66 protein-coding genes (2 of these 66 only partly in view) are annotated in these 57334 nt (G+C 46.3%); 58 read left to right on the forward strand and 8 right to left on the reverse strand.

The annotated features are described in order from the left end of the window. From BBD42_RS13025 to BBD42_RS13035, 3 genes are all read right to left on the reverse strand, one after another. On the reverse strand, positions 1–759 hold the 5' portion of the coding sequence (locus tag BBD42_RS13025; protein ID WP_099518481.1) for a tyrosine-type recombinase/integrase. 417 nt of this gene lie to the left of the window's left edge; 759 of the gene's 1176 nt are visible here — the first part of the coding sequence; the start codon lies at positions 757–759; its stop codon lies beyond the left edge, outside the window. 95 nt (positions 760–854) lie between these two features. Further along, a complete protein-coding gene (locus BBD42_RS13030) occupies positions 855–1238 on the reverse strand; it encodes a hypothetical protein (RefSeq protein WP_099518482.1) in 384 nt (127 codons plus the stop codon). Positions 1239–1271: 33 nt separating this feature from the next. After that, positions 1272–1793 carry a hypothetical protein gene (locus BBD42_RS13035; RefSeq protein WP_099518483.1) on the reverse strand — a complete coding sequence of 174 codons (522 nt, stop codon included), beginning with the start codon at positions 1791–1793 and terminating at the stop codon, positions 1272–1274. Positions 1794–1906: 113 nt separating this feature from the next. Here BBD42_RS13035 and BBD42_RS13040 point away from each other — a divergent pair, with 113 nt between their 5' ends. Continuing rightward, the gene (locus BBD42_RS13040; RefSeq protein WP_099518484.1) at positions 1907–2257 is read left to right on the forward strand and encodes a LytTR family transcriptional regulator DNA-binding domain-containing protein; all 351 of its coding nucleotides are present in this window, start codon (positions 1907–1909) and stop codon (positions 2255–2257) included. A 151-nt stretch (positions 2258–2408) separates the two neighbouring features. Here the strand turns inward: BBD42_RS13040 and BBD42_RS13045 are convergent, their stop codons facing one another. Together BBD42_RS13045 and BBD42_RS13050 are read right to left on the reverse strand one after the other, a co-directional pair. Beyond that, positions 2409–2630, reverse strand: coding sequence for a helix-turn-helix domain-containing protein (locus tag BBD42_RS13045; protein ID WP_099518485.1), 222 nt, complete (start codon positions 2628–2630; stop codon positions 2409–2411). 223 nt (positions 2631–2853) lie between these two features. Further along, positions 2854–3162, reverse strand: coding sequence for a helix-turn-helix domain-containing protein (locus BBD42_RS13050; protein ID WP_172455480.1), 309 nt, complete (start codon positions 3160–3162; stop codon positions 2854–2856). A 164-nt stretch (positions 3163–3326) separates the two neighbouring features. On the opposite strand from BBD42_RS13050, the gene BBD42_RS13055 reads away from it, so the two are divergent. From BBD42_RS13055 to BBD42_RS13325, 55 genes are all read left to right on the forward strand, one after another. Further along, the gene (locus BBD42_RS13055; RefSeq protein ID WP_099518487.1) at positions 3327–3554 is read left to right on the forward strand and encodes a helix-turn-helix transcriptional regulator; all 228 of its coding nucleotides are present in this window, start codon (positions 3327–3329) and stop codon (positions 3552–3554) included. A gap of 50 nt (positions 3555–3604) precedes the next feature. After that, on the forward strand, positions 3605–4360 hold the full coding sequence (locus BBD42_RS13060; RefSeq protein ID WP_099518488.1) for a phage antirepressor KilAC domain-containing protein: 756 nt from the start codon (positions 3605–3607) through the stop codon (positions 4358–4360). A 21-nt stretch (positions 4361–4381) separates the two neighbouring features. Beyond that, positions 4382–4588, forward strand: coding sequence for a DNA-binding protein (locus BBD42_RS13065; RefSeq protein ID WP_099518489.1), 207 nt, complete (start codon positions 4382–4384; stop codon positions 4586–4588). After that, positions 4585–4779 (forward strand): hypothetical protein, encoded by a 195-nt coding sequence (locus BBD42_RS13070; RefSeq protein WP_099518490.1) that lies wholly within the window; start codon positions 4585–4587, stop codon positions 4777–4779. The genes BBD42_RS13065 and BBD42_RS13070 overlap by 4 nt, the downstream gene beginning before the upstream one ends. Position 4780: 1 nt before the next feature. Then, positions 4781–4972: a hypothetical protein gene (locus BBD42_RS13075; RefSeq protein WP_099518491.1), complete on the forward strand. Its 192-nt coding sequence runs from the start codon at positions 4781–4783 to the stop codon at positions 4970–4972. A 123-nt stretch (positions 4973–5095) separates the two neighbouring features. Further along, on the forward strand, positions 5096–5461 hold the full coding sequence (locus BBD42_RS13080; RefSeq protein WP_099518492.1) for a hypothetical protein: 366 nt from the start codon (positions 5096–5098) through the stop codon (positions 5459–5461). After that, on the forward strand, positions 5458–5628 hold the full coding sequence (locus BBD42_RS31745) for a hypothetical protein (protein ID WP_172455481.1): 171 nt from the start codon (positions 5458–5460) through the stop codon (positions 5626–5628). The genes BBD42_RS13080 and BBD42_RS31745 overlap by 4 nt, the downstream gene beginning before the upstream one ends. Continuing rightward, positions 5625–5870: a hypothetical protein gene (locus tag BBD42_RS13085; RefSeq protein ID WP_099518493.1), complete on the forward strand. Its 246-nt coding sequence runs from the start codon at positions 5625–5627 to the stop codon at positions 5868–5870. Before BBD42_RS31745 ends, BBD42_RS13085 begins: the two co-directional genes overlap by 4 nt. Positions 5871–6015: 145 nt before the next feature. After that, entirely contained in the window at positions 6016–6648 is a 633-nt protein-coding gene (locus BBD42_RS13090; protein WP_099518494.1) for an ERF family protein, read from the forward strand. After that, positions 6645–7448 carry a PD-(D/E)XK nuclease-like domain-containing protein gene (locus tag BBD42_RS13095; RefSeq protein WP_099518495.1) on the forward strand — a complete coding sequence of 268 codons (804 nt, stop codon included), beginning with the start codon at positions 6645–6647 and terminating at the stop codon, positions 7446–7448. The genes BBD42_RS13090 and BBD42_RS13095 overlap by 4 nt, the downstream gene beginning before the upstream one ends. Beyond that, a complete protein-coding gene (locus tag BBD42_RS13100) occupies positions 7449–7772 on the forward strand; it encodes an HNH endonuclease (RefSeq protein ID WP_099518496.1) in 324 nt (107 codons plus the stop codon). A 125-nt stretch (positions 7773–7897) separates the two neighbouring features. Then, a complete protein-coding gene (locus BBD42_RS13105; RefSeq protein ID WP_099518497.1) occupies positions 7898–8551 on the forward strand; it encodes a hypothetical protein in 654 nt (217 codons plus the stop codon). 80 nt (positions 8552–8631) lie between these two features. Next, the gene (locus tag BBD42_RS13110) at positions 8632–9048 is read left to right on the forward strand and encodes a hypothetical protein (RefSeq protein WP_099518498.1); all 417 of its coding nucleotides are present in this window, start codon (positions 8632–8634) and stop codon (positions 9046–9048) included. A gap of 23 nt (positions 9049–9071) precedes the next feature. Next, positions 9072–9362 (forward strand): DUF7352 domain-containing protein, encoded by a 291-nt coding sequence (locus tag BBD42_RS13115; protein WP_099518499.1) that lies wholly within the window; start codon positions 9072–9074, stop codon positions 9360–9362. A 27-nt stretch (positions 9363–9389) separates the two neighbouring features. Beyond that, complete coding sequence (locus tag BBD42_RS13120; RefSeq protein ID WP_099518500.1) at positions 9390–9830, forward strand: ASCH domain-containing protein; 441 nt, start codon at positions 9390–9392, stop codon at positions 9828–9830. Positions 9831–10087: 257 nt separating this feature from the next. Then, positions 10088–10390, forward strand: a complete 303-nt coding sequence (locus BBD42_RS13130; protein ID WP_099518502.1) for a hypothetical protein — start codon at positions 10088–10090, stop codon at positions 10388–10390. 35 nt (positions 10391–10425) lie between these two features. Continuing rightward, on the forward strand, positions 10426–10707 hold the full coding sequence (locus BBD42_RS13135) for a hypothetical protein (protein ID WP_099518503.1): 282 nt from the start codon (positions 10426–10428) through the stop codon (positions 10705–10707). A gap of 256 nt (positions 10708–10963) precedes the next feature. Next, a complete protein-coding gene (locus BBD42_RS13140) occupies positions 10964–11434 on the forward strand; it encodes a YopX family protein (protein WP_099518504.1) in 471 nt (156 codons plus the stop codon). Next, positions 11427–12182, forward strand: a complete 756-nt coding sequence (locus BBD42_RS13145; protein ID WP_099518505.1) for a hypothetical protein — start codon at positions 11427–11429, stop codon at positions 12180–12182. Before BBD42_RS13140 ends, BBD42_RS13145 begins: the two co-directional genes overlap by 8 nt. After that, positions 12179–12493 (forward strand): hypothetical protein, encoded by a 315-nt coding sequence (locus tag BBD42_RS13150; protein ID WP_099518506.1) that lies wholly within the window; start codon positions 12179–12181, stop codon positions 12491–12493. The genes BBD42_RS13145 and BBD42_RS13150 overlap by 4 nt, the downstream gene beginning before the upstream one ends. After that, on the forward strand, positions 12490–12666 hold the full coding sequence (locus BBD42_RS31750) for a hypothetical protein (RefSeq protein WP_172455482.1): 177 nt from the start codon (positions 12490–12492) through the stop codon (positions 12664–12666). The genes BBD42_RS13150 and BBD42_RS31750 overlap by 4 nt, the downstream gene beginning before the upstream one ends. Positions 12667–12734: 68 nt before the next feature. Next, positions 12735–13559: a hypothetical protein gene (locus tag BBD42_RS13155; RefSeq protein WP_099518507.1), complete on the forward strand. Its 825-nt coding sequence runs from the start codon at positions 12735–12737 to the stop codon at positions 13557–13559. Beyond that, positions 13513–14025, forward strand: a complete 513-nt coding sequence (locus tag BBD42_RS13160) for a replicative helicase loader/inhibitor (RefSeq protein WP_099518508.1) — start codon at positions 13513–13515, stop codon at positions 14023–14025. Before BBD42_RS13155 ends, BBD42_RS13160 begins: the two co-directional genes overlap by 47 nt. A 232-nt stretch (positions 14026–14257) precedes the next feature. Next, positions 14258–14590, forward strand: a complete 333-nt coding sequence (locus tag BBD42_RS13170) for a BC1872 family protein (protein WP_099518510.1) — start codon at positions 14258–14260, stop codon at positions 14588–14590. A 4-nt stretch (positions 14591–14594) separates the two neighbouring features. Beyond that, positions 14595–14741 (forward strand): hypothetical protein, encoded by a 147-nt coding sequence (locus BBD42_RS31755; RefSeq protein WP_172455483.1) that lies wholly within the window; start codon positions 14595–14597, stop codon positions 14739–14741. Further along, positions 14738–15139 carry a RusA family crossover junction endodeoxyribonuclease gene (locus BBD42_RS13175; RefSeq protein ID WP_237163464.1) on the forward strand — a complete coding sequence of 134 codons (402 nt, stop codon included), beginning with the start codon at positions 14738–14740 and terminating at the stop codon, positions 15137–15139. Before BBD42_RS31755 ends, BBD42_RS13175 begins: the two co-directional genes overlap by 4 nt. A gap of 245 nt (positions 15140–15384) precedes the next feature. Further along, entirely contained in the window at positions 15385–15546 is a 162-nt protein-coding gene (locus BBD42_RS31760) for a hypothetical protein (RefSeq protein ID WP_172455484.1), read from the forward strand. A gap of 159 nt (positions 15547–15705) precedes the next feature. Next, on the forward strand, positions 15706–16695 hold the full coding sequence (locus BBD42_RS13180; RefSeq protein WP_099518511.1) for a coiled-coil domain-containing protein: 990 nt from the start codon (positions 15706–15708) through the stop codon (positions 16693–16695). Positions 16696–16866: 171 nt separating this feature from the next. Next, on the forward strand, positions 16867–17364 hold the full coding sequence (locus tag BBD42_RS13185) for a sigma factor-like helix-turn-helix DNA-binding protein (protein WP_172455485.1): 498 nt from the start codon (positions 16867–16869) through the stop codon (positions 17362–17364). Positions 17365–18007: 643 nt separating this feature from the next. Continuing rightward, complete coding sequence (locus BBD42_RS13190; protein ID WP_099518513.1) at positions 18008–18487, forward strand: terminase small subunit; 480 nt, start codon at positions 18008–18010, stop codon at positions 18485–18487. Continuing rightward, entirely contained in the window at positions 18450–19973 is a 1524-nt protein-coding gene (gene terL / locus BBD42_RS13195) for a phage terminase large subunit (RefSeq protein WP_099518514.1), read from the forward strand. The genes BBD42_RS13190 and terL overlap by 38 nt, the downstream gene beginning before the upstream one ends. 10 nt (positions 19974–19983) lie before the next feature. Continuing rightward, positions 19984–20373: a hypothetical protein gene (locus BBD42_RS13200; RefSeq protein ID WP_099518515.1), complete on the forward strand. Its 390-nt coding sequence runs from the start codon at positions 19984–19986 to the stop codon at positions 20371–20373. Next, complete coding sequence (locus BBD42_RS13205; RefSeq protein ID WP_099518516.1) at positions 20366–20608, forward strand: hypothetical protein; 243 nt, start codon at positions 20366–20368, stop codon at positions 20606–20608. The genes BBD42_RS13200 and BBD42_RS13205 overlap by 8 nt, the downstream gene beginning before the upstream one ends. A gap of 31 nt (positions 20609–20639) precedes the next feature. Beyond that, positions 20640–22769 carry a portal protein gene (locus BBD42_RS13210; RefSeq protein WP_099518517.1) on the forward strand — a complete coding sequence of 710 codons (2130 nt, stop codon included), beginning with the start codon at positions 20640–20642 and terminating at the stop codon, positions 22767–22769. 83 nt (positions 22770–22852) lie between these two features. Beyond that, positions 22853–23773 carry a hypothetical protein gene (locus BBD42_RS13215; protein WP_099518518.1) on the forward strand — a complete coding sequence of 307 codons (921 nt, stop codon included), beginning with the start codon at positions 22853–22855 and terminating at the stop codon, positions 23771–23773. An 11-nt stretch (positions 23774–23784) separates the two neighbouring features. Then, positions 23785–24204 carry a hypothetical protein gene (locus BBD42_RS13220; RefSeq protein WP_099518519.1) on the forward strand — a complete coding sequence of 140 codons (420 nt, stop codon included), beginning with the start codon at positions 23785–23787 and terminating at the stop codon, positions 24202–24204. A gap of 13 nt (positions 24205–24217) precedes the next feature. After that, positions 24218–25171 (forward strand): phage major capsid protein, encoded by a 954-nt coding sequence (locus tag BBD42_RS13225; RefSeq protein WP_099518520.1) that lies wholly within the window; start codon positions 24218–24220, stop codon positions 25169–25171. Positions 25172–25183: 12 nt separating this feature from the next. Next, the gene (locus tag BBD42_RS13230; protein WP_099518521.1) at positions 25184–25525 is read left to right on the forward strand and encodes a hypothetical protein; all 342 of its coding nucleotides are present in this window, start codon (positions 25184–25186) and stop codon (positions 25523–25525) included. Between the two features lie 9 nt (positions 25526–25534). Further along, complete coding sequence (locus BBD42_RS31765; protein WP_172455486.1) at positions 25535–25711, forward strand: hypothetical protein; 177 nt, start codon at positions 25535–25537, stop codon at positions 25709–25711. Between the two features lie 137 nt (positions 25712–25848). Further along, positions 25849–26199 carry a hypothetical protein gene (locus BBD42_RS13235; RefSeq protein WP_099518522.1) on the forward strand — a complete coding sequence of 117 codons (351 nt, stop codon included), beginning with the start codon at positions 25849–25851 and terminating at the stop codon, positions 26197–26199. Between the two features lie 4 nt (positions 26200–26203). Beyond that, complete coding sequence (locus BBD42_RS13240; protein ID WP_099518523.1) at positions 26204–26773, forward strand: hypothetical protein; 570 nt, start codon at positions 26204–26206, stop codon at positions 26771–26773. Positions 26774–26777: 4 nt separating this feature from the next. Then, positions 26778–26900, forward strand: a complete 123-nt coding sequence (locus BBD42_RS32560; protein ID WP_257790768.1) for a hypothetical protein — start codon at positions 26778–26780, stop codon at positions 26898–26900. A gap of 12 nt (positions 26901–26912) precedes the next feature. Beyond that, positions 26913–27515, forward strand: coding sequence for a phage adaptor protein (locus BBD42_RS13245; protein ID WP_099518524.1), 603 nt, complete (start codon positions 26913–26915; stop codon positions 27513–27515). Positions 27516–27519: 4 nt separating this feature from the next. Then, entirely contained in the window at positions 27520–29493 is a 1974-nt protein-coding gene (locus BBD42_RS13250; RefSeq protein WP_099518525.1) for a right-handed parallel beta-helix repeat-containing protein, read from the forward strand. Between the two features lie 152 nt (positions 29494–29645). Beyond that, entirely contained in the window at positions 29646–30209 is a 564-nt protein-coding gene (locus tag BBD42_RS13255) for a phage adaptor protein (protein ID WP_481855947.1), read from the forward strand. Next, a complete protein-coding gene (locus tag BBD42_RS13260; RefSeq protein ID WP_099518526.1) occupies positions 30206–31618 on the forward strand; it encodes a hypothetical protein in 1413 nt (470 codons plus the stop codon). The genes BBD42_RS13255 and BBD42_RS13260 overlap by 4 nt, the downstream gene beginning before the upstream one ends. A gap of 12 nt (positions 31619–31630) precedes the next feature. After that, complete coding sequence (locus tag BBD42_RS13265; RefSeq protein WP_099518527.1) at positions 31631–32278, forward strand: hypothetical protein; 648 nt, start codon at positions 31631–31633, stop codon at positions 32276–32278. Between the two features lie 61 nt (positions 32279–32339). After that, positions 32340–32870, forward strand: coding sequence for a hypothetical protein (locus BBD42_RS13270; RefSeq protein WP_150131546.1), 531 nt, complete (start codon positions 32340–32342; stop codon positions 32868–32870). A gap of 33 nt (positions 32871–32903) precedes the next feature. Further along, complete coding sequence (locus BBD42_RS13275) at positions 32904–34457, forward strand: hypothetical protein (RefSeq protein ID WP_099518529.1); 1554 nt, start codon at positions 32904–32906, stop codon at positions 34455–34457. Between the two features lie 167 nt (positions 34458–34624). Beyond that, positions 34625–34855, forward strand: coding sequence for an aggregation-promoting factor C-terminal-like domain-containing protein (locus BBD42_RS32845; RefSeq protein ID WP_172455487.1), 231 nt, complete (start codon positions 34625–34627; stop codon positions 34853–34855). A 10-nt stretch (positions 34856–34865) separates the two neighbouring features. Next, the gene (locus BBD42_RS13285) at positions 34866–39449 is read left to right on the forward strand and encodes a hypothetical protein (RefSeq protein ID WP_099518531.1); all 4584 of its coding nucleotides are present in this window, start codon (positions 34866–34868) and stop codon (positions 39447–39449) included. A 538-nt stretch (positions 39450–39987) separates the two neighbouring features. Continuing rightward, on the forward strand, positions 39988–40566 hold the full coding sequence (locus BBD42_RS13290; RefSeq protein WP_099518532.1) for a hypothetical protein: 579 nt from the start codon (positions 39988–39990) through the stop codon (positions 40564–40566). A 9-nt stretch (positions 40567–40575) separates the two neighbouring features. Next, entirely contained in the window at positions 40576–41430 is an 855-nt protein-coding gene (locus tag BBD42_RS13295; protein WP_099518533.1) for an N-acetylmuramoyl-L-alanine amidase, read from the forward strand. A gap of 583 nt (positions 41431–42013) precedes the next feature. Then, positions 42014–48682: a X2-like carbohydrate binding domain-containing protein gene (locus BBD42_RS32220; protein ID WP_237163466.1), complete on the forward strand. Its 6669-nt coding sequence runs from the start codon at positions 42014–42016 to the stop codon at positions 48680–48682. A gap of 616 nt (positions 48683–49298) precedes the next feature. Then, positions 49299–50927, forward strand: coding sequence for a copper amine oxidase N-terminal domain-containing protein (locus tag BBD42_RS13325; RefSeq protein ID WP_099518534.1), 1629 nt, complete (start codon positions 49299–49301; stop codon positions 50925–50927). Between the two features lie 132 nt (positions 50928–51059). Here BBD42_RS13325 and BBD42_RS13330 read toward each other — a convergent pair whose 3' ends face one another. From BBD42_RS13330 to BBD42_RS13340, 3 genes are all read right to left on the reverse strand, one after another. Beyond that, positions 51060–52112 (reverse strand): hypothetical protein, encoded by a 1053-nt coding sequence (locus tag BBD42_RS13330; protein ID WP_237163467.1) that lies wholly within the window; start codon positions 52110–52112, stop codon positions 51060–51062. A gap of 71 nt (positions 52113–52183) precedes the next feature. Further along, entirely contained in the window at positions 52184–53239 is a 1056-nt protein-coding gene (locus BBD42_RS13335; protein WP_099518536.1) for a hypothetical protein, read from the reverse strand. 27 nt (positions 53240–53266) lie between these two features. Continuing rightward, entirely contained in the window at positions 53267–55081 is a 1815-nt protein-coding gene (locus BBD42_RS13340) for an HSP90 family protein (RefSeq protein WP_099518537.1), read from the reverse strand. A 1053-nt stretch (positions 55082–56134) separates the two neighbouring features. Here BBD42_RS13340 and BBD42_RS13345 point away from each other — a divergent pair. Further along, positions 56135–56575: a hypothetical protein gene (locus tag BBD42_RS13345; RefSeq protein ID WP_099518538.1), complete on the forward strand. Its 441-nt coding sequence runs from the start codon at positions 56135–56137 to the stop codon at positions 56573–56575. 269 nt (positions 56576–56844) lie between these two features. After that, a protein-coding gene (locus BBD42_RS13350) for a YveK family protein (RefSeq protein WP_099518539.1) crosses the window boundary here: on the forward strand, positions 56845–57334 show its 5' portion. The gene runs 263 nt beyond the window's last position; 490 of the gene's 753 nt are visible here — the first part of the coding sequence; its start codon is at positions 56845–56847; its stop codon lies off the right edge, out of view.

Below are 57334 nucleotides of genomic sequence, written 5' to 3' on the forward strand. Positions count from 1 at the left end.
TGGCGTTTGTAGCTTGTATTCACTTATCTTTCCAGCGGGATTGTAGTAAGTTTTGGATATACTCAATGACTCCTCAGCAAAATCAAAATCAGTTTCACGTAAAACGCTGAACTCCCCAATTCTAATGCCGGTATATGCAAGTGTTAAGAATGTTTCGTAATCCCCTTCTAATCCTTGTTCTAACGCTATTTTTAGGAATAGATCAAGTTCTTCTTTTTCTAGATATTTTGGAATATGAACATGGTTTTCAATATCGTCGACGGTCTCTAATTTTCGAGGTATTTTAGCATATTGCGTAGGGTCCTCTTTAATTATGCCATCTTCCATCGCACTTTTGAAAATCATGCGCGCTGTACCGTGTGTACCTCTGATTGAGGTGTCTGCCATCCCAGACTTTTTCATATCTGTGATAGCCGCTTGATACATCTTTTTTGTAATATCTTTTATTTTCACTAGCTTAAAATATCGCAATAATACTTTCACTTCAATTTTGCGTATTCTAACGGTGCTTTCTTTTACACCACCAAGCAATTCATACTTTTCTAACCAGTGGCTACTGTATTGTTCAAATGTTTGATCGGTTTCTTCTACATGTATGCCATTCGATAATTCGTACAAAACAGTAGCAGCTGCAGCCTCAGCCTCTTTTTTTGTTTTGAAACCACGCTTCTTTTTCTGGCGCCTAGCATTAGTTACGGGATCGCGAGGTAAATCAATGACATATCGCCAAGTGTTACCTTCCTTCTTGATGCTGGCCATAACGCCACCTCCTTTGAATTAAGGTTTAAGGAAATCTAAGTTAGGAACCCTATAAACAGGCATCCTTTCCTTCAATAAAAGCCCCGGTTAAGGGGCTATTGATTAATTTCGTCATCGTTAGATAACGAATCATGATATTTCTTCCACTCTCTCTTCATATATAACATCGCTGCGAATAATGCAATGGGTATTGGAACTACGGCAACAGCGTCAGGGTTTGATTCTCCCAATAATGCGGCTACTACGAAAAATAGAAAGAAGTAAAATAGAAATGCACTGACAATGAATGCAACTATGGAGTATAGGTTTATTATATACCCCTTGTTGTAAAGATAATTTCCTAACAAAGATGATAACACACCAGTTATTGCGCCGACTATTATTCCAGCAATTAAAGATGGAATACCTAAAGATTTGGCGAGCAACAAACCTGGAAAAAATCCTATAACATAAAATATTATGTACACCTTTTCTTTCATTTATAATTCCTCCTAACGTTTTTCTCGTTTAATTTAAAACGAAGCTAAAGCTTTCTTTTTAGACTCAGATATGGTATTCAAAAGAGCCAAAATACCTGCTGTCATTGTCAAAATTCCTTCGTACACTAATTTCCAAACAGGAACTTCGAGAGGGTTGTATATAGCAGAGGCCGCAACAAAACCTATAAACAAAATAATTATTGCGAGATAAATGGAAGACAGAACTATTTTACCTTTTGGAACCATCTCACAACTAATATAAATACACGCATACATGGCACAGCAATTATAGGCAAACCTATGAATGAGATATGAGACAAGAGAATCCTCTGGGCCCAACGTTCTAGTAAGGAAAAACTGAATACAGATATATGCGATAATTGCAGTTACCAGAGTTGCGGGCAGAAATGAAATCCATCTCAAAAAAATTGGCCATCCACCAAAATAACCAGATTTATCTTTAACTTCGATATTGGAACTGTTATCGATATTAATTTCAAAAGGGTTTACTTTACTTGATTCTTCACTTGTATGAATATATTTTTCTTTTTCCATATACGTCCCCTTGGTTTCATTTTTTTCGAATCTAACCTCATATATGTAATCGGCGCCATATCGACTAAAAGTTACATCAATTGGGCAACATGACCTAAAAAGGAGATGATGCCATGCCTATGCCGGTATTTAACGACAATAATGATCTTGTATACATCGAAATACAAGAAATATACAGTATCCATAAGGATTCTAAATCTAGAAAAATTATCGTAACAGCTGCTTGTGGAAAGTATTACTTACCATCCACAATCGAGCAGGTGGATTCCATTATGTCTGATGCAGGTTTTTTCCTTATCGACAAGAACAGGATAATCAATGTCGATCAAGTAAAGGAGTACTACGACGGACAGGTTCATGTAGACGGTTCGTATTATGATGTAGCAAAACGCAAACGTCGCAAGCTTCAAAATCTAATTGAGAAACGTTCTCGTGACACGAACGGTCACTATAGTTCGACATAATACGACATACAGTTTGGAAAATATAGTTTACAATGGCAAGACACCTAGTAGATTGTACGCGATTACATTTTGTCGTAGAATGGCTGTATGATCCGTTATAATTAACGAATCAGTTCTACATTTGTTGTACATATCCCGTGAAGTAGCTGAGCTACTTCTGCTGCTGAATATTCCAGACATAAATATCGTCCACTTTACATTTTAGGTAATGAGATAAAAGGACTGCTGTCCTGAAATTCATCACCTTTCGCATTGTGCAGTAGTCTGATATTTGTGTTTTACTCTTCCCGCTTTGATCGGCAAGCCACTGCTGATCTTTACCAATGCGCAAGAGTAAATCCGGTATTCGGCAGCGGACGGGATAAACATCCATATCCGTGCCACCTTTTTCAATTATAACCTCTAATTCAGAACATGTGTTCCTATTGTTCGGTCGATGTGCTATCCTGTAATTACATTACAAACGGCTGTAAGGGGTGACTGTGTTTGAACGATAACTCAAAAGAAATCATCCGTAATTCGTTGTCCGGACTTACAGAAAAAGAGATTGCACTTGTGAAAGCTGCTATTGATAACTTGAAGTCTAAAAAGGGCGGCTAATGTCGTTCTTTTTTCAATCTATCTATTAAATCTAAAATATAACTTTGGTCCTTATCACTTAAATGTACGAAATCTTCTATCATCTGTTCTAAATCCTCGTTTACATTCTGCTTTACTCCAGTTATAAGCCAGTTTAAATCTTCTTGATAAAACGCAGAAATTTTTGCTAATGTCTCAAAGTCTGGTTCTGATGTTCCTCTTTCGTAACCTGAATATGTAGTCCTCGCCATCCCCAATTTGTTCGCAGCTTCCTCCTGTGTTAATTTTTTCCTCTTTCTTAATGATTTCAATCTCTCCGAAAACAAAATTACCACCTCTTTCTAGTTCATTATAATGTCGAGTAATGCGTCATTAAACAGATTAAAAACTAAATACTAGATAATCGTAATTTACTTGTTGACATGACGAGTAACTAGTCATATACTAAGTTTAAGAAATGACGAGTTACTAGTCAGGAAGGAGAATGAAGATGAGAGAATGGTTAAAAGAAATACGTAAGCAAAAAGGGCTTACACAGCTTCAAGCTGCTAAATTAAGCGGAATATCTCGTAGTTACTATGCCGATATCGAGCGCGGAAGTGCAAACGCAAGCGGAGCGGCAGCAAAGCTAATCGCTGATGCTTTAGAATTTGAAATGTCCATTTTTTTTGCTGATGTTCGACGAGTATCTAGTCAAAATAAGAAAAAATCTGCTTAACTCAATGTATTTTACCCCATTAATTAACAATTTGAAAGGTGGTCTAACAAATGAACCTTATGTCTATCAATGGTGTTCGAGGATACATCGATGAAAGTGGAACGGCTCAATTGAAGTTGGAAGATGTATCGCGAGGTCTGGGCTTCACGGAAGGAAAGGACGGAAAGATTTATGTTATGTGGCGTCGAGTAGACAAATACCTGACTGATTTATCTTTCGGCACTTCTGCCGAAAACGAGTTTGTACCAGAAAACATTTTTTATCTACTTGCAATGAAGGCGAGCAATCAAGCGGCTATTTCCTTTCAAATGAAAGTAGCAAACGAAATACTTCCTTCGATCCGTAAGCATGGCGCCTACATGACACCAGAAACCATTGAAAAGACGTTAACTGATCCCGACTTCATTATTAACTTAGCTACTCGCTTAAAGGAAGAAACGGCTGAAAAGATGAGGTTGAAGGAAAAAATCGAATCTGACCGACCGCTTGTCCTGTACGCCGAATCCATGCAGGTGTCGAAAGACTCCATTTTAGTGGCTGACATGTCGAAGCTGCTTAAGCAAAACGGAATCGATATCGGAGAGCGTAGATTGTTCCAATATCTCCGCGAAGAAGGTTACCTGATCAAGTCGGGCAGCGAGTATAACATGCCGACACAGCGCTCCATGAACCTAGAAATCATGGAGGTAAAGGTAGGGCAGCGAGCAAGCGCAAGTGAAGGCGTTAAAATCACTCGTACACCGAAAATAACAGGCAAAGGTCAGATTTACTTCATTAATAAGTTTTTGAAGAAGCAGTCAGCATAACACCGACAGGAGGCATAATCCATGAAAGAATACCGCATCGAGAACTACCCACACTTGCTGGCAGCAAGTCATGTATCCGAAATATGCAGCTGCCACCTGACAACGGCCTACGAAATCATGAAAGAGCCGCACCGCCCACGCTGGCAGAACGGTAGGAAAGTACGGCTGCATCGTGACGTGTTTTTCGAACAAATCAAAGAAGAATCGATGGTGAAGGTTTCGCAATGACCGTAGCAACAGGAACAGACCAAGAAATAGCCAGCAAGACGCATGCGCATGTACTCACGCGCTTTAAGCAGTCGGACAAGCACACGGCGATGGAGATCGCATACAACTACTTCCTGCACGATGCAGATGCGGTAAACAGGGCGCTTGAGCTGGCTGTCGCCGAACATAAACCGAAAGGGATAGGTGATTGAAATGGACGAGCAAACAATGAAGAAACTGCTTAAGCAGCTGGTTGATGAGGAATACAGCCTTGACGAATCAGCCAAATACGGTGAGACACAGGAATACCTGATGGACACCTTGGATGATCGGCGCAAACTCAACGTTAAATTGATCGGCCTGCTAGAGATTATGTTGAAAGGTGGCGAGCAGCATGCAGCTTAGACGTATCGAACCTGTTCACCCTGTTATCCGCGTGCATAATCCAAAAGGCTCCGAATTGTGGCTGCCTAATCAACGCAAACGCCACAACGATTTTGACTCTTTATTAGAAGGGAAGATTCGCTTATGAACGCATGGGCCATTTTACAACCTCAAATCGAAGAAACGATTCGCGAACTTTACTATAAAGGCTGGGACGCGGAGGAACTTTCAGACAAAGTAAGCCATCCAGATTGGCTGCGTAAAGGAAACTTTAACCGCTCGCCGTTTGCCGAAGTCGAATTCAATTGCGGCGCTGCTCGCTTCACGCTTCAAGGATTCGTTGACATCATGGACGCTATGGTTGATTCTGGCATGTCTTTTGCGGACATCCTGCGGATGCATGTGCTGGGCCTGCTGCGAGTTGAGTATGAGCGCGAAGTGAAGGAGCAGGAAGCGCAGCGCGAGCTTGTATGGAGCCATGAGAGTGTGCTGGGGAGGGAAATTGCATGACAAATCTAAAATTCGACCCTAGTAAACAAAGCCATAGATTAATCATGTCTGCACTGTTCTTTATGTTTTACGATGAAGGATTGACCATTCAAGAAGTTCAAGAGGTTTTGGAAGATATAAAGAGGCAGGCTGTCTATGCTCTGTTGGATGGGAAGGGTAAATCATGACCAAAGAAATTCCATTTTTCGAACGGGTGCAGACGGAGCGTACAGAGATTTTGTCAGCCTTAAAGATGCAGATACGTGTTTACGTGGATCAGGAGATAGATGAAGGGAACGAAGTGTCATGGCATGATTTCATTGCAAAATACAGCGAATGGAACCATGAACCACTTTACGAAATCATTGTTCAGGAGATTGTGAAATGCATGAGGGAGGATTCAAATCATGGACTATCTCTCCTTGGCTAAACGGTTCAAAGGTCATAGGTCAGGGCGAAGGATAGCCATCGTATTGCTGAAAAACGCCAAAAGAAAAGGCGCTGCTGCTACAGCGCCAGTCAAGTAAAGGTGAAAGATAATACGGTCATTATAGACCAAAAGGAGAGATTGTTCAATGAACATCTATCAAAAATTGCTGGAAGTGCGAAAAGCTGTGCCGTTTTTGCAGAAGGACGCTTCGGGCCAGCAATATAAATATAATTCCAGCAGCCAAGTCATATCGGCAGTGCGCGCTAAGTTGGATGAAATGGGGATTTTGCTCATTACGGAAGTAGTAGGTCATTCCCTTACTGGCGAAACAATCGAGTATATGGACAAGGATCGCCCAAAGAAGACAACCACATATTTCACTGAGGTTGACCTATTAATGACATGGGTTAATGCGGCTGAACCTGCCGAGCAAATAAAAATCCCGTGGTACGCCCAAGGTGTTGATATTGCAGGGGAAAAGGGTGTCGGTAAGGCCCTAACGTATGGCGAAAAGACGTTCATGCTCAAACAATTCAACATCCCTACAGATCAAATGGACGTAGACGCCTTCCAGCAGCGCATGGAGAAATCAGTAGGGCGGATTACATCAAACGCAATCGCACAGCTTAAATCAGCTTGGGTGGGCGCTGGATACAAAATAAATCAATTGGCTCCACGAATTAAACAGCTTTATGACTGCTCTATTAATGACCTTAACGAACAGCAAGTTGATGAGTTACTGGCAAAAATTAAGGAGAAACGGAGCGAGCCAGCATGAAGCTGACAGAGGAAAACTATTATTCGCAGGAAGCTAATCTCCATTATATGAGCGTGAGTCAGTATAAAGACTTCCTTAAATGTGAAGCGGCTGCAATTGCCAAGCTAGACGGGAATTACACCGAACCTAAAGCGGATTGCTTCCTGATCGGATCATATGTAGGCGCCACGATTGAAGGGGACTGGGCACTGAAAAAGTTCATCAAGGAGAATCCTGAGATAATCTCCACTCGCGGCGACTCGAAAGGCCAATTGAAGTCCGAATATAAACTTGCTGACAAGATGGTTAGCGTGTTGCTAGACGATCCAGTTTGCCGCCAAATGCTTGAAGGTGACAAAGAGGTAATTGTAACAGCCGAATTGTTTGGGGTGCTGTGGAAGGCGAAGCTGGACGTGCATAGCCCTGATGATGGTCGGATAGTGGACTTAAAGACGGTTAAAGGCGTGCATGAACGGTATTGGCAGCATGGCAAATGGGTATCGTTTATCGAGAATTTCGGCTATGTGCTGCAAATGGCGGTATATGCAGAATTAGAGCGCAGATATAACGATCGATTCGCATCGTTAGAACCGTTGATTGTGGCTGTGAGTAAGGAAGAAACGCCCGACAAGGCAGTCATTTGCTTCGATGAAGAATCTTTAGCCTACGAGTTGGAACGTGTAGAGGAGCAATTACCGCGCATCATAGCAGTAAAAGAAGGCATTGAGCAGCCGACGCGCTGTGGTAGGTGCCGGTATTGCAGGCTGACTAAGCGGGTAAACGGACTTATCCACTATATGGACTTGATCGGAGATGCGTAAATGAACCTATCCAACCAACCTATACGCGCAGTATCCAAGCCGTCACACGCCCGTAATAAGCCTAAACGAGCTGCTAGAGGTAAATTTAGTGCTAAGACCATCAATACCATCGTAGAGCGTGACAAGGCCAGTTGTGTGCGCTGCGGTAGCCCTTATATCGAGTCGGTACCGCACCACATTATTTATAAATCTCAGGGCGGATTGGGCACGGTAGACAACGGTGTATGCGTGTGCCGTCCGTGCCATACAGAGGCTCACAGTAAGCGCGAGGTAAGGCAATGGTTTGAGCAATATCGCATTAATCATCTATTGGATGCAAATTAACTAATTGGACGAAGGCCTCTAAATCGACTGAATTACCTAGCGAAGCGGAGGCCGAATGAACATATTTTTTTGTAGGGATAACCCCTATAGCTCCATACCCATCAAATATGAGGAGAGTGTTTTAGATGGAACCTTGGGATGATGATTTTTACTGTGAGCCTAGCGAGTTTGAGCGGCAGATTGAGGAGTTTAGGCAATCGCTCATGAACTCGGTGAAGGATGAATACAAAGCGGAAATGGAGCGGCTTCGGACGGAAAACGCGGAGCTGCAGCAAGTGAAAAACCGCATGAAGGATATTGAAAGAGAGCGGAGCCATGAGAAAAACGATGTGGAGCGCGCCAAACGAGATGCACTGAAAGAAGCTAAGCAATTGCGCCTCAGTGAGTTGTTGCGAGACTATAAGCATGTAATTTACAGAGCAGATTACAACCATGAATATCTGGAAAAGTGCGGTAATTGTGATGAGAAACGCAAAGTTCGATACATTACCCCACTTGGTAGGGAAGAAAAAGAAGAATGCACATGTGCAAAACATATAAAACGGTATTTCATCCGGGAAGTTCATGCGAGCCGAATAGAACATTATTCAGCTGCTGGGGATATATCTGTCACTTATTACGATGATATCGACGAAGAAAGGATCATTCGATCCACAATTCACAAGGCAGGAACCGATGTGAAAAAAGCTAAAGAGTGGTTCTGCTTTGAGGAAAAAGAAGATTGCGAAAAATTCATTGACTGGATGAACGCGCAGGAAGCTGCCAAAGAAAGCAAATAGCTGGTATAGCTCCATACAGAGAGGAGGACACACCAGCACGACCATTTTAACCCCCTATAGAGGGGAAAGGAGACAGGTAAATGCAATGTAAACATGAACTGGAGTACAAACAGTGTGCGGATTGCCAAGCTGAGGATTACGTGGAGATGGTCAATGCACTACCACGCTATGTAATTGTATGCATGAGGCACAGGGATATGTTATTCGGAGGGAATGCTCATTTATTCTGGAGCCTAGACAGCAACGGGTACACGGCGGCGTTAGAAACAGCGGGACTGTATACCGAAGAAAAAGCGCGGGAGATTGCTGCAGGCACTCATGGACAAGAAATTCCGATCAACATTGCCGAATTGGGGCTGGAACAAGAATTCTTCCGAACGGCGGAATCTGGACTAAAGGAGTTAAGCACTTTAACCATATTCAACGTCCATAATCCGAGAAATAAAGAAATAATTGAGCGCAACAAACGGATTTATTACAGCGACAGCGCGGGTTAGAGGGGAAAGGAGGCGGACACACGATGGCAAAAATATTGAAATATAAAATTAAACCAGAGCTGGACGTTCAGACTTTATCCGTTCCAGTTGGGGCGAAATTTGTTTCTGTTATTGAGCAGCGCGGTGAAATCGTTGTTTACGCGATGGTTGACGGCGATGTTGAAAGGAAGGACAGACACATCTACTGCGTAGGTACTGGATGGGATTTTGATATGAGTAATTTGCATGTCGTTAACTTTATCGGCACTGCTCAGGTGCAGGGTTTTGTCGCTCATGTGATTGAGGTAAGCGGGCTTTATTCTTTCAGAATTTAAGGGCATCCAATACAGGAGGGAACAAACATGAAAGCTATTACGATCATACAGCCATGGGCGACACTCATCGCAATTGGTGCCAAACAATATGAAACGCGCAGTTGGCCGGCGAAGCATCGGGGAGCACTAGCAATTCATGCTGGTAAAAAAATCGACCTTGAAGCCTGTAAGGAACCGGAGATTTGCAAAGCACTCGCCGAATATGGGTACACGGCCGACAATCTGCCAACTGGAGCGGTTGTTGCTACCACGCAATTGGTTAATTGCCTCAAGTCGGTAGACACTTGGACAGACGGATATGAGCTAGAAGGTAGGCGGTTTGTATATTCTCCAGAATACGAGTTTGGAGATTTTACGCCAGGACGTTACGCATGGGAGCTTACAGAGGTTCAGCGGCTTGCAGAGCCGATAGCAGCCAAGGGGCAGCAAGGGCTCTGGAATTGGGATAGTCAGGCTAACGGGTACTAGGAGGGCTTTTTAATATCTCCGAAACAGTATTAACCTTTCTCGCGATGTCCGAGTTTTGTTGGGTGTATTCGCGGAATGCTTCCTGCAGGAGAGTGCCTTTATCTTTCTTAGTGGCGTATGACCATGCATCCAGTAACTTAATAAAATCATCATCAAATTTGTAACTGGTCGTTGTATCTGATTTTGTCATTATGTACCTCGATTTTTTAGATTGATTATAGCACGGATACAGAAATACATGGGAGGGCTATACACCAATGATCGAATGGAAAAAATACGATCCAACTAGCAGGGAAATCGAAAGCCACATAAATCACTTAGTCACCGATGGTCATCGTGTGCTGATTGCACAGCTTGCCAGCGTGGTCGGTGCTGTTAAATATAGTTGGATGATCAATAACTCTTGGATAAATTGGGTGACGCATTACGCACAAATAAACCTGCCAGCGAAGTGCATCTTTTGCAAGAAGGGTCTGGTTGGCGAGGAACATGAGCGCGACGAAGAAGGCAATGCAATATGTAGACCTTGCTTCTTGAGTGAATCAGATATTGGCGAATAGACTGTTAGGTCTGAATACATGGGAGGGAACGACAAATGTACGATAAAGAATCTATTTACGACAATGAGATAGAGCCGCTGATGAAACAGATCATTGAAATTTGCAAACGTGAGCAATTGCCTATGGCAGCTACATTTTATCTGCAAGAGCATCGTAATGACGGGGATCATGACGGCGAGCCGATGTATTGTACAACGGAGCTGCCGTTTCCGGGAGACACAGTAGGTCACGAACATATCAAGTATGTAAGTGAGGCTATGAGGTACGGTAAGCAAGGAAAGCCATTTGTAGCAAGTTACATGATAACGAGCGGTTAAGGGGCATCACCCCATATAACCACCCATACAGCCAGATTGGAGGGTTAAGTCATGAACAACGACGCAAAGACAGGCTGCGGGTGCCTACTCATATTCATGGGAATAGCAATCCTTATATCGTTCCCGCGCATATTGAGCATCATCGAAAAGTTGGTAGATAAAATCTGATATAACAGCCGTACCCACGAGCTGGCGCCCTGTCACGCTTGTCGATAGAACGTCAGTTCGTGGATTAACCATTAGGGAGAGATGATAGATGAGCACTAGGGAGATTAAGTTTCGGGGCAAGCGTACAGACAACGGTGAGTGGGTAGTCGGGAATCTTATAAACATGAAATCAGCTCAACATTACGGTGAGTATGACAGAGATGAAACAATATTCTCAAAATGCTGGATTGTTGAAATAGCTGAGTATCTAGAAGTAAGAGCATTTTCGAGTGGGAATGCGGTGTGGGCTGACAATGAGTTTATACAGGTTGATCCTGAGACGGTCGGGCAATACATCGGTCGTAAAGACGATACGGAAACAGAGGTATATGAAGGCGACAAGGTGATGGCGATTTTGACAGGCGAGGTGTTCGAATTGATTTGGGATGGGGATGGATTCCTGTTTCAAAAAGGAAATTATGCGATTGATCCCTTGGAATTTGAGGATGTATGCGCGGCCTTTGGTTATCGCATAGTTGGCAATGTCCACGATGATAAAGGGGTGAGCGGTAATGACTGAACCTAAATACCCAAGGGCTGAAATGACATCACACCTCCTGCAGCCTGCTCCTGACCTGATGGAGATACGCAAGGCGCTGGATGCTGCTACGCCGGGTCCGTGGGAAGTGGCATACCTTGACCCCCTACAAATGGCGAAGGGATACGATGTAGATGGACAGCATGTAGCATATTGGATAGCGGAAATTTACAGAGACGAAGAGAATGAGCGGCGGCACCAAGACGCCCACCTCGTAGTCAACGCTCCAACATGGATAGCGCAGCTGCTGGCAGAGGTAGAGAGGCTGCAACAGGAACGCGACGGGGAACGGAATTGGCGCGAAGATGTCCAAGCGTATAACCTCAAGCTTGCTGGGATGATAGCTGAGGAGCATTCAGTCAACGCCGCGCTGCAAGAGGCACATGAGCGTGAAATAGCTGTCGTCAGGGCCGAGAACGCCACGCAGCTTGTTACAGCGGCTGAGGAGATACGCGAGCTGCAGGAAGTGCGGGAAACATTAAAAGAAGCCGTGACTGCCTTAGTTGAGAATGGTCGCATAGATAGAGCGAAAGAAGAAGCGTGGAAACAATCGGTTGAAAGCGAGGCTCGCAGACTTAGTAAATCCAACACCGCGCTGCTGGAAGGGATGAGGTTTTACGCCACCGAGAGGAATTACATTTTTCCATGGGGATCGGTTGTACAGGACGCAGGCCAGCGAGCTCGCGATCTGTTAGCCCTATACGGGGGTAAGGGGGATACAGAAACATGACTCCTGAAAGTGTAAGAAAACATGTCGAAGCTCAAACAGAAGAGTTAAAAAGACACATAGATGCAGAATTATCCAAAATCCCTCATGAAGATCAGTGGAGGCGCGCTTTATCTGAAGTGTTTTCAGAAATTCCAAACGAAAGTCAATGGAGAGCATCCATTAACGAAGTTTTTGGAGGAAATACTTCATCAAAAGGAGCAGATATGAAAATTAATGAACAAGGTAAGCGGCAAATTATGATCATGCATTGGACGGATTACTTTAGATATTTTCCGATGGCGCTGGAGACTTTGTTCAGGAGGCGTAAATGATGGAGTATAAAAACAAATATCAAGACGGTCAGAAAGTTAGGTTATTGTTTACGAGTGAAATTGTCACGGTTGACGAATGGTCGTACACACCTAGTTTGAGGAGTTATACCTATACGATTATTGAGCATCCAGGTACTTTTTACTTTGAAAGAGAGTTAGAAGAATCAAATTAAATAATATACAGCCCTCGCTGATTCGGGGGCCAAGAAGAAAATACTAGGAGGCACAAGGTGGTGTAAGTGTGGCGTACATCGGTTTAGATCGGGGCATCGTAGACCACTGGATATACCAAGATGCGGAATATTTCAAGGTGTGGTTTGAGATGTTGCACCGAGCGAGGTTCGCAAAAGAGCCTCATATTGAGCTAGTGGATGGCGAAATGGTGACCGTCAATTACAGCGAATTTATCTATGGACGCATCAAATGGAGCCAACGTTTGAAGGTCAGCGAACAGCGATTAAGGACGTTAATTAAGAAGCTGAAAACAGACGAAATGATAGAGGTCGTTTCGGAGCATCGAAAGTGCACTCTATATAGAATCAAAAATTACGCAAAATTCAACCAGCAGAGCAACCAGCAGGAAACACAGGTATATCAAGGTTTTGAACAACATGTCAACCAGCAGAGCAACCAATCATCAACCAGCAGTCAACCAGCAGTCAACCACGAGTCAACCACGAAAGAAGAAGGTAGTAATAAAGAGAAGAATGTAAAGAAGGAAAAGAAAGATAAAAAAGAATATGTCGATTACGTTTTCCTGACGGAAACCGAATACGCAAAACTCACTGAATTATTGGGCGAGGATGAACGGGATAATTATTTTCTAAGATTCGCCTCATGGATAAGCGGACAAACAAAACGAGTCCAACAAAATAGAAGTGCTTACCTAACAATTCTCAACTGGCACAAAGAAAGTCAGCAGAGCAAACCGAAGCCAGTTTTCCAACAGCAATTATCCGGTTATCAGAAAACTAAAAGTAGGCTAGACCAAATGCTAGCCGAGGAGGAGGCGAAGAAAGATGGAGCGCGAGGATATAATCCGACTGGTACGGATACTTTCCGCTAACTATCGCAAATGGCCCGAGGAAGGGAAAGAAGACGACACCGTAACCCTTTGGGAAATGATGCTTGATGATTTGCCATTAAATGTGGCACAGCAAGCCGTGAAATACCATTTGAGCAAATCAGTGTTTCCTCCGACTGTTGCAGACATCAGGGAAGCTGCGGCAAAGGTTTCATCTCCTCGCGCTCTCGATTGGATTGAAGCGTGGGAGAAAATCAGCACAGCCATTCGAAAGTTTGGATATTATCGGGAAAAAGAAGGCATGGAGTCGCTGCCAGATGAAGTGTCAAGAATGGCGAAACAATTCACTTGGCGAGAACTTTGTCTGAATGAGAACATTGACACCTTGCGAGCTCAGTTTAGGATGGCTTGGGAAACTCAGTTGAAAAGGAATCATGAGCAAAACATTTTGCCTGTTGGGCTGATGGACGCGCTTGAATCACCAGAATTAGTTAAGAGGTTGTTGTGATATGGATAAGCCGGAGCTAATAAGCAGATTGGATGCAGCGCAGCATTACCTAAGTCGATGTGATTTGACGAAGGACCAGCGAGCGAAAGCCGAGAAAAGGCGCAACGAACTAAGCGAATCTCTGAAAAATCTGGAATGTTCTGACGAAAGAGTCGTGAAATCCATATCAGCGATAAGAGATTTGCTAAAAATCAAGGCTTGAAGGGTATAAACCTAAGGGGGGAGATGTGGAATGAATTGGGAACAAGTGATGGGGCTAGAATCAGGAATTGAAACGGATGTTTTAATCGCGGAAATGATTTTCGGATTAGAAGTAGATGCTAGGTTCAGTATCCACCTAAAAGACGGGGTGTGGGAACCGTTGTCAAAATACTCATCCGATATTTCTGCAGCTTGGCTGGTAGTCCAACATTTTGTGCAGCGAGATTGCGAGGTAGATGTTAGATACAGCGGCGAATGGGAGTGCTCAATTGATACTCCCAGCATCAGTTCCACCGGCAGCGGTAATGCAGCGCCAACTGCAATATGCAGGGCAGCACTATTAATAACGACCATAAGGGGGTAACGACATGAAACACGGAAGAGCTCGCACAAGCAGATCGGCAACGGTGGAGTTCAAGCGGAAGACGCAGGCGCTAAAGTCTAAAGAGGAGCAGGAGCGCGAAAAAGCATCGCTCAGGACTTACTTCATTGGCGGGGGAGACGACATCGCATGAAAATAACCGTAGATATAGCCCCGATGGGCGCGGTGCGGATGACTCAGCGGAGCAAATTTACGAGCGCAGCAGCTCAGCGGTACCTCAATTACAAAAGGTTGATAGGGTACACGGTTAAAAACCACATCAAGACCGCCATAAATGGCCCCGTAAGCGTTCGGATGCGATTTTACTACCCGATACCGCAAAGTTTTACAAAGGCGCAGAAACAGGCAGCTAGGGACGGCAGCAAGCGTCCGGTAGTGAAGCCTGATATCGACAACGTGGTAAAGGGGTGTTTCGACGCGCTTAACAAGATCGCGTGGACGGATGACAATCACGTTGTCGAGGAGTCCAGCAGCAAATGGTATAGCGATAGGCCGCGCATTGAGATTGAGATCGAGGAGTTGGGCGCATGACGCTGCAAACCGAGCGCGACGTCTTACAACGCAAACTGGATTGGCTGGGGGTGCGCTCGACCGGATATGAGAGAATAGAAAAGCGCATCAAAGAGATAGATAGAGAGCTAGGACAGTCACATGCGCTGTTTAAGCCTCCACGATGACCGTAACGGCGTTTAAATGTGTTGGTTGGACAAATATGTGTCTAGTAATTAAAGTTCGTTAGAAATCAATTTGAGAGGTTTGGAGGTGGAGTTGCAGTTATGAAAATAACGATAGAGCGAAACGAAAAAGGTCTGAATATCGAATTAGGAACTACTGAATGGGATCATTACGAGGTAATCGGCATGCTGGAAATGGCGAAGGTCACGGTTCAAAAGGAAGTTGAAAGGTTGGTTAAGGAGCGGGCGGTGACAAGGCAATGAAAAGAAAATTCACTATCTGTCGGTATGTCAGTAACATGGTCAAAAGTGACTTAATTAATAAGATGTAAAAACGCCGTAAACCCTTGATAACAATGGATTTATAACGTTTTTTAAGGTATAATATAGCTAGATAAATATGACTACGGAGCGTGTTGTCAAATGGAAAATTTGCAGAATGAATTGACCGAATTGCAAACAAAAGAAGCGACATTATCGGCAGAATGGGAACAGATTAACAGTGAGCCAAACGTTAACGTGAGCAGATTTAACGAGGTGAGTTCGCAGCTTAATACAGTTCGTGATCAAATCAAGGAAAAGCAGGGCGAAATTGAGCGCCAGAGAGGCACGCAGTTTGACAACATTTCTGTTGGGGGATATCCGTTCACGCTCCGGGAATTATGCGCCAGTGAAGATGATTACCGGATATTGTCTGGGTGGCTGCAAGGATATGTAGGCGATATGTCGAGTGCTCATGAGGCTGTTGTATCTAGCTTGCATTCGGAAGTGGCCGCGCTTAAATCTGACGTTTCGGAAATGGAAGCTGTACGCAGCAATAATTTTGACCTTGAATTACGCTGCAAAGATATCGAATCGAAGCGTGATGCAGCTGCTGCGGAGTTGGAAGCGGCGCAGGAAGAATTGAAACGACTTAATGCGGACAATAATGCATTGCGTATGCAAATAGAGTCTGTGAATAAGCCAGTTTCCACGAATCTCACAGGCGATCTGGAAGAAAGGGCTAAAAAACGGCATAACGCTAAGCCTGGTATTTACAACAAACGATGGGTAGATGAGATTCGTCAAACGCATTACGTAGCGACTCTTTTGGAGACTGGCGAAGAAATCACGTTCGGATACCTCGAAGCCGGTAAGTACCGGGAGGTAACCGCGGAGGAAGTAGAACGATTTCGGGCCGAGGAAGAGACGAAACGACTTGAAGCAGAAGCTGCAGCCGTCGCTGTGGAAGAAGCTGTTCCAGATAGCCCATTGGTAGATTACCCTAAACCGCCAGCGTTACCCAGTGACGGACTGGAAGTGGATGAACACGCCGCTGTACCAACGGGCGATGGAACGGATTTTGAAACAGAAGTGAAGCGCCGTTTAGCAATGCTGGAACTGCATGTATTTGGGCGGTCGGAAGTTGCATGATATGGGACTGCAACGATTGTTTTAAACAATTCACTCAATGTCCATGCTGCGACCATGAATTTTGCGATGGTTGCGGCAAGACGGTGAGAGATGCGGACGCAGAGTCGGAAGATAGTAATTAACCACATATCAGAGCGTTCCTATACGGGGCGCTCTAAAGAGGTGAACACAATGGGTCGCGAGAACGTGACAGAGCTCCTTAAAAATTATCCGAGCTATAAATACGCAGTACGTCAGTTTGAAAGACATCAGCCGAGTGCATCAGCTGGCATAGCTAATTATAGCGGAATGTCTGGGGGATCAGGAGCGCCAGAAAGATTCTTCGAGATGGTCGGCAAGCCTGCTGATATGGGCCATACAAGCTACAATGACAGGATAGACTATCTGAAATACTCCGATGTAATCAAGGACATTGACGGAGCGCTAGACACGCTAACGGACGAAGAAAGAAGCGTTGTGTTGCTGAAATGGATTGAAGGAGTATCGCTCAAAGATATATCCGAACGGAAAAGGTATAGCGTGGAGACGGTCAAGCGCAATCATAAAAGGGCACTGGAAAAGCTGAGCATCTGTTTCCGCTTCATCCGTCCGCCGCAGATAGAAGATATACACGCGCCTGGTTCTCAGCATCATCGTTACCCCGAAAAGGACGGAATGACACTTTTCTGACACTAAAGTTTAACCTTTATTGACACTTACAACATGTTAAAATCCTTATATAGACAGCTGTGATGAATGAATCTTGATGATCACGGGGCATTTACGCAGCTGTTTAATTAGCACAATAATGACTGGTATATCCCAACGAACCCAATCCGTTGGATATCATAAATTTGGATCGATCAATCCTTGGAGAGTCCGAAAGGGCTCTTTTTGCTTTGTGGAGGTATCGCATGAGACGACATAGTTGCTATAACTGCGGAGGCAGGATAGACCACCAAGGATACTGCGACACATGCACAAACGCCACGTACAAATGCGATGATTGCGGCACGCGGCTGAAACCGCCACATTACGGGCGAAGGTATTGCGAGGACTGCGACATCATACGACGTAAATGCACGGTATGTGGCGAGGTGACAGCACGTAATGAGTTATGGGTCAGTTATAAGCAAGTAGGGGATAAACATATTTGGTCTCAAGGTCATAAGGATTGTGTTTGGAGGTGGGCGGATTGCGAATAGCTTATACTCTGCCGACTCATAACGTATTGGCATGGAAAGCGCAATCGATGGTCAACACAGATGCGGATGAGGGCTTAGATGTTGAGGAGTTGCTGAACACAATAACTTTTAGAGGATGAGGTGATAGCATGGCATTGTCAGATAAGCACAGAAGATTTGCTGATGAGTACCTAAAAGACATGAATGGAGCAGCAGCTTATCTGCGTGCTGGATATAATTGCACGGAGAGTGCTGCAAGGGTAAATGCTTCAAAGTTACTAACAAATGCTAACATTTCGGCTTATATTGCTACAAAACAAGAGGAAATTGCTAAGGAATCAGGAATTTCGGTTAAATGGGTGCTGGATAACCTGAAATATGTAGCAGAACGTTGTTTGACTCCTGAGCCGATGGTCGATAGAGAAGGAAATATTATCGAATGGCGCTTTGACTCATCGGGGGCGAACAAGGCTCTGGAAACGATAGGTAAGCACTTGGGAATGTTCAAGGAGAAGATCGAGCATTCTGGCGCCATAGCTCACACCCATAAACATGATCTGAAAAAGCTCAGTGCAAAGGAGTTGGCGCAGCTTGAACAGATTATTGGAAAATCTGCCGACACTGGATGAGGTGCGAGCTGCTAGGGCCTATGTCGACTTTAGCTACTTTGTCGACTATGACAGCGAAGGTCGGGACCGCGAAGGAAAACACCTTGACGTGCTGGATGAGACGCTTGTCAAAGTCTCGTTAGGCGAGCTTAAGCGAGTGATTGTCACTATGCCACCGCGACATGGTAAGAGCGAGCGAGTAAGCAAAAAGTTCCCTGCATGGCATATAGGACGCAACCCAACGGACGAAATCATTCTAGCCTCGTACTCGGTTGATCTGAGTCGGGGCTTTTCTCGTATTGCTAGGGATACGCTAACCACGAATAAAGTCGTATTTGATGTGGGGGTTGATCCTGCTAATCAATCGGCTGAGTCGTGGGGTATCGATGGTTACCGAGGCGGAGTTACAGCTGCAGGTGTCGGCGGTGCTATTACGGGTAAGGGTGCGAAGATAGCGATCATAGATGATCCGGTCAAGAATGCGGAGGAAGCCAATTCAGAGGTTATGCGTGAGAAGGTTTGGGATTGGTACCAATCGACCTTGTACACTCGCTTGACGCCTGATGGGCGTATCATAGTCGTTATGACGCGTTGGCATGAGGATGATTTAGTCGGTCGGCTCTTGAAAAAAGAGTCAGACGAGATCAAGGAAGGCACTCACAAGGGGGAACAGTGGACGGTCATCAACTTCCCAGCAATTGCAGAAGATGACGATTTTCTTGGCAGAATAGAAGGCGAACCGTTGTGGCCTGAATTCGGTTTCGATGCGCACCGCCTGGAGCAAATCAAATCAGATGTTGGTTCGTACGTTTTCAATGCCCTGTATCAGCAACGGCCGTCAGCTGCAGGCGGAACAATATTCAAGCGCGAGTATTTCCGATACTTCCGCGAGGAATTGATCGGGAATATGCCGTACATCGTAGTTGGTGAAAAGAGGTATCGCAAGCATGACCTATGGTCGTTTCAGACGGTGGATACGGCGAACAGCGAAAAGACGATTAATGATCCCTTTGTGGTGAGCACATGGTATGTGACGCCATCGAGGGATTTACTTTTGTACGACGTATATCGAACGCACATAACAGGACCGGATCAGAAACCGTTAATGCGTCAAATGATTAATCGTTTCCGTCCGCGCTTCCAAGCAATTGAGGATAAGACATTCGGCACCAACCTCATACAGGAATGCAAGCGTGAAGGAATGACCGTCCGCGCCGTTAAGGTGGACAAGGATAAGGTCACTAGATCGCTTGTCATAGCTGCTAGATACGAGGTAGGTATGGTTTATCACCGCGAAGATGCGCAATGGCTCACAGATTACGAGGATGAGCTATTAAGCTTCCCGCGAGGCAAGCACGATGATCAGGTTGATACAGCTTCAATGGCTGGAGAGATAGTCCACACGCTGCCGCCAAGCACCATGGAAGAACGGAAGGTGTCGAGGTCAGACAGATTCGACAACGACAACGACGAAGAAGAACGAGAACAATCAAATTCATTTTGGTGAGGTGGAAGTTATGAAATTAAGCGAACTGCATGAATGGTTAGGAAAATACCCTAGAACAACAGTAAGTGGTGAGTCTTTGGGTTGCGATGATGTTAGCGTTAGAAGTAAAACAGAGGATGCTGAATTTATCGAGATGTTTCCGGGTGAAGGGGTAGGAAGTGCTGAGCTAATTGAGGCCCACTTCAAAAAAATAAAGAAATTAATTTCGGAAAGAGATGGTCAAGTAGTATACGTAAGGTTGATGACTAATCTTGTATCCATCTTAGATAGCGATGGAGAAATTGAAGGTTATTCAATGAGGACAAGATTGCAGTTCGGTAATCCTGAACTCTGTATTACTGAGAAGCAATTTCGTCATCTTGAATCGATAAAGCAAAGATCGGTGATGAACCATGAGTAACATCATATTCCTAACGTCTAGCGCTATGTTCTGCATGTCTGTCATCAGCTTTATCTCATACAAGATCATAATCGCCCAGCAGCGCACCATAAACGCGCTGACAGACAAGTTAATGTCCAAGGATTATTCGGAGTACAAGCGATTTGAGCGGCATGCAGATCGAGATAATCAGCCGCAGCGCAAACCGTTAAGTTATTACGATGATCCAAGTATTGAGACAGATGAGGTGCAGTGATGCGCCTTATTTTTATTTAGGGGGTGAGTGAGTGGCAGCGATAATTGATAAGGCGAAAGAAAAGTTCGCGGGTATATTCGGAGCATCGGATACGGCTGAGAAAGAGCCTATCAATACGCCAGAGCAGCAAAAGCTTGTTGGCATGGCGGTTAATGACTACCAGTATTTCAAGAGCGAGCGGCAGCGTCATGAGCCTATCTGGCGTCAGGAGCAGCGATTCTACCGCGGTGATCACTGGTTCGGGCTGCGTCCGGAAGAAGTGACTAAGCGGAGACCGAACAGCGTGGACAACATAGCTTGGAGCCAAGTGGAGAGCATTACAGCAAAGCTTTGTTCGTGGATGCCTTATCCAGAGTTTGAGCCGCAGGAACAGAACGACGAGCAGAAGGCGCAGGAGCTCACTACATTCATGCCGCATGAATTGAAGTGCATCAGGTTCCAACAGAAACATATACGAGCTGTGCGGCGCATGGTCATACACGGGCCGCTAATCTATAAGACGCCTTACGATCCAACGATTGAAGGCGGATCTGGCATGTATCGGTACATCGGTCAAAACGACATCATCCCTGTTGATTTGGGAACATTCTTCCCTGATCCGCGCATAAGGGATTTCATCGATATGCAAAAAGGCGCAGCTCACATGTTCCATTTCCGCAAGACAATGGAGTATTTCAAGCAGCGTTGGCCTAAACAGGGTCGCAAGGTACAACCTGACCAAGACCAGGATGACGTGTACATTTACGACCAGGACGAATACTCGACGCGTAACTTCAATGCAGACCGTACCGCTGGAGATGGCACGAGTGACATTCAGACGGCTGGTTTAATCGAATACTGGTACCGTGGCAAACCGAAGCTCATGACCAAGGAAGATAAGGATATGTTCACTGAAATGGCGCAGGATAGGCTTATGGAGGGCAAAGACCCTGCTGAGGCAATAGCCAAATCAGAAGGGAAAATGAACGGCATACACTGCCTGTACATCACTTCTGGCGGCGTGTTCTTGGAGCACAAGTCCTACGTTTATGACCATGGTTGCTTTCCAATCGTAGCTCGCACGCTTTTCCCTGATGAGGATAACCCATGGGGCAAGGGTTATATGCGGGATATGATCAAACCTCAGATCATGCTCAATAAGTTTGCTGAGCTTTCCGTTGAAACAATGGCTAAACAAGGAACTTCGGGAGTTATGTATGAGACTGGAGCGATACAGCGGCCAGAAAAGTTTCGACAGCAGCGTGCTGAAAGTGGCTACATGATCGAGGTTGAAGACCTCAACCGGATCAAGGAAATGCAAGGAGTCAATGTTCCTAACACAATATTTAACCTGCTAGAGTATTACAAAGAAATGCTGCAAAAGATACCCGGTCAATTTGATTCGGCAAATGGTCAGGCAAATGCCAATGTTAAATCAGGCGAACAAGCAAAGGCGTTGATATCGGCAGCTAACAACCGACTCATCGTAGCTACTGAGCTTATCGAGGATGCACTGAGCGAGGTTTTCGAGCAGTATATCTACAACATGGCCCAGTTTTACACGACTGAGCGTATAGCGCGTGTGACGGGTAAATCCGTGAAGTTTAGTCGTGACAGCATGATCAGCACCATGCCGGCAGAAGCATCGATACAGAACGCTGAAACTGGTGAGGAATCGACTATACAGGTGCAAGAGGAATACGTACCTAAGTTTGACATAAACGTCAAAATCGGAGTTGAAAAGCCTACGGATCGTGAGTATTACATCCAAACGGCGTTCAACCTTTTTAATATGATCAATCCAATGACGGGATTGCCAATGATTGATGCCAAGGCCGTGCAGTATACGGTCGAGAATGGGCGCATGGAGCCATTCTCTATCATCGACGAGCGCATGAATACAGAGGCACAAATTAAGCAGCAGATGGATCAGCAGCAGCAACAGATCGAGCAGCTGAGCCAGCAACTTCAACAGATGCAGAAACAACTTGGTCAGGTTGACGCTGTGAAGCAGCAGACAGACGCCGCTAAGATCGAGACGGACCAATACAAAGCGCAAACAGAGCGCATGCGAGCGGAAGGCGATTATGCTCTTAATTCAGATAAAATGGCTCAAGCACAGCAGCAAACTCAATTTGGGAACGTGATGCAAATAGCACAAGCGCAAAACAATAGAACGTAGGGCATTGGCTGAGACGCTAATGCCCTTTTAATTTACTTACCCCTAGCCCCAGCCATAGGGCATTCGATAAGGAGGCAATACCCATGAGTGAGGAATCCGGCAGCCAAACCGTAACCGAACAGCAAGACGATCACCAAACCGCTATATCGGACGCATTCTCTGCTTTTGGATTGGATACGCCATCCGAAGCAGCAGCGCCAGAAAACGAACAAGCTGAAATGAGCGAACCTCCTGCCATAGAGGAAGCGCCAGCAGCTAAAACCATTAAGGTTAAGCACAACAAGGAAGAAATCGAAGTTGACATAAGCGACGATAAGCTTCCTGAATATGTGCAAAAGGCTCTAGCCTTGGACAAGGAGCGCAGCAAGAAGACTGAGCTTGAAAAGAGTCTCGAACGAGCAGCCAAACTCAACGGGTTTGACAAGACTGAGGACTATCTCGCTAACCTTGACCAGCTTGAGCAACAGGCCAAGCAACGGCAACAAGATCAATTCAAGGATTTGCACGATCAGCTACGTGAGGAAGCCGAATATGCGGGTATTGACCCTGAAAAACTCGATGCCTTCCTCGATGCTCACCCATTACTGCAAGAGGCTAATAAGGCCATTGCAGAGCGTCAGAGGGCAGATGAAGAACGGTCACTGCAAGTAGCACAGCAAGCGGAGATTGCTAAGTGGGGGGAACTGTTTACTGCATACCCTGATTTAGTCGTTCCCGAAGACGGTGTTGCTCCTGATTGGCTAACTCCTGACATGTCCGATCGTATCGAGCGTGGATATGACCCGAAAGATGCCTATGAACTAGCTCATCGCAATACCATTACAGCGCAAACGAGAAAGCAAGCTGAACAGAAAGCAATTAAAGATCAACGGCTAGGGTTGCGCGCCCAGGTCGAAATACAGTCGAGCGGGGAACCCGAGGCAGAAGTGCCTACGGAACTCAGCACGGCTTTTTCTTTGTTTGGATTAGATCCGAAAGCAGCTAAAAAATACGTTAAAAAGTGAGGTCATGACAAATGCCACAGGGATTTAAGTTTGCATTTAACGATTATGGAGCGCCTGAACGCCGAGTAAGTCACATTCTGGCGACGAATTCAGAGGCTTTTGCACAGGGGCAAGCGGTAAAACTTGCTGCAGGTAGATGGACAGCAGCTACAAATGGAGCAAACCTTGCTGGTTTTGCTAATCAAACGTTGGCGGCCGGCACCAATCAAGCGCTTGAAGTGGTTATTGCCCGCGAAGGGGACTGGTTCGATGCTCCTTATACTGGAACGCCAGATGTTGGCTTTATTGTTGGCGTTGAAACTGCGGACATTGCTGTAAATGGCCTGTCTGTACTAGCTTCCGATATCACTGGCGGACCATTTTCTGTGCTCGAAATCAACACAAATAAAGCAACGTGCCGCGTTAAAGTCAAAAAACGCGTGTTCGGATAAGGGGGAAATATAGATGCAAACGAAACTGCAATGGAATCGCAATGTGCTCGAGCCTGTTTTTCGAGAGCTTTACATTCGTGAAATGGAGAATAAAAAGGACTTCATTCCTTTGATGTTTGATGTCCAAAGCTCCAGCAAAGACACTGAAAGCATCGAAATGATCGGCGGCGAGGGCCTCATGGAAGAGTGGGGCATGTCGAACAATCAGGTTTTCTATGCTGATATTGATGAATTGTGGCAGAAGTATTTCACGCATAAAAAATACTCTCTTGGTCGCGAGATTGACCGGGACCTTGTTGATGATTTGAAGCTTACAGCAATCCGTGACCGCATCCGCGGGCTGGCTGATGCCGTATGGAAAACGGAACAAATGCAGGGGGCGCAATGGTTTATCAATGGTGACAAGACGACGACTGCTCTAGATTATCGCGGTCGCACGTACAATGCTCAATTGCCTGACGGAAAAGCTTTGTTCGCTACAGATCACCCGTATAGCCCTACAAACGCAGTGGATGTTCAGTCGAACAAAGGCACTACTGAGTTATCCATTGATGCTTGGGATGCAACGGCGGTCGCCATGCAAGAGTGGAAGGATGATCGGGGAAATCTTCTGGCTGTTGTGCCTAACATGCTGTTTGTTGCTCCATACAATGCACGCGCAGCTTTCCAGATTGCGGGTATTCCGGGCAAGGGCCAAGGATATGAGCCAGGATCTGCTGATCACAACATCAACATTTATGAAGGGGACATTACAGTTGTTGTAAACCCATTCTTCACCAACCGCAAAGCATGGGTAGCAGCTGATAAAACGCGCATGATGAACGCTCAAAAATGGTTTAACCGTCGTAAAGCGGAAAACGGCAGCATTACCGACTTTGACACAGAGGTTACGAAGTACAAGGTTGTGAAACGTTGCTCGTTTGGCGCTATCGACTGGACTTGGGGTTACGGTCAATACCCAGTATAAGGAGGGCTTTGGATGCCACCAGTTAAAAAAGGAACTCATTCCGAGGCCATTGGTATTAAGAAACTCGGATCAGCTCCCGTTGATTATATGACAAATCTAATTTCCGTTTCTGTTACCATAGACCCTGCTTCGATGGCTACTGTAACAGGCGCACTGACTGCTGGAATCACGGCAACAGGAGCTGCTCTAGGTGATAGAGTGGCTCTATTTCCTCCTCCGCAAGATACGCAGGGTATCACATATTTCGGGTACGTATCAGCTGCGAACACCGTTAGAATATCGTTCTTTAACCCAACTGCTGGCACCATTGATCTGGCTTCGGGTGAATGGACTATTCATGTGATTAGGAAGTGATGTGATCCTATGGAAAAACAAAGAGTAGGGTTCGAAACGGGTGGAGCCAAGCCGAAACGCAAGGCTCCATACACGCCAAAGCATCGCATTACGAAAGACATGGAAGATAGTCAGCGAGCTGGTTCGGAGCGTTGGAACTTATTCGTCGATATCCTGCAAGAAAACGGACTGATGGAAGAGAAGTAGAGGGGCATCCTAGCCCCTCTTTTTTTATATGGAGGTATTTATGTACAGAACTGAATTAGACGCCCTGAACGCGCTTGTATTAGAGCAGAGACGCACAAATGATTTACTTGAGCAGTTACTTGAAAGGGGGAAATTGAATGATCAGGGACCTGAATTATCGCGTCGTAAGACTCGCAGTTCCTAGCGGAGCCAATACTACAAGTTCATATGCAGACATCAAGAATGCTTCGCTAATATCCTTTAGGATCCCGGCAGGATATGATGGCGGAGCTATAACAATCCAAGCGTCCGATATTGAAAGTGGAACGTTTGTGGACGTCTATGATTCAGCCGGCAATCTATTAACTGTGCCAGTTGGAGGAGCGGACAGGGTCGTTTCTCTAACGGGAGCATTCCTGCAGGCGGTATCATCCTTGCGTTTTATTAAACTTAAATGCGCATCCAATGTGGGGGCGAACCGTGAAATTGTTTTGATTGGCAAGGGGTGATTATATGCTCGAATTAATACCAGTTATTTTTGCGAATGATTCAGGTGGGGTAACGCCAGTCAACCCGCTAATCAGCGATAGTTTCGACAGAGCAGATAGCGCTTCATCTCTAGGTAATGCCGATACAGGGCAAACGTGGACGGTGCACACTGGCACATGGGGCATACAGGGGCAACGAGCATATACACCATCAGGAACCGAAAACTATGCAACTATTGATTCGGGTATCGTCGATTACAGAGCAGAGGTTACGCTGTCTGTGCGCGTCAATAGGTCCGGTCTGGTGTTCAGGTTTCTTGACTCGGCTAACTACTACCGGTTCGTGCTCAGCTCAACGACCGTTTTCCTGCAGCGCAGGCTGCTGGGAGTGACTACATCACTATCATCATTCACTGTCACGCCTGCTGATGGAGATGTGCTGCGTGTTGTGCTCAACGGCATGAACATTATGGCTTACTACAACGGTGAGCTTAAGGCCAACGTCAACGATATAACTTTTCTGCTACCCACTCGCGTGGGTATGGAATCGGCTGGTAGCAGCTGCCGGCTAGATAATTTTAAGGTGGAGGTGTAGTCATATGATTATTACAGTGCCAAAGATCGGTACAGGAACGGATGATGACCCATTTCGTCCGGAATATGATGGTAATTGGGAGCTTGTAGAAGAACGAGAAACAGAGTTTGATATTCGCGTGTTATAAGGCGGTGGAAATATGCTGGTGCAGGAAGTTGTAGACGAAATAATCGAAAAGCTGCCGAACAATACGCTGTCCGTGCAGTCCATTTTGCGTAAAATCACTGCCGTGCGTGATAATCTCATCCGTAATTACGGAGGTTCGCAGCAGCAGGCAGAGGCGGTTGTATCGACCATGGACTTGCTGGATGGACAGTCGCAATACCCGCTGCCGTGTCCTCCTGGTAATGTCGTGGAGGTAGAGGTCAAAGGGCTACATTCCACTCCTCCAAACGATTGCTGGACCCGTATCCCAGTAAGGCAATTCAATGAGTCCGATTATGGACCGTATTACTATTTTCTGAGCGGTACGATCAGTTTAGTACCAAGTCCTTGCGCAGACGTCACGCAGGGACTGAAAATCTTCCACACGCCAGTGCGAGCGCCGCTGGGCACGGGCGATTTGAATGGACCGACAGGATTTGATCCGAATTACGACATGGTGCTGGTATACGGCGTAATGAGAGAAGCTACAACGGGCGCTGAGAGCGAGCAATACGACATCAAGTACAAACAATGGGAACGAGATTACAAGGTCGCAAATAGCAGTTATGCGCACTTCGTGATAAAGGAAGGGTGGTAGTTCCATGGTTTTAGATCCTTATCCGTGGGCAGGAAAAAACACAAATACCAGCAATAGAATTGCAGGTCAATCTGAATCGACATATAAGAACTACGAAAAGATCAAAAGGTTTGAGGATGTCGGTTACTTTTTGTTGTATTACGTAGTCAGCGGCGGCATAGCAACACCAAACATCACTAGAAATGACATGCTAGATGTGACAGACATTGTAGTCTCTCTAAACGACGATATCATGGCCCGTGATGGTGCGATATTTCAAACGGTTATTCCTAGCACGACATACTATCTTGATTTTTCGAAAGATGGTGATTGGACTTGGGATACTGTGCATCCTATTGGTTTAGTAAACATGGATTACTTAACTATTGCAGAAGTCACAACAGATGTTTCGGGGCTGGTCAGTACCATTATAGATACTCGAACTGCAGTTGGTGGATTTCGCCTGAAAGATGAATACGGCCTAGATCAATACATGGAAAAAGGCAGCATCGTGTACAACGTAAAGGATTATAATGCGGTCGGCAGTGGATTAGCTGATGATACGACGGCAATCACTACTGCGATTCAAGCCGCCGTTTCTGCTGGTGGCGGAATTGTTTACTCGCCCACAGGTAGCTATCGCTTAACCTCAAATATCACAGTGCCGTCAAATGTGACAGTGTGGTTTTCGGATGGTGCTGTATGGACTGCCGATACGGGTGTGACAATCACCATTAACGGCACAATCGATGCAAGCATGAGCCGCATATTTGCTGGTGCTGGAACTATTAACGGATCGATAAAAAACGATGTAGTCTATCCCCAATGGTGGGGAGCGGTTGCGGATGGCGTTACCGATGCAACAAAATCCATCCAAGCTGCTTTAAACACAAAATGCAAAGTCGTGCTACCGTACACTGATTTGGGATACAAAGTTACTGTGGGAGCCATTTTCCTTTTCGACGGCTCGCATATCGAGGGTATCAACCAAGTGACGATACGCTGCACGTCGACATACCTGTTTTTGGTGCAGGCTGTCGGGTATACGATAAGTAATCTTAAAATCGACATGACGGGCGCTCCAGTTAGTTCCATGGCAATTAGATTAGTTACGGCAGCGCGGGTGATTTGGTACGGACGCATATCAAAGATACAGTTTATGAATTGCTACGGCGCCATACGAGATGATGCAGGCGCAGCTAATTACGTTGTCGACTTGCAAGTCACCGATTGCGTATGCACCTATACAAAGGGTGTTCAGGTTTATATGCATAAATCGAGGGGGTTTGTAACTTTCCGCGATTTTGTAATCGACCATACGCTAAATACGGCGGCAGTCAACTTTATCGGAGCGGTTTTCGAAGATTTTGTTGGGGTGGAGCTCGAAAAATTCGATGTGGTCGGCCCTGTGCCTGCACGCGTAACGCCAGCATATAACCCGGCGCAAATCGGACTGTACATGAAGGGAACTACATCAGGCGGTAAAGCGAGTGTATGGTTTACCCGCGTCTTAGTTGACAACACAATGGGCGATGGTATTTACGTCGAAAATGTCATGAACTTAGTTGTAAATGGTTTAGAGTCATATCAAAATCTAGGAAATCCTATTGTGTTAAAAGACATAACGGTGGCCCAGATAACAAACCTATTCGTTGTTGGCGCTAAGGGGCTTACAGGAGCTGCGGCCGGCGCAAACGGTATTGTTTTTAATGGATGCCAGCGCATGACGGTATCTAACCTCAAATCGTCCACTAATACAGGTATTGGCGTATCTATTTTTAATTCGACAGACAACCTATTCGCAAATGTCGAGTTAAGCGACAATGCCTCATTTGGATGGTACGAGAGCGGCACAAGCAATCGTAATATCGTTACTGGAGCCAATCTATCTACCAATACAACAGCTAACCTCGTACAATCAGGCGCTGCGTCAGCCTTTGCCCATTGGATAAACAGCGGAGCTTATAGGGCGCATGATGTGGGGGTGGTTACGGTATGATGAGGATGATATATAAACTGTATTGCCGGATATTCGGTCATAAAAAAACAATTTATAAGCCAGTGTTGAGTGATGAGATGGGTGACGCATTCGGTTTTTATTGCTTAAGGTGTGGATTTGATTCACATGGCGAGTATAGGGGTGGTTAGATTATGCTGACCTTACAACAAATCATAAACGAGGCGGACATTCTTATACCAAACGTGTTAGCTGTGGCGGATAAAGTGGTTCAACTCAATTCGATAAACGCCGATTACTTCAATACAGTTAAAATCCCCAAAATAGCTAGGTTCACTGGTACATCAGGGCAGGCTGATTATGTTCTATCGACCGACGTTCGGGCCAAGAATATCGACCTGGTAGAGGCTGGCGTTCTGAGGTACCTCGACCTGCAGACGGATGTCATTTCACCGCTGCAAAATACATTCAGCTTCGACGATAATAATAGCACGCTCACATTGTCCCCTGCGCCGTACACCAACGGTTTGCAGGGGATTGTGCGTTATCACCGTATTGCAACAACAACGTTCACTTCCGGAGCGCTTACGGCGGTACCTGATGCTCCGGAAGAATACCACTGGACGTATATCCCTGCGCTGGCTGCTTGGATGGCACAGACGCAGGATGATATGGCCAAGGCAGCGACCTACGAGGCGCAGTATCGTGGAGCATGGAACACGGCTGCCGAGAACTACCAGAAGGCGGTGCAGGGATGAGGGTGATTAAGTCTCCAATACCTCAGTACCAGCCGCTTGCTGGCCTGTCCACTGAGACGATTCGGGATTTTAAGGGCGTTAATACCTATGACTCGCTAGCAATCCCTGACAACTATTTTACGGACGTATCCAACGTGACCAACGATGATTACCCCACCATATCAACAAGGCCCGGATACACCGTTGTAGCGACTCCTGTAGGCACGCGCTGCACAGGCATAGGCGTATGGCGTGGTAATCGTATCGTAGCAGCTTTTAACGATGGCACATGGCGCGTCCTTACGTTGTCCAATACATGGTCGGCTGCTGTTGTTACATTTGCTGCAAACGATGCGCCATGGTCGTTCGCTAATTTCCAAGGTAATTGGGATGAGGTGAATTTGGTCGGTACCAACGGTCAGTCAGGCATGTGGCGCTTCAACGGCGTAACGGGTATCGCCGTATCTGGCGCACCCAGCGGTGCAAACTTTGTTACAACCTACAGCAATCGGTTATGGTGCGCGGTAGGCAAAGAGCTTCACGCCTGCGCGCTGGATCAAGGAGACGAATGGACGACGTTCGCAGGTACAGCCGAGGACAGCTATGTTAAAGATATCGAATCCACTCGCGGCGAGAACATCAATATGCTGTCAGGCAGCCTATCCAAGCTAACGATCGGTTTTCCGAATTCGCTTGTAGAATTATACGGAAATCTTCCATCCGACTTTAACGACAGGCTGGTAACGGATGACACGGGCGTAGCCAGTAACAGGGCAGTAGCGACACAGGATGGCGTAATGATGCTGCTCCACAAATCAGGCATCTACCAATATACAGGCGGCACTATACCAGATAGAGATTTCAGCGAGATTATCGCAAACTATCCAATCACCGTGGATACTAATAGTGTTGTAGGCGCCGATGCAGATAAAATTTACTTCAAGGTGGGCACGGCTATACTCGTGTACGATACGCGAGCTGAGGTGAGGTCGTGGACGGTGTGGCGCGGCATCAACGCTACTTGCTTCGTTTTTATGCTGGGCGATTTGTACATCGGAGACACATCAGGCCGAGTGCTCAAGCTGGGAGGCACCACCGATAACGGCACAGCAATCAGTGCTTATACCATAAGCAAAGCGTTCTCAAACGCATCCATCGCGCAGCGGCAGCGGTGGCTTAAGCTATTCCTGACCTATGAGGCTGCGGTAGGCGCTACAATCAACGTTTACCTGTCCCAAGCATTATCAGGTGACAGTGACTGGACGCTCGTTAAAACGATTGTGGGCGATGGTACGCCAGGCGTGCAGCGCGCTATGGTGCCAGTCGATAAGATAGCACTAGCCAACTATGTACGCATCAAGACCGAATGGACGGGCGTTGTGAAGATTCACGAATATACACGCAATCAGCGCGCACTGCCGCTATATTAAGGAGGGTTTTCGATGGCTCAAGTCACGGGTTTTCCGATCAGGCTACAAGCACCGCCAAGAACAGATGACATCAACATTTTAAGAGAGTACGTCGCTAGACTAGCGAATCACTACGCTGAACTGGCGAAGCAAGTAGATTTCGTTGTCAACGGCAATATCGACGCCAAAAACATTCGTGCTAAAAGTATTGAAGCTGAGAATATCAGCGTCGATGAGTTATCGGCAATTAGCGCCGATTTAGGTCATATCACAGCTGGATTAATTGAAGCAGTAACGATTATTGGTTCGTACATTGCTACTGCAAATGGTACGTTTCCGCGATGTGAATTGTCATCGACAGGAAATCTTTTCGCTGCATATAAAAGCGCTACCGAATATACAGCTTTTAATCCAGATATGCCAGGCACATCAGCTCCAGGTCTAGAATTCAAAAGCCCTTCTCAAAATGCTCAAATAAGCATAGATGAAGGTTTGTTTTATATCAGATCCGAGGGAGTTATACACATCGTTTCCGAAACTAGTTACGTTGTTTTGGGGGGATTAGGTACTCCCGGTGCTATTGTATATAGTTGGTCTAAACTCTTAAATGTAGCCACTGATACAACGTTGCAAGAAGAGTTAGACAATCTATCAAACAGAATTACAGCTTTAGGAGGATAATCATTCCACTAATATACTTTTGTTGGTACAATGGATTCAAAAACCAACAGAGGTGAAGGGCATGAAAAAGCTAGTAATTGGATTTATTTTGGGATTATCCTTATCAATGGTCGGTACAGCTTGGGCAAGCGGACTAGTAGGTAAGACGGTTGGGTCAGAAGTTAAAATTACAATGGACGGTAAAAGCGTAGGCAGCGGAGTGATAATAGACGGTAAGAGTTACGCTCCTGTTCGAGATGTGACAAACGCTGCCGGCCTTAGCGTCACCTTCAAGGATGGTGTAGTTAATATGCAAAGCGGCACAAAAACACCTAATGTATTAACCACGGAACAAAAAATAGAAAATGTGAAAAAGGCAATAGCTAACACGGAAAAAGCTATTGCGGCTAAGAAAAAACTGATTGCTGAGCAAGAACAAAGAATTAAATATTATCAAGGTATTATCGATAAAGGTGAAGGAGATGCAGTGACCCAAAAAAGAATTGATGATATTATGATCGGCATTTCCCAAGTGGAAAAAGACTTGGCGGCAGATGAAACTAAGCTTATCGAATTGAAAGAACAATTAGCAGAACTAGAGTCTACCAAATAGGTAGGCTCTTTTTTATGCACAAAGGAGGCGCTTATGGCTACTCAAACCACCCAAATAGGCAAAAACCAATACGACTACCTAACCAACATGGCAGCTGGTAAAGCAGCAGCAGGCGGCGCGGCGAACGCTGGGCAGCAGAAATGGGCAGCAGGACAGCTTAAAAGCAGCACATACACACCGCCAGCAGCACAGGCGACAACGCCAGCAGTTAAGCCGACCATGGGAACTGGCGTATTCAATGCTATGACAGCAGGAGCTAACGCTGCTAAGTCAGGCGCGACACCAACGCCAGCGGCTACCGCAGCAGCAACGACTATGGCAACGCAGTACAGCCCGACGAAGTCAACGCTCAATACCCTACAAACGGCGATTAATACGCCATTTTCGTACGACATTAACACCGATCCAGCTTATCAAGCGGCGCTCGCACTGGCTAAACAGAACATCAGCCAGCAGCAGAGCGATACAAACGCGCAGCTTCGCGCTACAGGTCAAGGAAAGTCGTCGTATTCCGAAACGGTCGCCAACCAAATTGGAACCAAGGAAATGGGCCGTATATCGACTGAGGTCGTTCCAACGCTCATGCAGCAGGCTTATCAGCGGAATCAGGATCAAATCGCGAATAACGGGAACCTGTATAGCCTGCAAAATCAGGAGTATTTCCAAAATCCGATTACTGAATCAGCCGTCACAGGAAATTACATGTCAGGCGAAGCGCGTAACGCCATTGATCAATTGCTCAGCCTTAAGCAGCAAGCGGAGACGAAAGGCATCACAGCGGAGGCTCGCAGCGGCTTAAGCTCTCAGGCGGATCAGATTCGGGCGTTTCTACAGTCGCAGGGCATCAATCCTGAACTATTTGGCGCTAATGTGTCGGCTAATACAGCAACGTCCAATATCGGTCAAGCCGGCACACGGACGCTGCAAGGTCAGCAAACGGACTTGCAGAATAAGCAGGCTAACTGGAACGCTTACACGGATACAGTTGATCGGTCGGGTACATGGGGCGCTGGTCCAGCTCAGAACTGGGGCAACCTGATCGCTAATGCTAATGCTGGCAATCAAACAATGACCGGTCAGCAGAATGCCAGCGGCCTAATGTCGGAACAGCAAAACCGCGATATAAATACGCGAAATGCTGCTATAACAGAATGGCAGACAGTAGGCACGGCAACGCCTTCGGTAGCTGAGATTTTAGGTGTACCTGTCGGTACTCCTACATCAGATCAGGCTTATCGTGACGCGAGCACGGCGCTGGAACAGGATAAATTCACATATTCGCAATGGTCTGATGCCGCTAATGCTGCTGGTAAAGCAAATTCGACAGCGACCCAAACGGTATCAGCTGCTACGGCTGGCGATATGCTATCTGCGGCGCTGCAAAAGGTGGTCGGCACTGACACTGATACAGGAAAGACTAAGTACGGCGTATACAGCGATCCAGCCAAGCGTGAAGAAGCATTTGTTACTATGATCAATACAACAGGGCTTCGCGGAAACGACGTCATTACAGCGCTCACGAAGGCTGGTTACAGCATTAAGGAGATTAATGCCCTTCAAGCACAGTATCCGGAGGTTTTTCAGTAGCCAGCGGGGCTAATGCTTCCGGTTCCGCTGGCTCCTACAATAATTATTACAAAGCCGATAGAGATGCAGCAGCAAACCCAGCAGCATATACGCAGGCGAGCAGCGCGATTCAAAAGGCGCTTGCTGATGGTGGGTATGACCAATCATGGTTAAAACCACTGCTAGAATTGGTAGCTCGCGAATCAAGCTTTAATCCGAAAGCTGCGAATCCAAAATCTACAGCTAAAGGTTTGTTCCAATTCCTTGATGGTACACGGGCAGATAAAGCGTACAACCAAGGAATTACGGATTGGAGCGATCCTTATCAGCAAGCTGTCGCAGGTCTCAGATATGTGAAATCCAAGTACGGAACACCAGAGGCTGCACTGCAATTCTGGGATAAAAATAAATGGTACTGAGGTGATATAGTTGGCGAAGGAAAAAGAAAAGGAAAAATTAAAACTCAAAGCTCCTAAACCTACGTATACGCCTATCAATGCAAGCCTAAATGCTGGATACGTGCCACCAACACCTAAATTAAAGTCGAATTTGGTGGTATCGCAGCAAGATATTATGCCTGTGCAGCAAACTCAAGCGTCTCAACAACCTTTACAGGTTCGCGGGGCGCTTGCTGCCTTGCAGCCGGCACCAATGCCGAAAGCTAGCGAGTTAGCGCCAACCTATTTCAATCCAATACAACAGATGGAAAATATACAGGACAGGTTTGCCGGCTCGGCAAATCCGCCGACCCAAACCAATCAATCGATTATGCGTAATCCGCAAGTTCTACCTTTACCTGAAATCAAGTCGCCTGTCCTCAAGGATACACCCGTTAACCCTATTGGCATACCGTGGAAGGATGTTCCGGTCGATTACAGCGCGGAGTATTTACAGAAACGATCGAATGAGCGATTACTCAAAGAAGCTGAACGACTAGATGCGCTAGCAGCCAAGAATAAAGCGGATGGGAAGCGGACAACCGCAGGTATGTCCAAGGACGATTATATTTCCTACACCAACCTCGAGCAGCTACGTGCGGATGCGAACCTGTCCATGACGGAGAAGATTGCGCGTAATCTCTACACGCCGGGAGCAGGTCTATCTGCCATACAAGCTGGCTATCAGGGTGTGGGTGCTATCGGTAGTCGTCTAGCGCCGTCTCTGTTCAGCGAGAGTGCTGGTATCGGTAGCCGTATAGCGGCAGGTGCGCTTAGAGAAGCAGCTACGTCTGTTCCGCTATCTGCGGGATATACCGCTGCCACGAATCCTAGTGCGAGCGGAAAGCAAATGATCTCAGATACGCTAACTGGTACGATACTTGGAGCAGGTCTGGGGGCAACTGGTCCTTTATTGAGGAAAGCTATCAGCGCTATATTCAAACGTAATGGTGTGCCTGAGGAAGCTGTAGGAGAAGTGTTGGCACTACCTGCCCCACGCGAGCGTGGTCTAGGAAATGCAAATAATGCGGTTACACCTGATGTTATGACGGGATACACAGGACCGGTCGGCGCGCTACCTGCGCCTGCAATGTCGGGGCCGACTTCTGGACGTATTGCGCAATCGGTAAACCCATTCCGCCAACAATTTGAACATTTGATGCAGACGGCGAAGCAGATGCAGCAGGAAGGTCGCTTCACGCCCGGCAAAGAGGCGGAGGAACTGGAATCCCTATGGTCGCAAATGGCTGGGCGCGAAGGCGTTAGCTTAGACGAATTGATCCAACGTGCCTATCAAACCAAGCCAAGCAAGCTGAGTTCCGACCTTGTTCAACGCGCCAAAAGCACTCAAGCTGCACGCGAGGTGGCAGGAGCGCCATTGCCTGTTAAATCAACTGGAGACAGGCTTACGAGCAAGCAGGGTGTTCTAGGGTCGCCAGCACCGTTAACGCAGCGGTTTATTCGGGCGGGCGGTGCACCGGATGACGGAGTCCGCGCTGCCAGATCGTCGCAAGATGTGCAACGTCCACGTATTGACGTTACAGAGGAATCTCAGGGGTTGCGCCAAACAGGGGATTCTAGACCGGTAGAAGGTCAGGTCATTAAATCAAGGGGTGCATTAGGGCCGACAAAAGGGCTGCGTGCCAATTTCCGCACCCAATTAAATGACGGTAATTTTTCGTCTAAACTCCAGCAAAAAATAAGAAATACTGACCAAACCTATGATGTTGCAAGAAATGCTGATACTGTTGCGGCAGCCAATGAGAACGTGAAAAATCTGACAAAAGCAGAAGCTGATTTTCTAGCCAATGAATCGGCTGGCGCTGAACATATTGCTACTGGATACAGGCTCATGCAGGAACTTGATGCACTTGGCGAACATACAAGGTCTATTAATATCGCAGACAAATTGGCTAAAGACCTGACTAAAAGTGGGCAGACTGTTCAGGCAGCTTCCTTATTAGCGCGTTTGAGCCCAGAGGGGCAACTGCTCAACCTTGCTCGAGTGGCTGAAAAGAATGGAAAGCAGATCACAGAAGCAGATAAGGTTAAGTTTCAGGAATTAGCAGCAGTTGTACAAGATGGTACAGGAACAGGAATAAGGGCTAATCGACTTGACGATATACTCAATAAACTTGAACGCGGTGAGCAGGTTTCAACGGAAGAACTAAAAACATTGGGTAATTTGCTGGATCGGGCCAGTAAATATGCAAAGAAAGATAAAACGATTAAGGATAAAATTCCAAGCGAAATGAAAGATTCTCGTAAGCGGGATAAGATCGTTTCCTTCTTTGATGAAGCCGAACAAGCAGCTCTTGCAAGGATTGCAGCGAAAAAGAATCGCCTAAATTCCATGCCAATAGGCGAAATTGCAGACCATGCCATTGTTGTAGCCGCTCAAATTGCCAAGGGCACTATTAAAGCTGCCACCTATGCGGAAGATATGGTTAAAATGTTTGGTGAAGAGATACGTCCCTATGCAGCTGATATATTTGATAGCGCTCAGAAGATGCTTAACCAGTCTTCCAAACGCATTAGTGAAGGTAAGATTAATGAGGCTAACAACATCGTGAATAGGGTGTCAGGGAGAAAGGTTCCAACATCCGAAAAAGTCATGGAAAAATACATTAGTGAGAACCCTGTAAATGAAAAAGATATTCAGAAGCTGCGCGAATTGTCCAGACAAGTGAATGAGTTATCAGGCGAGGATGCATTAAAAGCCGATATGGCGATGCAGAAAATACTAAACAGTTATGAGAAATCTAACTTATGGGATAAGGTTCAAGCGTTTCGTTATATTGCAATGCTTCTAAACACAGGTACTCAATCGGTCAATGCTATTTCAGGTCCATTGATGGCAAGCACAAATGCCATTGCTGATGTATTCGGAACAATGCTTGACGTCACGCTTAGTAAGGCACTTAAGCAGCCAAGAACAACGACAATGTATGGAACTAATCCACTAGCATTTATGGCCCGTTGGATCAAGGGATTGAGTATTGGTGGTAAAGCTGGATTTGAAGGGGTAAGCCCGTCCGGTATTGTCGGGCCTAATGAAATCAGAGGATTGACGTATAAGAGCCTGTATAATCCGTTGAGCATTGCAGAACGTTCGCTAGGAGCTGTAGCAAAAGGCGGAGACTATGCGGCTTATAGCGCGGTTCAACAGTCTGAAATGCGCAAGATAGCTTTCCTCGATGCCAAAAACAACGGCATAAAAGGCAAGGCAAACATTGATAAGCATATCGAAAAATTCTTGAATGATCCACCACCAGAAGCTGTCCTGCAGGCTGATCGAATCGGAAAAAACACGACATTTCAAAGGTCAGATACACTAGGCGGTAATGTGGCTAATTTCCTTGCTAACCCACCAGGTAAAGCTAGGTATTTGAAACCTCTTATTGGTGCAGTTTTTCCATTTGTGAGAACTCCGGTTAATATCGCTTCGACCGCAGTCACCCTTTCTCCTGGCGGGATCATAAAGGGCCTGTATCAGTTAGCCAGTAAATCGTCTGATGCATCTAGAAGAGAGGTGATCAGAACGCTCTCATTAGGCCTGCTAGGCACAGGAGGAATGACCCCGTTAGGTTATTATCTTAGCAAAGTTGGAATTATCACGGGCGCTAACGATAGTGGAAACAAACAAGTGGATGCAATAAGAGAGCAGGCTGGCGGAGGTAAATATCGCTTTAATACATCGGCATTAAGCAGATATTTGCGTGCAATGGTTGCTGGAAAGGGGCAAGCAGCAGCTGAAAATGCCGCAAAGTATCGTGAAGGGGATAGCCAATTTGATTATAATAAATTACAGCCTCTGGCTTTCCCGTTAGCTATAGGTGCAGCTATTAATGATAGAGAAGGCCAACCTGTTTCGAACAAAATTCAAGGAACTCTTTCTGATGCTTCTGGTTCGTTACTAGGCATGTCTACTCTTAAGGGGCTACAGGATACATTCCAACCGCAATATGGTGGAACTACAGGCGAGAAGGCCGTTGGTATCCTTGAGAGGGTGACGACATCATTTCTGAAAAGTTTCAGTCCAAGCGCTTTGGCGCAAGAGGCAAGAAGACAAGATCCTATAGTGCGCAAAACAAGCTATAACAACGGAATTTTAGAGGATACTAGCGCATACTTTAAATCTCGTACTCCGGGCCTTTCGCAGTCATTGCAACCTAATAAAACGACTTTGGGGCAGAACAGATTGAATGCTGAGGGGATAACTGGTCAATACATGAACCCTTACAATTCAAATAAGGCACCTTATAATGAAGCGGCTACTATTATCGCTCAATTAATTGATGCAACCGGTGATATGAAACTCGCTCCTGCTGCACCAGATAAAAAGGTTGAGGGTAAAGATAAATCGGGTAATTCAGTATCTCTAGAGATTCCTCCAGACAGATACACGCAGTATCAAGAGGAATTAGGAAATGATATTATCAGCCAAATTATTGCAATACCGTCCAATCTCTCGGATACCGATAAAGCTGATAAAGTGCGAACTATTTATAAAAAGACAAAAGAAAAGCATAGTAACGCAATAAAAAAGGAATTGGGAATTAGAATATCGAGGTAGAATTTCAATATCAATTCACGATGTCGTGAAACTGTGTTATAATACAGGCAAGAAAAGCGTACAATGAAAAAGAGAGCGCGGCCAACGCTCTCCTTGTACAACAGTTTCGGGTGGTTAGTTCCTCCGATTGTTGAATGGAAGAGAAATAACCCGTCAGGCCTCAACCTGTGGCGGGTTATTTTCGTTTGAGGTAGGTAAGCAAAGCAAGGAAGAAAGTTCCAAGCATGATTACTTCTACTAACGAAAAGTTCATAGGCATACCCCCTTTCTGGAGGGATACCATGACCACCACAAATCGTGCTGTACCCGAATATTATACCACATCTTTACAATAGATAGATGGGAGAATATAATACTAGAGAAGTCGTATGGGAAAGCATCCCTGCGGCTTTTTTTATTGGAGTGATGCGCATGATTGTATACGACGAATCTGAATACTTTAACACCGCCCTAGAGGAGGATACCATGCGTATCCTTCTTTCTTTTTTGCCTAGAGAAGCCTATGACAAGCTGCTTTATAGTAATGGCGGTGAAAAATATGTACGACTGGATCATCCATGCAAGCGAGGCGTTTTTTCGTTACGGTCTAAGCCCTACCGCTGTCGTAATGTCGCTGTTCGCGCTATTAAAAATGCGTGCCGTCAAGAAACGGTTGCGCCGTTATATACCATGGCTTATCGACGATGATTCACCTGTAAGGGAATACGTGCAAAACCAACGTGAAATTATGCAAAATCAGAAACTAATGATGGAAAGGATGGGTTTAGAGTGGTCTGCAAGTACGTCTCAGATAAATTCAGCGGATTCAGCGCCGAAAAAAAAGCGCTTGTCCTCGCTGCTGTCGATGGTTATTTATCCTGCCCTGCTTGTAAAACGGTACATCACTTATTGGAGGTCGAGAAACATGAAGCTCAATAAAAACATTTTAATCCCGCTACTGTCGGCAATCGCGCTTTTTATCAAAGAGGCATTTGGTTACACAATCCCCGACGAATGGATTGATATGGCTGCCAATATCGTGCTGTACGGAGTTATGTTTGCGGGATTGTTTATTAACCACAAAAAGCCTGCTGCGAAAGCAGAAGACGATACCAGCGCGGAAGAACAGTACCATTAGGAGGAGCCTATGAATATTGAACAGAAGCCGGTAGTGAATCACGGCAGCCGCAAGAACTCTAAGCCGGTCATAATCGTTAATCATATATCAGTTGGTACCATGCGATCCATGTACAATACTTTCAACAATGCAGCCAATCAGGCGAGCTCACATTTCGGAGTGGGGCGCGACGGCAGCATCGTGCAATATGTATCGCTAGACCGCGCAGCATGGACGCAGGGCCGCATACAGGCTCCTACAGCGCAAATTGTTAAGCAATTGTTAGGTAATCCGAATACGTATGGCGTATCCATAGAGCACGAAGGATATGCTGGTAACGGCGTGGATGGAAATCTGACTGACGAGCAGTTTTATGCCAGTTGCTGGCTGCACAAGCACATACAGGAGGCTGTATTGGCGATGTACGGTGTCAAAATACCGCTTAACTCTCATCAGGTGCTGGGCCATTATCAAATCGACAGCATCGGTAAGCCTGCATGCCCTGGTCGAAACTTCCCGTGGGCGCGCCTGTACGCCGAGTTATCCATCGCAGAGACCATGACACTAGCCGACTACGCCGAACGTTTGGAGTATCTCAAGTCGGGAACGGCTGACCGGGCGACGGCCTATGCATTCGCCAGCCGAATTGCAGACCTATCTTCTAAGTTCAACGATCCTACTTGGGGGACGGCTGCCAAAGCTAAAATTATGTGGATGGAACCGATAATGTATGACCTAGGATACACAGGTGAGCCTACTCCGGAAGGTATCGCAAATCGTGTTTCTTCTATATATAAGAATTCGACCGTTGATAAGTATCAGGGGGAAGCGATGCGGAAGCTAATGCTTGGAGCTAAATTTGCAAAAGAGAAAGGGCTGCTCTGACGCAGCCCTTTTCCACCGTTTTGGTCACAGTGCGGTCACGGACTTATCTTAGTTAAATATATTTATACCTACATATCCTATTTATAAAACAAAAATAAAGGTCGTTCATGGACGTATCCTAACTAAAACATACTCAAAATAATAGCAAACGGCAAGTAATATATATCGGTGGGATTGATGCTTTCCATAATGATTTTAGAAAGCGTTTTAAAAATAATTGTGTCGAAGCCTTAGGGAAAAAGAGGTGGGGAAAATGATAGGCTGTTTTCTTGAATGAAGCCTTGCTGGCCGCGGTTTACAGTCGATTGAAGATTCGACACATTTCGATAAAAATTTAGGCCGAAATTCGTCTTTTTATTGGAGGAATATGTTATAATTTGTCGAATTTAATTGCAGCTAGAAATTTCCTGACTCTTTTATAGCTTAGAAGCTGCTGGGTGGCGTCATCAGAGAGATTATAAATGAAGCATAGAGGAGTGTGAATCCGGCGGGATGCCATGGCCTGCATAGATAAGGATTGAGTTTTAGCAAGAGCTTGAAAGACATAAACAGCAACCTAATAAAATTCTGGAGGCACTCAGCTATGACAAAAAGGTTTCATGCATCGATATGGCCACGAATAGGAATTTTTATGCTCGCTTTTCTCATCATGATTCAAGTTTGTACACCTCCCATTTATGCGGCTCCTACGCCGGACACCTTTACAACGAAGAGCAGCGAAACGTTACCTGCGAATTCCATGTCAGCTGGCGCCTATGGCAACGGACTGTACATTGCTGTTGGATCTTATGGGGCAATTATTAAATCTACAGACGCCGATCATTGGGAAAACGTAAAAACAAGGGTGGATTCTAATTATAGCGGAGTATCTGCTCCAGCAAGTTTTAGTTTTTATGGCGTTGCTTATGGCAATGGCGTCTTTGTTGCCGCTGGTTCTGAAGGGGTTATTTTAAGCTCCACGGATGGCGTGAATTGGACACAGCGAACCTCGGGGATTTCTACCCAGATTTCTAATGTCGAATATTTTACCTTTAATGGGGTGGGGGCCTTTTATGCACTCTCGAAAGGAAAGTATGTTACCTCTACCAATGGTACTACTTGGTCAACGGTTGTACCTACTGGATTACCTTCAGACAAATCTATCACTCAAGTAACAGTGGGGAATAATGGGTCGCGCCTCGGTATGTCGAGTGAGGAAGGCAAAGTTTATTCGACGACTAATGGCACGACGTGGACTTCCATTCGGCCAGAAACTCCGTCTGCGACTAAGGCTAATGGAGCCAATTTTCTGGAATGGATGAATGACCGTTATTTTATGGCTGATATTAGCGGCTACATCTGGACCTCTACCAATCTCTCCACTTTTACCTTAATGGGTGCCCCGTCTAAACAAGATGGGTCAAATGCAAGCGGTCAAATGAGAAAAGGCTTTTATGATGGAACGCATTATTATTTGTTCGGCAGCGAGGGAAGCAGCTATGGCGCTGTTTATACGTCTACAGATGCGGTAATTTGGACGCTGCAGCCTTTTGAAAGAGAGTTTGTTGATCAAAATGCGTCCTTCTTGAATGGTAAATATTTTTTGTTTGGCAATGAAGGAATGAGCGTCTCAGATACGGGCTCTAATTGGAGCTATAAATGGGGCGGGATTTTTAATGAAATTATTTATGACGGTACCAAATATATAGCCGTTGGGCAGCTGGGAAAAGAAGGAACCATTTGGACTTCGAATGACCTGTCTGCGTGGACGAAGCAAAGTATTTCGGGACAGGCAGATGCTTTTACATCAGTGGCGCGCGGAAATGGCAAGTACGTGGCAGTTGCCGGACCTTATCACGGCGCAACAAAATTGGCTACCTCCAGCAACGGTACAAATTGGAGCCTGCAAGGTAGCTTGCTTGGCAATGAACTTTTTAATGATGTTGCTTATGGCAGTGGAATATTTGTGGCTGCAGGTTATACCAATAAGGCTGTGATTGAGACATCGGTGGACGGTGTAACTTGGACTGAGCAGACCTTGCCTACCAATACGTTGACCTATTTAGCCTCGGTTGCTTATATTAATAATCAATTTGTAGCGTTAGGGAATGCTACTGATAATTTTGGAAATGTGACTGAGCTAGCAATTTTGACTTCAAATAATGGGATAAATTGGACGAATCACGGTAGCAGTTATCCTAATTTAACCGATTATGTAACCAATGTGATTTATGATGGAAGCAAATATATTTTGCTTGGGTACGATTCATCTACTTATGAAATGTTTACCCGTACAAGTGCGGATCTTATGACATGGTCTCTGCCTGGTTTAACAGGCGGATATTTATCATTTGGTAGTTCGACAGTTTTAGGAAAGAAAGGCAATACGCTTTATGGACTTTTTACAGATAGCAGTTATGAGTCAGAGGACATTTTTTATTCAAATGATGATGGCGCAACTTGGCAAGCCTCTTCTACTTTAAATGCTACTAAGAGAGCGTCTGCACTAATGACCGTCAATAACGAAATTGTTATATCCGGTCCTAACAAACTGGTTATGACCTCGGAAGCGGTAGTTTCTTCATCGGCAATTACCCCTAGTACGGCAAGCTTTGATAAAGAAACATCAGCGCAAGCGGATGTAGCTGTTACGCTGACGCTGAACGGCAACACGCTGGGCAACATCACGAATGGCGGAGCGACGCTGACGGTGGGGACGGATTATACCGTTAGTGGCAATACGGTAACGATTAAAAAATCTTATTTGGCACAACAGTCAGTAGGCACGACAAACCTAACGTTCAACTTTAGTGCAGGAACTGCACAGACATTGGCGGTAACGGTGAGCGATACAACACCGCAGAACAGCCAATTGAGCCAGACGACAGCGAGCTTTGATAAAGAAGCCTCGTCGCAAGCGGATGTGGCTGTAACGTTGACGCTGAATGGAAACACATTCAGCAGCATCACGAATGGCGGAGCGACGCTAACGGTGGGGACGGATTATACTGTTAGTGGCAATACGGTAACGATTAAAAAGTCGTATTTGGCACAGCAGCCAGTAGGCACGACGAACCTCGCGTTTAATTTCAGTGCAGGAGCAGCGCAGACACTGGCAGTAACGGTAAGCGATACAACACCGCAGAACAGCCAATTGAGCCAGACGACAGCGAGCTTTGATAAAGAAACGTCAGCGCAAGCGGATGTAGCTGTTACATTGACACTGAACGGCAACACGCTGGGCAGCATCACGAATGGCGGAGCGACGCTGACGGTGGGGACGGATTATACCGTGAGCGGCAACACGGTAACGATTAAAAAGTCGTATTTGGCACAGCAGCCAGTAGGCACGACGAACCTAGCGTTTAACTTCAGCGCAGGAGCAGCGCAGACATTGGCGGTAACGGTGAGCGACACAACGCCGCAGAACAGCCAATTGAGCCAGGCAACAGCGAGCTTTGATAAAGAAGCCTCGTCGCAAGCGGATGTGGCTGTAATGTTGACGCTGAATGGCAACACATTCAGCAGCATCACGAATGGCGGAGCAACGCTGGCCGCGGGAACGGATTATACGGTTGCGGGTAACACCGTTACGATTAAAAAATCTTATTTGGCACAGCAGTCAGTAGGCACGACGAACCTTACGTTCAACTTTAGCGCAGGTGCTGCGCAGACGCTGGCGGTAACGGTGAGCGATACAACACCGCAGAACAGCCAATTGAGCCAGACAACGGCGAGCTTTGATAAAGAAACATCAGCGCAAGCAGATGTAGCTGTTACGCTGACGCTGAACGGCAACACGCTGGGCACCATCACGAATGGCGGAGCAACGTTGACAGCGGGAACAGATTATACCGTTAGCGGCAATACGGTAACGATTAAAAAGTCGTATTTGGCGCAACAGTCTGTAGGAACAACGAGCCTTGCGTTTAACTTTAGCGCAGGTGCGCCGCAGACATTGGCGGTAACGGTGAGCGATACAACACCGCAGAACAGCCAATTGAGCCAGACAACGGCGAGCTTTGATAAAGAAACGTCAGCGCAAGCGGATGTAGCTGTTACATTGACACTGAACGGCAACTCGCTGGGCAGCATCACGAATGGCGGAGCGACGCTGATAGCGGGAACAGATTATACCGTGAGCGGCAACACGGTAACGATTAAAAAGTCATATTTGGCACAACAGTCTGTAGGAACAACGAGCCTTGCGTTTAACTTTAGCGCAGGTGCGCCGCAGACATTGGCGGTAACGGTGAGTGATACAACACCGCAGAACAGCCAATTGAGCCAGACAACAGCGAGTTTTGATAAAGAAACCTCGGCGCAGTCGGATGTAGCTGTTACGTTGACGCTGAATGGCAACACGCTAAGCAGCATCACGAACGGTGGAGCTACACTGACGGCTGGAACGGATTACACGGTTTCTGGAAACGTCGTGACGATTAGCAAATCCTATTTGTCACAGCAGTCTGTAGGTACAACGAACCTCATGTTCAACTTTAGTGCAGGAGCAGCACAGACATTGGCGGTAACGGTGAGCGATACAACGCCGCAGAACAGCCAATTGAGCCAGACAACGGCGAGCTTCGATAAAGAAACATCAGCGCAAGCAGATGTAGCTGTTACGCTGACGCTGAACGGCAACACGCTGGGCACCATCACGAATGGCGGAGCAACGTTGACAGCGGGAACAGATTATACCGTTAGCGGCAATACGGTAACGATTAAAAAGTCGTATTTGGCGCAACAAGCAGTAGGAACAACAACCCTCGCGTTTAATTTCAGCGCAGGAGCAGAGCAGACACTGGCGGTAACGGTGAGCGACACAACGCCGCAGAACAGCCAGTTGAGCCAGACGACAGCGAGCTTCGATAAAGAGACATCATCGCAAGCAGATGTGTCTGTCACTCTAACACTAAACGGCAACACATTGAGCGGTATCACAAATGGCATGTCAGCTCTAATGCCGATGATAGACTATACGATTTCGGGTAATGTAGTGACGATCAACAAATCGTATTTGGCACAGCAAGCGGTAGGCACAACGAATCTCTCATTTAACTTTAGTGCGGGAGCAGCACAGACACTAGCGGTTACAGTCAGTGACTCAACCGTTCCAGCACCACAGGATAGCAGCCTGAGCCAGACGACAGCGAGCTTCGATAAAGAAACATCATCGCAAGCAGATGTGTCTGTCACTCTAACACTAAACGGCAACACATTGAGCGGTATCACAAATGGCATGTCAGCTCTAATGCCGATGATAGACTATACGATTTCGGGTAATGTAGTGACGATCAACAAATCGTATTTGGCACAGCAAGCAGTAGGCACAACGAATCTCTCATTTAACTTTAATGCGGGAGCAGCGCAGACGTTAGCGGTCACCATTAGCGATACGACGCCTGCCAATTACGAGGCTCCTGTCTTGCAAGCTATTAATGCTGGTAATGCCAAGGCAAATCTGCAATGGAATCCGGTAGATGGAGCAGATGGGTACAAAGTGTACCTTGCGCTTCAGTCCGGAGCTTATGGCGGAGAGTTGACCAGCGTCGGCCAGTCGGTATACAGCTATGAAGCAGCTGGCTTAACGAATGGCACAACCTACTATTTTGTAGTAAAAGCTGTTTTTGCGAGCGACCTGAGCGATGCTTCCAATGAGCGTACGGTGACGCCAATAACGGTTGCGGAAGCTCCGACAGCCGTTTCCGCGACTGCGGGAAATGGTCAAGTGACTCTATCTTTCACAGCACCAACCGATAACGGCGGAAGTGTCATTACTGGTTATGAGGTTGTAGATGCAGAGGGGCACACAGTAGCAACGGGGCTGGCTAGTCCAATCACCGTTACAGGCCTCACGAACGGGACGAGCTATTCGTTTACGGTAAAAGCGATTAATGGTGCGGGCTCAAGTGCAGTATCCGTACCCTCCAACACCGTTACGCCATCAGCACCTTCAAGCGGCGGTGAAACAACGCAGCCAGGTTCTTCATCCTCCTCATCCTCAGGAACATCTGGTACGGGAGTAGACATTTGGATTAATGGGCGTCTGGAGAGAATCGGTATTGCATCTACAACCGTTGTAAATGGCAAATCCACGACTACGATTACAGTCGATCAAGCCTTGCTGGAGCAGAAGCTGGCCACAGAAGGACAAGGCGCGATTATTACAATTCCGCTTCTAGGCAATAGCTCGAACGTCGTAATTGGCGAGTTGACAGGGCAAATGATTAAAAACATGGAGCAAAAGCAAGCGGTGCTTGAGCTCAAAACCGATCGTGCAACCTATACGGTTCCTGCACAGCAGATCAACATTGATGCGATCTCCAAACAGCTGGGCCAAACCGTATCGCTGAATGATATTAAGCTTCGGCTTGAAATTGGGACTTTAACGGATAATATGATGAAAATTGTCCAGGGATCAGCAGACAAAGGCGGATTCACATTGGCTGCTCCTTCACTTGACTTTGCAGTGAGCGCGGCTTACAACAATCAGATTATCCCGATTACGAAGTTTAGTGCATATGTAGAACGGACCGTCGCCTTGCCGGCAGGCATTGATCCGGATAAAATTACAACCGGCATCGTAGTCGAGCCAGACGGCACAGTTCGCCACGTTCCTACGAAGGTTTTGGAGGACAAGGGCCAATATTTTGCCAAAATCAACAGCTTGACCAATAGTGCCTATTCGATTATCTGGCATCCGCTTGAATTCACGGATGTGGCCAATCACTGGGCCAAGGAGTCGGTCAATGATATGGGCTCTCGCCTCGTCATCAACGGAACAGGCAATGAGCTTTTCAGTCCAAACCAAGATATTACGCGTGCAGAGTTTGCAGCGATTATTGTGAGAGGCCTAGGTCTTAAGCTTGAAAATAGCGCCTCCTCGTTTACCGATGTCCGATCGGCTGATTGGTACGGCACGGCTGTTCAAACAGCGAGCGCCTATGGTTTAATTAAGGGGTTCGAGGACGGCTCGTTCCGCCCGAACGACAAAATCACCCGTGAGCAAGCGATGGCGATTATCGCCAAAGCGATGAAGATTACAGGACTGAAGGACAAGCTTCCGGCAGCAGAGTCAGCCGTATTGCTCGGTCGCTATGCTGACGCTGCAAAAACGTCCGCTTGGGCAACAGAAGGTATTGCTGATGTGCTGCAAGCCGAGATCGTTACAGGCAGAAGCGATACGCAGCTGGCTCCAAAAGCGAATATGACGCGTGCAGAGGTAGCTGTAATCATCGAACGCCTATTGAAAACATCCGGTTTAATCTAAAGGTTTAAGATTTACTATGCCATATGTATCTTCTATATAAATAGAAGAAAGGCATGCTCCGCTTGCCGTGGCATGCCAGAGCGTAATTCCTTACGATTAGCATCTCTTCTTGCTGTATAACAGCCGGAGGGGATGCTTTTTTGCGATTTCGACTGCGATTGATCAAGGTCTATTAGGGTGTGCAAGCAAACGGGAGCTGAACTGCTGCTTCTTCTTATTTTGGAGGACACAGATTCCGCTATTATGGCTTTTGCTGCGATTTTAGGCCGTAAGCGGACAGGAGATCCGCTATGGCCCTCCATATCCTGTGAAAATGGCGACTGGCAGCACATTAGCGGCTCCTGAGTCCGCAGCCTGTGCAAAACCCGCGATTCTATTGAAATAGCTGCTGCTGTGTCCGCCAAGTTCAACACTGTGCAGGATGAAGCTCCTGAAGCGATGAGAATGAAGTGGAGCTGCCTTTCAGTTCAATAGACGTATCGAGATACATTTTTAAAACCGTTAAAAACTTTTTTGATCCAATAGTGATCCAAATGTGAGCCGCCTGCGTGTTAGTGTATGTAAAGAACAAGCGGACAACGAAAACACATAAAACGAATCTAAGGAGTGAAGCAAGATGAAGATGAAAAAATTGATCGTTCCCATGTTAAGCCTGACCCTATTAATGCCGACCATGGCGGGTGCAGCAGCTCCGACAGCTGCACCGGTGAAGGCATCGGTAAACACGCCGGCAGCGGAGCTGAGAGCTGGACTTGATTATTTGCTCTCGGAGCATTTCACCCTTGCGGTATCAGCAATGACGAAAGCCTATGACGGTGCAAAAGATGCAGACGCTGCATACAAAGCGCTCGACCAGAATGCGCTGGATATGCAGCCAGCAATTGCTTCGCTTTACGGCGATGCAGGCGCAGCTGAATTCGAAAGAATTTTCCGCGCACACAATCAGTATACGGACGACTTGGTAAAAGCGACGAAGAAAAAGGATGCAGCTGCGATTAAGACGGCGGAAGATAAAGTAAGCGGCTTTGTAAACGAGTTCGGCAATTTCCTTGGCGCTGCAACAGAAGGCAAGCTTCCGGCGGATGCAGCGAAGCAAGCGATTCGCAGCCATGAGGATCACGTTCAAGAAGTATTTGAGGATTATGCAGCTGGCGATTATAAAGGTGCATATGAAGCCTACCGCAAAGGCTACGCAGAAATGTTCGGCATTAGCAAAGTATTGTCCAGCGCAATCGTAGCTCAAATGCCGGCAAAATTTGAAAACACTAAAGCAGACTCCAAAGCAGCTGATTTGAGATCCGCATTGAACCAATTGGCTGGCGAGCATTTTGCTCTTTCTGCTCTGCAAATGCAAGAGCAATATGATGGAAGAGCCGCTTCGGACGCTCTAATCTGGGCAGAAGCGATGAATACAGCTGATTTCAAAGCAGCGATCGCATCCATCTATGGTGCAGAAGGCGCAGCCGCGTTCGAGAAAATTTGGGTAACGAACCACGTAAATGCGCAAGCTGATTTTGTAACGGCAGTTAAAAATAACGATGCAGCAGCAAAAGCGGCAGTTGAAGCGCGTATCGCTGGCTTCACGACTGAATTTGCGACGTTCCTGGATTCGGCAACAGCAGGCAACCTGCCTAAAGAGGCTGGGCAAGCCGCTCTGACCGCGCATGAAAATCAAGTACAGCAAGTGCTTACGCAATATGCAGCTGGCGACTACACCGCTTCGTACAAAACGAACCGCGAAGGCTACAAGCTGATGTTCGGTGTCGGTCAAGCACTAGGCCATGCGATTGTCACGCAGTTTAACGACAAGTTCCAAGAAGCAACTACACCTGCAACTCCTGCAACACCAACTGATCCAGTAGCGATGATAAAAGTTTGGATGCAAGTAGGCAGCAACGTCCTGAACATTAACGGCACCGTAACCAAAATGGATACAGAGCCATTCATCTGGAGCGGCATGACTTATATTCCGCTTCGCTACCTGAGCGAAGGCATTGGCGCTGACGTGAAATGGGATAAAAAAGCGCAGCTGGTTACGATCAAAGCAGGCAGCGATATCCTGAAATTCTGGATGAACAAAGACTTCATGGAAGTAAACGGCATGAAAAAATCCGTAGGCGCTAAAGTGTTTGTCAACTCCGACAACAGAACGGTCGTTCCACTTCGTTTTATCACGGAGCTGCTTGGCTGGAACGTACAATGGGGCAAAGCCGACCATTCCATTACGTTGACCAAAGCCATGTAAGACCAACCGTCCATAAATAGAAATCCCCGCAAGCCGATCACTTGAAAAAGCGGCCGCTTGCGGGGATTTTTTTGAAATTACGCATTAATAAGTTTCAGACCTATTGTGCACTAGGCAGCTTCGCGAGGCACTTTATCCGAGCAGCTTATCCGCTACCTTTTTACTATAAAAATCATTGCCATTGCGAGCATCATAACGTTGTGCTGCCGCAGTGGCGAGGTTTTCAAAATGAGCGGCGAGCGCCGGAAGGCTGGTATCTTCATGCGCAGCAAGAAAGGAGGAGGGAAGCCGAAGCATCACATTCGATCCTTCTTGAACAAGCTTCTTCAGCAGACGTGCCGTGCATAGATTAAACAGCATCACTTCATAAGGATTCTCATGATCAAGTGCGAAAGCCAAATGCAGCTCGACAGCCTCAATCGCTTTCGCCGGCTTGGTTGCCGTCAAATATTCAATATGCAATGCGACGCTTTCCAACAGATCGCGTTTGCCTTTTACGAGACGATAGCCTTTCATATGCGCTTTTTTCGCTTCCTCATGGAGGTTTAGGCGTTGCATAGGCAGGAGCAGCTCTGGCAGCGTAATATGAGGTACCTCAGCACATTTCATGCTCCCTGATAAAATCGGCTCCGCTGCCTTTAATGCTTGCTCATCCTCTCCCAGTCTTGAATATAGCATGACAATATAATGCTGCTCACAAGCGATGCAATCGCTCATATGGTCCCGAAAAGCTTTCATAAATTGCTGGAGATAATCTTTGGCTTCATCAAGCTTCCCATGGTCAAGGGCGAGCCGGGAGCGGAAATATAAATAAGTGCGATTGCTGTAGCCATGCTCCTTATATCGCTTGCCCAAATCCTCCAGCAGCTCCTGAATTTGCGACATTGGAATTTCCGGGAAATTCGAGATGGTGCCGACGATCCATTTATATCGCCATAACAAGCTGCTGCCATCATATTCCTCAGGGTTTTGATCATATTGGCCTAGCTGCCAGGAGAAGGCGATAATCGCCTTCAGCGGGAAACCATGAAATCCAGCGGTTTTTACGATTTGGTGGCGCGCATAAAAACCATTTTCAATATCCCCCTCGGCATCTGCGAGCCGAACGGCAGCCTCCAGCACCTCGAGCTGGGCAGCGCCGGGAGGAAGGTCATACGCCTGGTTCATTAAATCCTCAAAATCCATTTCCATAGATGCTCCTCTGTTTATTTGTTAAATACATGGAAATAGAAGCGCCAAGAGGTTTCATCCGCGAGTTAAACGAGCAAGCTAGCAGCATTATTACTATAATAATCATTGCCATTGCGAGCATCAAAACGTTTTGCTGCCGATAGCGCGAGTGCTTCAAAGTGCGCAGCAAGCGCGGGCAGGCTTGTATCTTCATGCACAGCGAGGAAGGAGGCTGGCAGACGCAGCTTTACTTCAGCTCCCTCGCTAATTAGCTTTTTCAACAGCCGTGCTGTGAATAGATTAAATCGCATGACCTCATACGGATTCTCATGGTCAAGGATAAATGCCAAATGCAGCTCGACGGTCTCTACCGCCTTCGCCGGATTCACATCCGTCAAATAATGAATATGCTGTGCGACGCTATCGAGCAGATCGCGCTTGCCTTTCACCAGCCGATAGCCTTTCGTATGAAGCTTTTGTGCTTCCTCTGGCGAGCCCTGACGCAGCAAAGGCGAAAGCAGGTGCGGCAGAGTAATATGAGGAACCTCAGCGCATTTCATTTTGCCGGATAAAATCGGTTCTGCCGCCTTTAAAGCTTGTTCATCTTCGCCCAATTGCGCATAAAGCTCCACGATATGATTTTGCTCGCAGGCGATACAGTCAGTCATATAGTCCCGATCGGCCTTCGTCATCTGCTCAAGAAAATCTTTGGCTTCATTCAGCTTCCCATGGCTTAAGGCAAGGCGGGAGCGGTAATACAAATAAGTACGGCGGCTGTAGCCATGCTCCTTATAGCGTTTGCCCAAGTCCTCCAGCAGCTCCTGAATTTGCGGCATCGGGATTTCCGGGAAATTCGAAATGTTGCCGACGATCCATTTGTAGGACCACATTAAATCGCTGCTATCGTAATGGTCGGGTTGTTGGTCACATTGTCCCAGCTGCCAAGAGAAAGCGATAATCGCTTTGAGCGGGTAACCGTGAAAAATAGCCGTTTCCACAATTTCGCCTCTCGCCTCAAAGGCGTTATCGGTATCGCCTTCTGCATCTGCGATTCTCACGGCAGCCTCCAGCACCTCAAGCTTAGCTGCGCCAGGGGGCAGATCATAGGCCTGATCCATTAAATCTTCAAAATCGAGTTCCATTCATGTTCCTCCTTCTGCATCGAGCATTTAAGCGTTCGACGATAGTCCCCAGTCGATAAATTTAACCATGCCTTGGCCTAGTACACCAAGCTCCTGGCGCGTCATCGGATAATGGCCCATCAGCAAAGCATTCGTATACAGCATTTGGACAGCGGTAGTGAACATTTGGCTATCGGCACTGGTGAAAATTTTCTGGACTAGCGGATTGTTTAAGTTAAAATAAAGAGTCGAATACGCCGATTCTGTAAAGCTTGCGCCAAGGTTGCCGAGTACGGAAGCGAGCAGGTCCGAGCTGTTTTCCTTCGCTTTCTCCAAGGAGCGCAGCGACGATGATTCCTTCGACAGCGTATAAAGGGCAGGAAGCTCTGCTGGAGCAAAACGTTTGAGCTGAATTTGACAGCGGAAACGCTGCAAGGCCCCATCTGCAAGGCGAATTCGCTCGTAAAATTGATTGCGCTCCTCATTCGTTAAGTCCTCGAAGGACAGCGATACATCTTCCGGCAGCAGCCTTTCCATATCGAGCTCGGGAAGAAGAATCGACAAACGCTCGAGCAATTCATGGTTATAAATATAGCCGCCATTGAGGACGAGCATCGATTGTGCTGCGGCCACATGGGTAATTTGACGGTATTCATCAACAGATAACGTGTAAAATATTTTTTTATTTTCGGCCATCAGCTCGCCAAATGTTCGTTCTCCGTAGGTGCTCTCAAATGTAATCCAGCGGTAAATGGTTTGCAGGAAGTCCTCATCCTGCGCAGCGAGTGCCTTCATCGATAAAGCATGCAGCTGAATGATACGCTGCAAGCGGTCAGGCTCATATTCGCCTATGCGCATAAGCTCATTGCGGATCGATTGTCCAAGCTCCTCGCGCACCGATTCCAGCCGTTCATCCTCATAGAAATGCTCGCGTGATGCTGTCGGCTGAAGCTCATCTGTCCAGATGAGGCATTTGACGAAAAACGCCCATTCCGGCAAAATATTTTCCGCTTTATCGGAGACGAGCATTTGCTTCAGATATACTTTATGGGAACGGCGGGCATTCAGATTCACACTATGCGGCAAAATAAAGGCGATTCCGCCCGTTCGGCCATTCGCTGTTTGGAGCGGGATAAAATCCTGCAGCGGCTCGCCCAGCAGCTTTTCGCCGAAGGCAAGCACTTCGCGGCGACGGCCGCGCGCCAGCTCCGGCTGCAAAATCCAGTCAGGCCGCGACTCGTTAATCGTCTTCGCGTCTCCATTTGCATGCAGCCTAACCGGATAGGGCAGCAGAGCGCCATAATAGAATAGTAAATCCGCAACCATTTGCGGCTCGTAATAAGGCTCGCTATCTGGCTTGCAGCGCAAATAAATTTTCGTTCCCGGTGCCAGCTGGGTGCTCAGCTGGCGGATCGTATACGTGCCGTCCGGCTTGCCGCGCCATTCCATGGATGGCCCGCCCTTCACCGATTGGGTAAGAACGACGATTTCGTCGCTGACCATAAAGCAGGACAGCAGACCGATGCCGAAGCGGCCGATAAACGAGGTTTCTTTTGCAATAAAATCTTGACCAACCTTGGAGGAATGTCCGATCATCGCTAGAAACTGATGAATATCCTCCTCGGTCAGCCCTACGCCGTTGTCTTCAACCGTCATCGTCGCCCCACTGCCGCTGCCTGAAATTTCTACCGTCACATTTCCGGTAAAACCAGGCTCAAGCTGTCCTCGTGCAGTAATAGCATCCGTCGCGTTTTGCAGAAGCTCGCGCAAATAAACATTAGGGCTGCTATATAAATGGTTGGAAAGTATATTAATCATTCCGCTTAAATTAACTTGAAATCGATACTCTTGCTCGTTGCTCATCGGATTCTCCTTTATTATAGAAGGATTTTAGTTTATATCGTCCTAACTATTCTACTATTTTCCATACATGCAATTCCAATATTTATAGCATAATGAGCCGTTTGGCCCATAAGCTTATACCCTAAATTCCTATCTTTCAAACCGCTATAGTCGCAGAGGCGGACACTAGAATAGAAGAAGCGTGGAGGAAGCTTTATTTATTTGTAAAAGCAGGAACAAAGTTTTCGGTACGTCTCCTCCCTGATAGAATGACAAGAAAGCGCCGTTTTAGCATAATGAGCCAAGAGGCCCATGCGCCTATCCCCTTAATGACTACCTAAAGTTTCCAAATAGTCACGCATGCTTATTGGTTCGGTATAGGAGGAAAGGAATGGGGTATAATAAAGCTATACAGTATAATAGAAGGAGGCGGCATACAATGTTCTTTCGCAAAGGAAGCCTAAAAGTCGGCATATTAAATGGTATTCTTCTCGCGCTGCCCTTCTGGATCCTCTTAATTTGGTTAATATTAAAGCTAATTAACTAGCCTTATGCGGCTATTGAATCAGACAATTCGGGATAGAGTATTGAAACATTAGAACGCTTGCAAAGCTTAGAACATTCGTTCAGAGCGCAAGCGTTTTTTTGTTCATTTTTCTGAAAATAAAGCGAAGGCCAAAACGCCGTCATGCCGCATGGCGCCTATAAAATAAACTGACATGCCGCTGCGCCTGCTGTTAGCGAATCAACGGCTGTTTATTGCGTCAAAAAAGCGCAATAAAGTTCTCATTTAGCCTGGTGCAGCTTAACCGCTGTACCTATGCTGAAAGTGGCCTTTTGTAGACAATAAAGCACGGTTATACAATACCTCAACAATTTACTGAAATTGGATATAGGACGCGTGGGGCAGTTAATGGGCTAAATGATCAATTTATTTAATTCGACACAAACTGACACTCTTTTCGGTTTTCTTCTTTTATACTTATTCAATACGCATAATATACGACATACTAAAAAGAGCGCATTGGATAGGTTGCCTGCTTATATTTTCAAAAAAAGTGTGGAGGGATTAGGATGGTAACGAATCAACAATCACTCAGACGGGTGAATGATTATGGCGTTGTGGGAGAACAGCCCGATCAAATCGCTGATGATCTCCACGAGCTTGTGCAGCAGAAGCAGCGCGCTCTGAAAGCGAAGGCTTTTTTCAAAAAGCTTGCTGATGATCCAATGTTTGCGCCCGAACCAGGGAGAACCGCAGGAAGAAGCCTGACGGAATGGCTGCTTATGGCGCAATATCCAATGAAGCAGGAAATGGTATTCGATTATGAACAGCAGCGTTATGTGCCTTCCGAGGCAAGGCCTCGTATTGATTTAGCCGAGCTGCTGACACTGCTGCTCCGTAAAAAAGGAATTAATGGCACGTTTGAAGATATGATGGATCATGTCCTTGAGGGCGGTTCGTTCCAACAGTTTTTGTCGGAGAACAGACTCTCGAAAAGGGCCTCTATGTAAATGAATGTTTTGAAAATTCAGAAAACTAATTTTCAAAACACCTTGAAAAAGTTATTCTTTATGAATATAATCAAGTCGAAAAAGCTCATATTGAGTATTTTCGCAAAAGGATAAAACTGTCGAATGATAGAGAAAGGTGTAAAATGGCTGCCTGCCCGATGTTGAAAGCTGCTTAAAGGGCTGGGCAGCTGGGCGGCGAAAATGGTAGGTACCTCTTTTTTTTACCCAATAGGTCGCGTTTTGAATAATTTTATATGGAGGTATACGCATTGGAATTAAAACAATATTGGCACGTTGTGAAAAAAAGAATCTGGTTGATAACAGCGCTCGTCTGCATGGCAGGGATCGCCACAGGCATCTATTCTTATTATTTTCAACAGCCGGAATATGAGGCGTCGACCAAGCTGATCGTTAATCAGACAGGCAGTCAAAACGATATTATCGCCAAGCTGGATCTAAGCACGATCAACTCCAACATTCAACTGGTGAAGACGTACAAGGAAATTATAAGAACGCCGAGGGTAATGGGCAAGGTTGCCCAGAAGTATCCTGAGCTTGGCCTTACGACAGGCCAGCTGATTGAACGGATTAGCGTAACCTCAGTCAACGACACGCAGGTGATGTCCGTCACTGCAAAGGATTCCTCTTACGGCCGGGCCGCGAACATTGCGAATGCGGTATCGGAGGTGTTCATGCAGGAGCTGCCGAGCTTGATGCAGGTTGATAATGTGTCGATTTTGTACGAAGCCGATCATACGC

The organism is Paenibacillus sp. BIHB 4019 (genome assembly GCF_002741035.1).
Lineage (GTDB): Bacteria > Bacillota > Bacilli > Paenibacillales > Paenibacillaceae > Pristimantibacillus.

Bases quoted from the DNA above. Each gene is read 5' to 3' on its own strand.
- BBD42_RS13030 (WP_099518482.1), bottom strand. From the start codon at position 1,238: ATGAAAGAAAAGGTGTACATAATATTTTATGTTATAGGATTTTTTCCA.
- BBD42_RS13035 (WP_099518483.1), bottom strand. From the start codon at position 1,793: ATGGAAAAAGAAAAATATATTCATACAAGTGAAGAATCAAGTAAAGTA.
- BBD42_RS13040 (WP_099518484.1), top strand. From the start codon at position 1,907: ATGCCTATGCCGGTATTTAACGACAATAATGATCTTGTATACATCGAA.
- BBD42_RS13045 (WP_099518485.1), bottom strand. From the start codon at position 2,630: ATGGATGTTTATCCCGTCCGCTGCCGAATACCGGATTTACTCTTGCGC.
- BBD42_RS13055 (WP_099518487.1), top strand. From the start codon at position 3,327: ATGAGAGAATGGTTAAAAGAAATACGTAAGCAAAAAGGGCTTACACAG.
- BBD42_RS13060 (WP_099518488.1), top strand. From the start codon at position 3,605: ATGAACCTTATGTCTATCAATGGTGTTCGAGGATACATCGATGAAAGT.
- BBD42_RS13065 (WP_099518489.1), top strand. From the start codon at position 4,382: ATGAAAGAATACCGCATCGAGAACTACCCACACTTGCTGGCAGCAAGT.
- BBD42_RS13070 (WP_099518490.1), top strand. From the start codon at position 4,585: ATGACCGTAGCAACAGGAACAGACCAAGAAATAGCCAGCAAGACGCAT.
- BBD42_RS13075 (WP_099518491.1), top strand. From the start codon at position 4,781: ATGGACGAGCAAACAATGAAGAAACTGCTTAAGCAGCTGGTTGATGAG.
- BBD42_RS13080 (WP_099518492.1), top strand. From the start codon at position 5,096: ATGAACGCATGGGCCATTTTACAACCTCAAATCGAAGAAACGATTCGC.
- BBD42_RS31745 (WP_172455481.1), top strand. From the start codon at position 5,458: ATGACAAATCTAAAATTCGACCCTAGTAAACAAAGCCATAGATTAATC.
- BBD42_RS13085 (WP_099518493.1), top strand. From the start codon at position 5,625: ATGACCAAAGAAATTCCATTTTTCGAACGGGTGCAGACGGAGCGTACA.
- BBD42_RS13090 (WP_099518494.1), top strand. From the start codon at position 6,016: ATGAACATCTATCAAAAATTGCTGGAAGTGCGAAAAGCTGTGCCGTTT.
- BBD42_RS13095 (WP_099518495.1), top strand. From the start codon at position 6,645: ATGAAGCTGACAGAGGAAAACTATTATTCGCAGGAAGCTAATCTCCAT.
- BBD42_RS13100 (WP_099518496.1), top strand. From the start codon at position 7,449: ATGAACCTATCCAACCAACCTATACGCGCAGTATCCAAGCCGTCACAC.
- BBD42_RS13105 (WP_099518497.1), top strand. From the start codon at position 7,898: ATGGAACCTTGGGATGATGATTTTTACTGTGAGCCTAGCGAGTTTGAG.
- BBD42_RS13110 (WP_099518498.1), top strand. From the start codon at position 8,632: ATGCAATGTAAACATGAACTGGAGTACAAACAGTGTGCGGATTGCCAA.
- BBD42_RS13115 (WP_099518499.1), top strand. From the start codon at position 9,072: ATGGCAAAAATATTGAAATATAAAATTAAACCAGAGCTGGACGTTCAG.
- BBD42_RS13120 (WP_099518500.1), top strand. From the start codon at position 9,390: ATGAAAGCTATTACGATCATACAGCCATGGGCGACACTCATCGCAATT.
- BBD42_RS13130 (WP_099518502.1), top strand. From the start codon at position 10,088: ATGATCGAATGGAAAAAATACGATCCAACTAGCAGGGAAATCGAAAGC.
- BBD42_RS13135 (WP_099518503.1), top strand. From the start codon at position 10,426: ATGTACGATAAAGAATCTATTTACGACAATGAGATAGAGCCGCTGATG.
- BBD42_RS13140 (WP_099518504.1), top strand. From the start codon at position 10,964: ATGAGCACTAGGGAGATTAAGTTTCGGGGCAAGCGTACAGACAACGGT.
- BBD42_RS13145 (WP_099518505.1), top strand. From the start codon at position 11,427: ATGACTGAACCTAAATACCCAAGGGCTGAAATGACATCACACCTCCTG.
- BBD42_RS13150 (WP_099518506.1), top strand. From the start codon at position 12,179: ATGACTCCTGAAAGTGTAAGAAAACATGTCGAAGCTCAAACAGAAGAG.
- BBD42_RS31750 (WP_172455482.1), top strand. From the start codon at position 12,490: ATGATGGAGTATAAAAACAAATATCAAGACGGTCAGAAAGTTAGGTTA.
- BBD42_RS13160 (WP_099518508.1), top strand. From the start codon at position 13,513: ATGGAGCGCGAGGATATAATCCGACTGGTACGGATACTTTCCGCTAAC.
- BBD42_RS13170 (WP_099518510.1), top strand. From the start codon at position 14,258: ATGAATTGGGAACAAGTGATGGGGCTAGAATCAGGAATTGAAACGGAT.
- BBD42_RS31755 (WP_172455483.1), top strand. From the start codon at position 14,595: ATGAAACACGGAAGAGCTCGCACAAGCAGATCGGCAACGGTGGAGTTC.
- BBD42_RS13175 (WP_237163464.1), top strand. From the start codon at position 14,738: ATGAAAATAACCGTAGATATAGCCCCGATGGGCGCGGTGCGGATGACT.
- BBD42_RS31760 (WP_172455484.1), top strand. From the start codon at position 15,385: ATGAAAATAACGATAGAGCGAAACGAAAAAGGTCTGAATATCGAATTA.
- BBD42_RS13180 (WP_099518511.1), top strand. From the start codon at position 15,706: ATGGAAAATTTGCAGAATGAATTGACCGAATTGCAAACAAAAGAAGCG.
- BBD42_RS13185 (WP_172455485.1), top strand. From the start codon at position 16,867: ATGGGTCGCGAGAACGTGACAGAGCTCCTTAAAAATTATCCGAGCTAT.
- BBD42_RS13190 (WP_099518513.1), top strand. From the start codon at position 18,008: ATGGCATTGTCAGATAAGCACAGAAGATTTGCTGATGAGTACCTAAAA.
- BBD42_RS13200 (WP_099518515.1), top strand. From the start codon at position 19,984: ATGAAATTAAGCGAACTGCATGAATGGTTAGGAAAATACCCTAGAACA.
- BBD42_RS13205 (WP_099518516.1), top strand. From the start codon at position 20,366: ATGAGTAACATCATATTCCTAACGTCTAGCGCTATGTTCTGCATGTCT.
- BBD42_RS13215 (WP_099518518.1), top strand. From the start codon at position 22,853: ATGAGTGAGGAATCCGGCAGCCAAACCGTAACCGAACAGCAAGACGAT.
- BBD42_RS13220 (WP_099518519.1), top strand. From the start codon at position 23,785: ATGCCACAGGGATTTAAGTTTGCATTTAACGATTATGGAGCGCCTGAA.
- BBD42_RS13225 (WP_099518520.1), top strand. From the start codon at position 24,218: ATGCAAACGAAACTGCAATGGAATCGCAATGTGCTCGAGCCTGTTTTT.
- BBD42_RS13230 (WP_099518521.1), top strand. From the start codon at position 25,184: ATGCCACCAGTTAAAAAAGGAACTCATTCCGAGGCCATTGGTATTAAG.
- BBD42_RS31765 (WP_172455486.1), top strand. From the start codon at position 25,535: ATGGAAAAACAAAGAGTAGGGTTCGAAACGGGTGGAGCCAAGCCGAAA.
- BBD42_RS13235 (WP_099518522.1), top strand. From the start codon at position 25,849: ATGATCAGGGACCTGAATTATCGCGTCGTAAGACTCGCAGTTCCTAGC.
- BBD42_RS13240 (WP_099518523.1), top strand. From the start codon at position 26,204: ATGCTCGAATTAATACCAGTTATTTTTGCGAATGATTCAGGTGGGGTA.
- BBD42_RS32560 (WP_257790768.1), top strand. From the start codon at position 26,778: ATGATTATTACAGTGCCAAAGATCGGTACAGGAACGGATGATGACCCA.
- BBD42_RS13245 (WP_099518524.1), top strand. From the start codon at position 26,913: ATGCTGGTGCAGGAAGTTGTAGACGAAATAATCGAAAAGCTGCCGAAC.
- BBD42_RS13250 (WP_099518525.1), top strand. From the start codon at position 27,520: ATGGTTTTAGATCCTTATCCGTGGGCAGGAAAAAACACAAATACCAGC.
- BBD42_RS13255 (WP_481855947.1), top strand. From the start codon at position 29,646: ATGCTGACCTTACAACAAATCATAAACGAGGCGGACATTCTTATACCA.
- BBD42_RS13260 (WP_099518526.1), top strand. From the start codon at position 30,206: ATGAGGGTGATTAAGTCTCCAATACCTCAGTACCAGCCGCTTGCTGGC.
- BBD42_RS13265 (WP_099518527.1), top strand. From the start codon at position 31,631: ATGGCTCAAGTCACGGGTTTTCCGATCAGGCTACAAGCACCGCCAAGA.
- BBD42_RS13270 (WP_150131546.1), top strand. From the start codon at position 32,340: ATGAAAAAGCTAGTAATTGGATTTATTTTGGGATTATCCTTATCAATG.
- BBD42_RS13275 (WP_099518529.1), top strand. From the start codon at position 32,904: ATGGCTACTCAAACCACCCAAATAGGCAAAAACCAATACGACTACCTA.
- BBD42_RS13290 (WP_099518532.1), top strand. From the start codon at position 39,988: ATGTACGACTGGATCATCCATGCAAGCGAGGCGTTTTTTCGTTACGGT.
- BBD42_RS13295 (WP_099518533.1), top strand. From the start codon at position 40,576: ATGAATATTGAACAGAAGCCGGTAGTGAATCACGGCAGCCGCAAGAAC.
- BBD42_RS32220 (WP_237163466.1), top strand. From the start codon at position 42,014: ATGACAAAAAGGTTTCATGCATCGATATGGCCACGAATAGGAATTTTT.
- BBD42_RS13325 (WP_099518534.1), top strand. From the start codon at position 49,299: ATGAAGATGAAAAAATTGATCGTTCCCATGTTAAGCCTGACCCTATTA.
- BBD42_RS13330 (WP_237163467.1), bottom strand. From the start codon at position 52,112: ATGGATTTTGAGGATTTAATGAACCAGGCGTATGACCTTCCTCCCGGC.
- BBD42_RS13335 (WP_099518536.1), bottom strand. From the start codon at position 53,239: ATGGAACTCGATTTTGAAGATTTAATGGATCAGGCCTATGATCTGCCC.
- BBD42_RS13340 (WP_099518537.1), bottom strand. From the start codon at position 55,081: ATGAGCAACGAGCAAGAGTATCGATTTCAAGTTAATTTAAGCGGAATG.
- BBD42_RS13345 (WP_099518538.1), top strand. From the start codon at position 56,135: ATGGTAACGAATCAACAATCACTCAGACGGGTGAATGATTATGGCGTT.